Origin of the sequence: Streptomyces sp. NPDC058307 (assembly GCF_042880295.1) — a bacterium.
Taxonomy (GTDB): domain Bacteria; phylum Actinomycetota; class Actinomycetes; order Streptomycetales; family Streptomycetaceae; genus Streptomyces.
In genome coordinates this window covers 1-43,669 of sequence record NZ_JBHVYZ010000033.1, presented here as the reverse complement: position 1 = coordinate 43,669, position 43,669 = coordinate 1, and the positions used below count along the sequence as shown (strand labels likewise).

The 43,669-nt window shown below is 71.3% G+C and carries 33 protein-coding genes and 1 pseudogene; 11 read left to right on the top strand and 23 right to left on the bottom strand.

What is annotated here, in order from left to right:
* The 8 genes from tmk to bldG form a co-directional block, all read right to left on the bottom strand.
* On the bottom strand, positions 1–2,993 hold a 2,993-nt coding region (gene tmk, locus ACFVYN_RS23375; RefSeq protein WP_390001477.1), incomplete at its 3' end, for a dTMP kinase.
* Positions 2,994–3,177: 184 nt separating this feature from the next.
* On the bottom strand, positions 3,178–6,018 hold the full coding sequence (gene topA, locus ACFVYN_RS23370; protein WP_390001475.1) for a type I DNA topoisomerase: 2,841 nt from the start codon (positions 6,016–6,018) through the stop codon (positions 3,178–3,180).
* Positions 6,019–6,277: 259 nt separating this feature from the next.
* Positions 6,278–6,475, bottom strand: coding sequence for a hypothetical protein (locus tag ACFVYN_RS23365; RefSeq protein ID WP_390001473.1), 198 nt, complete (start codon positions 6,473–6,475; stop codon positions 6,278–6,280).
* 265 nt (positions 6,476–6,740) lie between these two features.
* A complete protein-coding gene (locus ACFVYN_RS23360; protein ID WP_390001471.1) occupies positions 6,741–8,267 on the bottom strand; it encodes a methyltransferase in 1,527 nt (508 codons plus the stop codon).
* A 378-nt stretch (positions 8,268–8,645) separates the two neighbouring features.
* A complete protein-coding gene (locus ACFVYN_RS23355; RefSeq protein ID WP_390001469.1) occupies positions 8,646–9,266 on the bottom strand; it encodes a small secreted protein in 621 nt (206 codons plus the stop codon).
* A gap of 196 nt (positions 9,267–9,462) precedes the next feature.
* Positions 9,463–11,868 (bottom strand): sodium-translocating pyrophosphatase, encoded by a 2,406-nt coding sequence (locus ACFVYN_RS23350; protein WP_390001468.1) that lies wholly within the window; start codon positions 11,866–11,868, stop codon positions 9,463–9,465.
* Between the two features lie 289 nt (positions 11,869–12,157).
* Positions 12,158–12,595 carry an ATP-binding protein gene (locus ACFVYN_RS23345; protein WP_390001467.1) on the bottom strand — a complete coding sequence of 146 codons (438 nt, stop codon included), beginning with the start codon at positions 12,593–12,595 and terminating at the stop codon, positions 12,158–12,160.
* Positions 12,596–12,714: 119 nt separating this feature from the next.
* Positions 12,715–13,056 (bottom strand): anti-sigma factor antagonist BldG, encoded by a 342-nt coding sequence (gene bldG / locus ACFVYN_RS23340; protein ID WP_024885807.1) that lies wholly within the window; start codon positions 13,054–13,056, stop codon positions 12,715–12,717.
* Positions 13,057–13,136: 80 nt separating this feature from the next.
* Between bldG and ACFVYN_RS23335 the strand changes: the two genes are divergently transcribed.
* The gene (locus ACFVYN_RS23335) at positions 13,137–15,707 is read left to right on the top strand and encodes a DEAD/DEAH box helicase (RefSeq protein WP_390001466.1); all 2,571 of its coding nucleotides are present in this window, start codon (positions 13,137–13,139) and stop codon (positions 15,705–15,707) included.
* 40 nt (positions 15,708–15,747) lie between these two features.
* Here the strand turns inward: ACFVYN_RS23335 and ACFVYN_RS23330 are convergent.
* The 7 genes and pseudogenes from ACFVYN_RS23330 to ssd form a co-directional block, all read right to left on the bottom strand.
* Positions 15,748–15,954: pseudogene (locus ACFVYN_RS23330) on the bottom strand (Rv3654c family TadE-like protein); the annotation flags it as partial.
* Between the two features lie 644 nt (positions 15,955–16,598).
* The gene (locus ACFVYN_RS23325; RefSeq protein WP_390001465.1) at positions 16,599–16,964 is read right to left on the bottom strand and encodes a TadE family type IV pilus minor pilin; all 366 of its coding nucleotides are present in this window, start codon (positions 16,962–16,964) and stop codon (positions 16,599–16,601) included.
* Positions 16,951–17,172 carry a DUF4244 domain-containing protein gene (locus ACFVYN_RS23320; protein ID WP_390001463.1) on the bottom strand — a complete coding sequence of 74 codons (222 nt, stop codon included), beginning with the start codon at positions 17,170–17,172 and terminating at the stop codon, positions 16,951–16,953. Before ACFVYN_RS23320 ends, ACFVYN_RS23325 begins: the two co-directional genes overlap by 14 nt.
* A gap of 86 nt (positions 17,173–17,258) precedes the next feature.
* A complete protein-coding gene (locus ACFVYN_RS23315) occupies positions 17,259–18,047 on the bottom strand; it encodes a type II secretion system F family protein (protein ID WP_390001461.1) in 789 nt (262 codons plus the stop codon).
* Positions 18,044–18,967: a type II secretion system F family protein gene (locus ACFVYN_RS23310; protein WP_390001460.1), complete on the bottom strand. Its 924-nt coding sequence runs from the start codon at positions 18,965–18,967 to the stop codon at positions 18,044–18,046. Before ACFVYN_RS23310 ends, ACFVYN_RS23315 begins: the two co-directional genes overlap by 4 nt.
* Before the next feature lie 146 nt (positions 18,968–19,113).
* The gene (locus tag ACFVYN_RS23305; protein ID WP_390001458.1) at positions 19,114–20,319 is read right to left on the bottom strand and encodes a TadA family conjugal transfer-associated ATPase; all 1,206 of its coding nucleotides are present in this window, start codon (positions 20,317–20,319) and stop codon (positions 19,114–19,116) included.
* Positions 20,320–20,543: 224 nt separating this feature from the next.
* Positions 20,544–21,662, bottom strand: a complete 1,119-nt coding sequence (gene ssd / locus ACFVYN_RS23300; protein WP_390001456.1) for a septum site-determining protein Ssd — start codon at positions 21,660–21,662, stop codon at positions 20,544–20,546.
* Between the two features lie 609 nt (positions 21,663–22,271).
* Here ssd and ACFVYN_RS23295 point away from each other — a divergent pair.
* The gene (locus tag ACFVYN_RS23295) at positions 22,272–23,105 is read left to right on the top strand and encodes an HAD family hydrolase (protein WP_390001454.1); all 834 of its coding nucleotides are present in this window, start codon (positions 22,272–22,274) and stop codon (positions 23,103–23,105) included.
* Positions 23,106–23,451: 346 nt separating this feature from the next.
* On the opposite strand, the gene ACFVYN_RS23290 is transcribed toward ACFVYN_RS23295, so the two are convergent.
* Positions 23,452–24,276 (bottom strand): oxidoreductase, encoded by an 825-nt coding sequence (locus ACFVYN_RS23290; protein WP_390001452.1) that lies wholly within the window; start codon positions 24,274–24,276, stop codon positions 23,452–23,454.
* A 101-nt stretch (positions 24,277–24,377) separates the two neighbouring features.
* Between ACFVYN_RS23290 and ACFVYN_RS23285 the strand changes: the two genes are divergently transcribed.
* The gene (locus ACFVYN_RS23285) at positions 24,378–25,364 is read left to right on the top strand and encodes an ATP-binding protein (RefSeq protein WP_390001450.1); all 987 of its coding nucleotides are present in this window, start codon (positions 24,378–24,380) and stop codon (positions 25,362–25,364) included.
* Between the two features lie 60 nt (positions 25,365–25,424).
* Here ACFVYN_RS23285 and ACFVYN_RS23280 read toward each other — a convergent pair whose 3' ends face one another.
* Positions 25,425–26,702, bottom strand: a complete 1,278-nt coding sequence (locus tag ACFVYN_RS23280; protein WP_390001448.1) for a hypothetical protein — start codon at positions 26,700–26,702, stop codon at positions 25,425–25,427.
* A gap of 297 nt (positions 26,703–26,999) precedes the next feature.
* Here ACFVYN_RS23280 and ACFVYN_RS23275 point away from each other — a divergent pair, with 297 nt between their 5' ends.
* From ACFVYN_RS23275 to ACFVYN_RS23250, 6 genes are all read left to right on the top strand, one after another.
* Positions 27,000–29,411, top strand: coding sequence for a SulP family inorganic anion transporter (locus tag ACFVYN_RS23275; protein WP_390001447.1), 2,412 nt, complete (start codon positions 27,000–27,002; stop codon positions 29,409–29,411).
* Between the two features lie 526 nt (positions 29,412–29,937).
* Positions 29,938–31,896, top strand: a complete 1,959-nt coding sequence (gene acs, locus ACFVYN_RS23270; RefSeq protein WP_390001446.1) for an acetate--CoA ligase — start codon at positions 29,938–29,940, stop codon at positions 31,894–31,896.
* A gap of 150 nt (positions 31,897–32,046) precedes the next feature.
* Positions 32,047–33,465: a Na+/H+ antiporter NhaA gene (nhaA, locus tag ACFVYN_RS23265; protein ID WP_390001444.1), complete on the top strand. Its 1,419-nt coding sequence runs from the start codon at positions 32,047–32,049 to the stop codon at positions 33,463–33,465.
* A gap of 92 nt (positions 33,466–33,557) precedes the next feature.
* Positions 33,558–34,061 (top strand): phage holin family protein, encoded by a 504-nt coding sequence (locus ACFVYN_RS23260; protein WP_390001442.1) that lies wholly within the window; start codon positions 33,558–33,560, stop codon positions 34,059–34,061.
* Entirely contained in the window at positions 34,058–35,002 is a 945-nt protein-coding gene (locus tag ACFVYN_RS23255) for an alpha/beta fold hydrolase (RefSeq protein WP_390001441.1), read from the top strand. The genes ACFVYN_RS23260 and ACFVYN_RS23255 overlap by 4 nt, the downstream gene beginning before the upstream one ends.
* Before the next feature lie 127 nt (positions 35,003–35,129).
* Positions 35,130–35,315, top strand: coding sequence for a hypothetical protein (locus tag ACFVYN_RS23250; RefSeq protein ID WP_390001439.1), 186 nt, complete (start codon positions 35,130–35,132; stop codon positions 35,313–35,315).
* Positions 35,316–35,337: 22 nt separating this feature from the next.
* Here the strand turns inward: ACFVYN_RS23250 and ACFVYN_RS23245 are convergent, their stop codons facing one another.
* The 4 genes from ACFVYN_RS23245 to nth form a co-directional block, all read right to left on the bottom strand.
* Positions 35,338–36,537 (bottom strand): MarP family serine protease, encoded by a 1,200-nt coding sequence (locus tag ACFVYN_RS23245; RefSeq protein WP_390001438.1) that lies wholly within the window; start codon positions 36,535–36,537, stop codon positions 35,338–35,340.
* A gap of 91 nt (positions 36,538–36,628) precedes the next feature.
* Positions 36,629–37,318: an NUDIX hydrolase gene (locus ACFVYN_RS23240; protein ID WP_390001538.1), complete on the bottom strand. Its 690-nt coding sequence runs from the start codon at positions 37,316–37,318 to the stop codon at positions 36,629–36,631.
* A gap of 124 nt (positions 37,319–37,442) precedes the next feature.
* Positions 37,443–38,132 (bottom strand): NUDIX hydrolase, encoded by a 690-nt coding sequence (locus tag ACFVYN_RS23235; protein WP_390001536.1) that lies wholly within the window; start codon positions 38,130–38,132, stop codon positions 37,443–37,445.
* A 661-nt stretch (positions 38,133–38,793) separates the two neighbouring features.
* Positions 38,794–39,774: an endonuclease III gene (gene nth / locus ACFVYN_RS23230; protein ID WP_390001437.1), complete on the bottom strand. Its 981-nt coding sequence runs from the start codon at positions 39,772–39,774 to the stop codon at positions 38,794–38,796.
* 336 nt (positions 39,775–40,110) lie between these two features.
* Here nth and ACFVYN_RS23225 point away from each other — a divergent pair, with 336 nt between their 5' ends.
* Positions 40,111–40,785, top strand: a complete 675-nt coding sequence (locus ACFVYN_RS23225) for a Crp/Fnr family transcriptional regulator (protein WP_007383667.1) — start codon at positions 40,111–40,113, stop codon at positions 40,783–40,785.
* 215 nt (positions 40,786–41,000) lie between these two features.
* Positions 41,001–41,825, top strand: a complete 825-nt coding sequence (locus tag ACFVYN_RS23220) for a nucleotidyltransferase domain-containing protein (RefSeq protein WP_390001435.1) — start codon at positions 41,001–41,003, stop codon at positions 41,823–41,825.
* Here the strand turns inward: ACFVYN_RS23220 and ACFVYN_RS23215 are convergent.
* Positions 41,818–42,648, bottom strand: a complete 831-nt coding sequence (locus tag ACFVYN_RS23215) for an MBL fold metallo-hydrolase (protein ID WP_390001433.1) — start codon at positions 42,646–42,648, stop codon at positions 41,818–41,820. The genes ACFVYN_RS23220 and ACFVYN_RS23215 overlap by 8 nt on opposite strands.
* Entirely contained in the window at positions 42,645–43,514 is an 870-nt protein-coding gene (locus ACFVYN_RS23210) for an NUDIX hydrolase (protein WP_390001431.1), read from the bottom strand. The genes ACFVYN_RS23215 and ACFVYN_RS23210 overlap by 4 nt, the downstream gene beginning before the upstream one ends.
* Between the last annotated feature and the right edge of the window lie 155 nt (positions 43,515–43,669).

Below are 43,669 nucleotides of genomic sequence, written 5' to 3'. Positions count from 1 at the left end.
GGCACCCGGTCCGACGGCCCATCCGCCGGCACAGGAGGCAGCACGGCCGTCTCGTCGGCCGCACCCGGCGGCACGGGAGGGAGTACCGCGGTCTCGTCGGCCGCACCAGGCGGCACAGGAGGCAGCACCGCGGTCTCGTCCGCCGCACCCGGAGGCACCGGAGGCTGCGGCAGCTCGGCCGTCACCTCGGCATCGGAGGTGGACCCACCGGAAGTCCCACCTGCGGGCGCGTCCTCGTCGCCCTTCTCCACGGGCACCCGAGGCAGCACGGCCGTCTCGTCCACCGGGCCGCCGGAGGCGTTCGTCGGTGTCACCACAGGCGTGGGCACGGTCGCCGCGTCCATCCCCACGGCAGGAGTGGCCGCCTGCTTGGGCCCCGCCTCCGCCGCCAGGGCCGCGGCCTCGGCGAGCCGCCGGGCCTCCTCCGCCCTCAGCAGCGCCTCCTCGGCCTTGCGCTGCTTCTCCAGCCGCTGCTCCTCGGCCTCGGCACGCAGTCGCGCCTCCTCCTCGGCCCGTTTGCGGGCGGCCTCCTCCTGGGCCCTGCGCCGTGCCTCTTCCTCCGCGCGTGCCTTCTCCTCGGCGAGGAGCCGTACCCGCTCCTCCTCGGCCCGCCTGTGCGCTTCCTCGGCCCGCAGCCGGGCCTCCTCCGCCTGGCGTTCCGCCTCGCGACGCTGGGCCTCCTCCAGCTCGCGCCGCTTGCGCTCCTCCTCCTCGGCCTTCAACCGGGCGAGCTGCTCCTGGCGCTCCCGCTCCAGGCGCTCCTCCTCGGCCTTGCGCGCGGCCTCCTCCTCGGCCTTGCGCCGCGCCTCCTCCTCGGCCTTGCGGCGGGCCTCCTCCTGCTCCCGGATCTCCTGCTCGGACAGCGGCAGCACCTGGTCGAGGCGATGGCGTACGACGGTCGTGACGGCCTCGGGCTCCTGCCCGGCGTCCACCACCAGGTACCGTCCGGGGTCGGCGGCGGCCAGCGTGAGGAATCCGGAGCGCACGCGCGCGTGGAACTCCGCCGGCTCCGACTCCAGCCGGTCCGGCGCCTCGGTGAACCGCTCACGGGCGATCTCCGGGGACACGTCCAGCAGAACGGTCAGATGCGGCACCAGACCGTCCGTCGCCCAGCGGTTGATGCGGGCGATCTCGGTCGGGGACAGGTCGCGCCCGGCGCCCTGGTACGCCACCGAGGAGTCGATGTACCGGTCGGAGATCACGACCGCGCCGCGCTCCAGCGCGGGCCTGACCACGGTGTCCACGTGCTCCGCGCGGTCCGCCGCGTACAGCAGCGCCTCCGCGCGGTGCGAGAGCCCGGTGCTCGACACGTCCAGCAGGATCGACCGCAGCCGCTTGCCCACCGGGGTCGCCCCCGGCTCGCGCGTCAGCACGACCTCGTGGCCCTTGGCCCTGATCCACTCGGCGAGCGCCTCGGCCTGGGTGGACTTCCCGGCCCCGTCGCCGCCTTCCAGGGCGATGAAGAAACCTGAATCGGCGGGCACCGTCTCGGGGTCGTCGCCGCCGAGGAGCGCGTCCCGCAGGTCGTGCCTGAGGGGTACGCCGGACCGGTCGTCGATCTTGGCGAGCACGAGCGCGGCCACCGGCAGCAGAAGCGCGCCGACCAGTATCAGGGTGAACGCGGCGCCGCCGTGCGCGAACACGAACTTGCCGTTCTCCAGCCGGTGCGGTCCGATCCCCGCGGCCACGACAGGGGCGACCAGCGCGCCGAACGCCACAGCGACCCGCACGACCGCGTGCAGATGCTCGGTGGTCCGCGTCCGCCGGTACTCCTCGGTCTCCTGGTCGAGCAGGGTGTGCCCGGTGTTGGCGGCCACGCCCGCGCCGACACCGGCCAGCACGTCGATCAGCAGCACGGTGGTGACGTCCGGGACGAGTCCGGCGGCCAGCAGGGCGATACCGGTGAAGGCGATCGCCAGGGCGAGCAGCCGGCGCCGCGAGAGCGAGACCAGCACCTTGGGGGCCGTACGGACACCGATCACGACGCCGCCGGTCAGCGCGAGCACCATCAGCCCGTACATCACCGGGCCGCCGCCCAGCTCCTTGGCGTGCAGCACGGCGACGGCCACCGCGGCCGCGATCGCCCCCGCGACGGCCGCGCAGGCCGGCACCAGCAGCGGGATCGCGCCGGTACGGCCCTTGTCGACGCCGGTGCCCGTCTTGGGACGGCGCAGCCCCTCCAGCGGCGAACGCGCGCGTGGGGTGCGGGTGTCGGGCAGTTCCAGGAAGGTCAGCAGGGACAGGGACGCGGCGAAGAGCCCGGCCGCGACATACGACGCGAGGGCCGCCTGGTGCTGGCCGAACCAGTCGATGCCGGAGCCCAGCAGGTTGTTGAGCAGGCCCGCGACGACAAGAGCGGCACCGGCCAGCGGGATCGCCACGACGGTCGTCCGCAGCGACAGGCGGCGCAACGCGTCCAGGTGGTCCGGCAGCGGTCGTACCGTCGCCCCCTCCGGAGGAGGAGCCGGCAGCAGGGCGGGCGCCGCGCTCTCGCGGCACACGGTCCAGAAGCGCTCGGCGACCCCGGTCACGAAGACGGTCACCAGGAGCATCGCGAGGGAGTTGTCGGGCGTCCAGTCGATCCACAGGGGCGCGACCATCAGCAGCGCGAGCCTGACTCCGTCCGCGCCGACCATGGTCCAGCGGCGGTCGAGCGGCCCCTCGTGCGAGGTGAGCGAGGTCAACGGGCCGAGCAGGACGGCGCCGAAGAGCAGCGTCGCCAGGATGCGCGTACCGAAGACGGTCGCCACTGCGAACGCGACGCCCCGGTAGCCGCCGCCGAAGGAGCCCTCGGCGATCGCCGCCTGAAGGGCCAGCAGCACCAGCACGAGGAGGGCGAGGGTGTCACCGATCCCGCCGACGAGCTGGGCGCTCCACAGGCGTTTGAGCTGGGGCCTGCGCAGCAGGGCGCGGACGGCGCGCTCGCGGGAGTCCGCGACCAGGGCGTCGTCGGGGGCCGGGTCAGGGGCCGTTGGCTGCTCCGCACGGGTCATGCATTCAGCCTATCGGGAGCCACCGACAGCCCGGAGAGTGCGTCCTGACGTGAGCACGTCCCGACACCAAAGTGATGCCGGGACGTTCGCATTGCGAAGCTTCCGTGGAGGAACCCGAGGAACCCGACCCGGAACGGGGCCGAACGACGGAGCCGAACATCGGGGCCGAACGATGGAGCCGAACTCAGTCCTCGGACGCCGCCTTCGACGCCGTCGCCTTCTTCGCGGTGGTCGTCTTCTTGGCGGTCGTCTTCTTCGCGGCCGTCGTGGTCTTCTTCGCCGCGGTCTTCTTGGCGGGTGTCGCCTTCTTGGCCGGGGCCTTCTTCGCGGGCGCCTTCTTCGCCGTCTTCTTGGCGGGGCTCTTCGCCCGCTTCTCGGCGAGGAGTTCGTAGCCGCGCTCGGGGGTGATCTCCTCGACGCTGTCGCCGGAGCGCAGGGTCGCGTTGGTCTCCCCGTCGGTGACGTACGGCCCGAAGCGGCCGTCCTTGACCACGACCGGCTTCTCGCTGACCGGGTCGGTGCCCAGCTCCTTCAGCGGCGGCTTGGCGGCCGCGCGGCCACGCTGCTTGGGCTGGGAGTAGATCTCCAGCGCTTCTTCCAGCGTGATCGTGAAGAGCTGGTCCTCGGTCTGCAGCGACCGGGAGTCCGTGCCCTTCTTCAGGTACGGGCCGTAGCGGCCGTTCTGCGCGGTGATCTCCTGGCCCTCGGCGTCCTTGCCGACGACACGCGGCAGCGACATCAGCTTCAGGGCGTCCTCGAGGGTCACCGTGTCCAGCGACATCGACTTGAACAGCGAGGCCGTACGCGGCTTCACGGCGTTCTTGCCGGTCTTCGGGGTGCCCTCGGGGAGCACCTCGGTGACGTACGGGCCGTAGCGGCCATCCCGGGCGATGATCTGGTGGCCCGTCACCGGGTCGGCGCCGAGTTCGAAGTCACCGCTCGGCTTGGCGAGCAGCTCCTCCGCGAGCTCGACGGACAGCTCGTCCGGCGCCAGGTCCTCGGGCACGTCGGCCCGCTGGTGGTTCTCGGAGTCCTTCTCGCCGCGCTCGATGTACGGGCCGTAGCGGCCCACCCTGAGCACGATGTCGTTGCCCACCGGGAACGAGGAGACCTCCCGCGCGTCGATCGCGCCCAGGTCGGTCACCAGTTCCTTGAGGCCGCCGAGATGGTCCCCGTCGCCGTTGCCGGCGTCGGCCGCGCCTCCCGTGGTGGAGCCGCTGTTCGGCGATGTCTCACCGAAGTAGAAGCGCCTCAGCCACGGCACGGACTGCGCCTGACCGGCCGCGATGCGGTCGAGGTCGTCCTCCATCCGGGCGGTGAAGTCGTAGTCGACGAGCCGGCCGAAGTGCTTCTCCAGGAGGTTGACCACGGCGAAGGACAGGAAGGACGGCACAAGTGCCGTGCCCTTCTTGAAGACATAGCCGCGGTCGAGGATCGTGCCGATGATCGACGCGTACGTCGAGGGGCGGCCGATCTCGCGCTCTTCGAGCTCCTTGACCAGGCTGGCCTCGGTGTAGCGGGCCGGGGGCTTGGTGGCGTGCCCGTCGACCGTGATCTCCTCGGCGCTCAGGGCGTCGCCCTCGGCGACCTGGGGCAGTCGGCGCTCGCGGTCGTCCAGCTCGGCGTTCGGGTCGTCGGCGCCCTCGACGTAGGCCTTGAGGAAGCCGTGGAAGGTGATCGTCTTGCCGGAGGCGCTGAACTCGACGTCCCGGCCGTCGGCGGCGGTGCCACCGATCTTCACGGTCACGCTGTTGCCGGTCGCGTCCTTCATCTGCGAGGCGACGGTGCGCTTCCAGATCAGCTCGTAGAGCCTGAACTGGTCGCCGGTCAGACCGGTCTCGGCCGGCGTGCGGAAACGATCGCCCGAGGGACGGATCGCCTCGTGCGCCTCCTGCGCGTTCTTGACCTTGCCGGCGTAGGTGCGCGGCGACGAGGGCAGGTAGTCGGCGCCGTACAACTGCGTGACCTGGGCGCGGGCCGCGTTGATGGCGGTGTCGCTGAGGGTCGTGGAGTCCGTACGCATGTAGGTGATGAAGCCGTTCTCGTACAGCTTCTGGGCCACCTGCATGGTCGCCTTCGCGCCGAAGCCGAGCTTGCGCGAGGCCTCCTGCTGGAGGGTCGTCGTACGGAACGGGGCGTACGGCGAGCGGCGGTACGGCTTCGACTCGACCGAGCGGACCGCGAACCGGGTCTGCTCCAGGGCGGCGGCCAGGGCGCGGGCGTTCGCCTCGTCGAGGTGGAGGGTGTTCGCGCTCTTCAGTTGTCCCAGGGAGTCGAAGTCGCGGCCCTGCGCGACCCGCCTGCCGTCGACGGTCTGGAGGCGGGCGACCAGCGACGACGGGTCCGAGGAGTCCCCCGCGCGGCCGGTCGCGAAGGTGCCCGTCAGGTCCCAGTACTCAGCAGAACGAAACGCGATGCGCTCGCGTTCCCGCTCGACGACGAGCCGGGTGGCGACCGACTGGACACGGCCGGCCGACAGGCGCGGCATGACCTTCTTCCACAGGACCGGCGAGACCTCGTAGCCATAGAGGCGGTCGAGGATGCGACGGGTCTCCTGGGCGTCGACCAGCTTCTGGTTCAACTCGCGCGGGTTGGCTACGGCGGCCTGGATCGCGGCCTTGGTGATCTCGTGGAAGACCATCCGCTTGACCGGGACCTTGGGCTTGAGCACCTCCTGGAGATGCCACGCGATGGCCTCGCCCTCGCGGTCCTCATCGGTGGCGAGGAAGAGCTCGTCGGAGTCCTTCAGCAGGTCCTTGAGCTTCTTGACCTGGGCCCGCTTGTCGGCGTTGACGACATAGATGGGCTCGAAGTCGTGCTCGACGTCCACGCCGAGGCGGCGGACCTCGCCGGTGTACTTCTCGGGCACTTCGGCGGCGCCGCTGGGGAGGTCGCGGATGTGCCCGACGCTCGCCTCGACGACGTATCCGGGGCCCAGATAGCCCTTGATCGTCTTCGCCTTGGCAGGCGACTCGACGATGACGAGTCGGCGGCCGCCCTGTGCGGGGTCGCTGGTCGGGGACAACTTCGCTCTTCTCTCCGGTCGACACTGGGGGTCTCCCCAGGCCTTGGTTCCCGGGGTCGGGTCATGCTGACGCTGCGGAGTGTGACGGTACATCCCGCCCCCGTGTCAAACGGGAAAAGCCCACAACGGCCACTCGAACGGTAACCCGACTACCGCCATTCCTGCCGCCCGGAGTACTCACCGGCCTTTTCGGGCTCATCCGGAGGGTGATCTCCCCCTTACCGGTCCACCTGCTCGTGAAGACCTCCCGGGAGCCGTCCTAGAGGCCGGTCAGGCACCACGCGCCGAGGGTCAGCGTGATGAGCGCGGCGAGCGTCGCCAGGGTCGCGGATGCGACGGGACTCACACCGTGGGCGACGGGCTCGCGATGCCGTACCCGGGCCGCGGTCCACACCAGGAGCCCTCCCCCGAACAGGGCGAACACCATTCCCGCAAAGATCGCCGGTCCGCTCTCCACGATTCCCGTGCCCCCCTTTTTCTCCCGTCCGCGCGTGCGCTTCCGACGGAGACTGGCACGCGCGGACGGCGGGCGGACGAACCCCGGGTGAACGCCGCGTCGACACGACCGCGGACTCCCCCGACCGGCCTCCGGCCGACGGCCTGACCACTGTTCCGGGCTGTTCCGGGCTGTTCCGGGCTGTTCCGGACGCTCACGGAAACCGACCGGATTCAGACCGGGCACAGGGCGCCCGGGGCCGCCTCAACGGGCGCCCCCGCCGCATTCACGCCGGCTCCAGGAACCCCTGCTCCACCAGCAGCCGGATCTGTGCGGGCGTACGGTCGCGCAGCATGACCGGGTCCTCGTCCATGAGCTGGGCGATCGCGTCGAGGATGCGACCCGCGCTCAGCGAGCCGTCGCACACGCCGACGAAGCCCGCGCCGACGGTGTCCACCTTGGTGGCCCGGCGCATTCCGCGGTGCTGGCGCAGCACGACGTGCTCCGGGTCCTCCGCGCCGGGCAGGCCGACCTGCTCCTGGACGATCTCGGGCACGAGTGTGAAGTGGGCCTCCAGCAGGGCCGCGTCGTCGTGGGCGCGCAGGTAGTCGAGGCGCTCGAAGTGCGCCCGGACGGTGTCCCCGAGCGGCTGCTCGACCGGGTGCGGCCACTCCTCCACGGTGATCGAGGGCACGGCGGAGCCCGTCCGGCGCAGGGTGATCCAGCCGAAGCCCACGGCCCTCACCTTGCGCGCCTCGAACTCGTCCAGCCACGCGTCGTACAGCGTCTGGTACTCGGCCGGGTCGCCGCGGTGGTCGCCGGCGTCCCTGAGCCACAGCTCGGCGTACTGCGTGACGTCCTGGACCTCGCGCTGCACGATCCACGCGTCGCACCCGCGCGGCACCCACGACCTGAGCCTGTCCTGCCAGTCCTCCCCCGCGACGTGCTGCCAGTTGGCGAGGAACTGCGCGAACCCGCCCTCGTTCAGCAGTTCCCCCGCCCCCTGAACGACCGAGCGGCACAGATCGTCCCCGCCCATCCCGCCGTCGCGGTACGTCAGCCGCGCGCCGGGCGAGATCACGAAGGGCGGGTTCGACACGATGAGGTCGTACGTCTCTCCCTGCTTGAGGGGTTCGAACAGCGAGCCCTCCCGCAGGTCGGCCGCCGGCGCGCCGGACAGGGCCAGCGTGAGCGCGGTGATGTGCAGCGCGCGCGGGTTGACATCGGTCGCCGTCACGCGCGTGGCGTGCTGTGCGGCGTGCAGGGCCTGGATCCCGGAGCCGGCGCCGAGGTCGAGGGCGGACGAGACGGGCGTACGGACCGTGATGCCGGCCAGGGTCGTGGAGGCACCGCCGACACCCAGGACGACGCCCTCCTCCCGGCTGCCGATGCCACCGGCGCCGCCGACGGCACAGCCCAGGTCCGACACGATGAACCAGTCCTCGCCACCGGGGCCGCCGTACGGCCGTACGTCCACCGTCGCGGCGACCTCGTCCGTGCCGGCGCGCACCAGCCAGCCGCTCTCCAGACACGCCTCGACGGGCAGAACGTCCGTCACGCGCGCGTGGGGCACCGGCTGCTGAAGGAGGAACAGACGTACGAGCAGCTCCAGCGGGGTGTCCCCGCGGGTCGCCCGGAGCGCGGGCACGGTCTCGCTGCGCGCGAGGGCCGCGTAGGCGGGGGCGCCGAGCAGCTCCAGCAGCCCGTCGGCGGTGAAGGAGGCCCCGAGCAGGGCGTCCCGCAGCCGGACGGTGACATCGGGACGGCCGGGAGCGGGGGCGGCGGGCAGCGTGGGCAGACTCGAGGTACTCACACACCCATTGTGGCCCGCACCCACCGCCCGACACGCCTCACCACCCGACTCACAGCGTGGGTCGGCCACCGCACCGGTCAGGGGCACACAACGGCGGGGCGCCGAGGACGACAACCGGGACCGCCCAGAGGACAGCGCACGGCCGAAGGGGACTCGCGCCGGGCACCTGGACCCTGCGGGGGCCTCGCCACGAGGCAATCCCGCTCAACGTGGGTTGCCGTCCGACCGCTCAGCGGTCCGTGCGTCCCCGGCTGCCGGACGGGACACCCGCGCGGGGCCCCACGCCCGGAGGCCGGGTGGCTGACGCCTGCGCCCGGCGCGTCTCGGCTTCCTGACGGCACGCCCGTCGGCGGCACCGGTCCCCCGTCCCCGACCGGCTCAGCTGTCCGTCGCCGAAGCGGACCCCGTCGGTGACGTGGACGCCTGCTTGCAGCCCGGCTGCTCGGCCAGGGCCTGCTTGGTGTCGCCCGACTCCAGGTCCTTCAGCGCGGCGAGCGCGGTCTGGCGCTGTGCCTCGACCTTGTTCATCTGGGCGGAGACGTCCTTGAGACCGGTCGCGAACTTCGCCTGGTCCTTGGTGTTGAGCCCGTCCACCTGCGTCTTCATGTCGGCGTAGGACGCCGAGAGGGACGTGAGCTGCTTGACGGCCGCCTGGAGCTTCTTCGCGCCGTTCTCGGCACCGGGGGGCGCCCCGGCGTTGCTGATGACCGTGGCGCGCGCCTTGTAGCCGTCGGACAGGTCCTGGAAGGCCTGGGAGTCGGCCTTCTGGAGCTCCGTCGGAGTGCTCTCGGTGTCCTCGGCCGCCTTGGTGATCGCGTCGTAGGCCGCCGTGATCTTCTTGTTCTGGGCCGGCACCAGGTCACAGACCTTCTTGGCCCAGGCATCGAGTTCCTTGTTGTCCTTGCTGCCGCCACCGCATCCCGTCAGCGCCAGTACCAGTACCGCACCGCCGGACAGTGCGGCCGCGAGCTTCTTGTTCACCGGATCGGTCCCTTCCATGGCCTCTCAGCCCCCGGACCTTACACAGCACACGCATCACGACAGCGCACCGAATATCACCTATGGGTCTCTTCGCAAGGGTTTACACCAGGCGAGAGAAGCCTCACGACCGAGCGGCGTGCACGCACAGGGCGGGCGTGCGGCGCCTGAACGCGCGCCGCCCGCCCGCCCCTTGAGCTGGGACTCGTCGCAGGACCTACGAAACCACCGCGGGATCCGCCGACTTGGCCGCCTTCTTCTCGTTGCCTTCGTCACCCACGGCGATACCGCGCCGCTTGGAGACGTAGACCGCGCCGGCGATCACGAGGAACGCGAGGACGGCGATGAAGATCCGTACGCCGATGCTCTTGTCCTCGCCGTAGCTGAACTTGATCACCGCCGGTGCGATCAGCAGCGCCACCAGGTTCATCACCTTCAGCAGCGGGTTGATCGCGGGACCCGCGGTGTCCTTGAAGGGATCGCCGACGGTGTCTCCGATCACGGTCGCGGCGTGGGCCTCGCTGCCCTTGCCGCCGTGGTGACCGTCCTCGACGAGCTTCTTGGCGTTGTCCCAGGCACCGCCGGAGTTGGCCAGGAAGACCGCCATGAGCGTGCCCGCGCCGATCGCGCCCGCGAGGAACGCGCCGAGGGCGCCGACCCCGAGGGTGAACCCGATGAAGATGGGCGCCGTCACGGCGAGCAGTCCGGGCGTGGCGAGTTCGCGCAGGGCGTCCCTGGTGCAGATGTCGACGACCTTGCCGTACTCCGGCTCCTCGCTGTAGTCCATGATCCCGGGGTGCTCGCGGAACTGCCGCCGCACCTCGTAGACCACGGAGCCCGCCGACCGCGACACCGCGTTGATCGCCAGCCCCGAGAAGAGGAAGACGACCGCCGCGCCGGCGATCAGGCCGACGAGGTTGTTGGGCTGCGAGATGTCCATCATCAGGCTCATCGGCGCCCCCGCCCCGCTGAGCTTCTCGCCGACGTCCTGCGCGCCGGTCGTGATCGCGTCACGGTACGACCCGAAGAGCGCCGACGCCGCGAGGACCGCGGTGGCGATGGCGATGCCCTTGGTGATGGCCTTGGTGGTGTTGCCGACGGCGTCCAGGTTGGTGAGCACCTGCGCGCCCGCGCCCTCGACGTCGCCGGACATCTCGGCGATGCCCTGCGCGTTGTCGGAGACCGGCCCGAAGGTGTCCATGGCGACGATCACACCGACCGTGGTGAGCAGGCCGGTGCCGGCCAGCGCCACCGCGAACAGCGCCAGCATGATCGAGGTGCCGCCGAGCAGGAACGCCCCGTAGACGCCGAGGCCGATCAGCAGGGCGGTGTAGACGGCCGACTCGAGACCGAGCGAGATACCGGCCAGGATCACGGTGGCGGGCCCCGTGAGCGAGGTCTTGCCGATGTCCTGCACGGGACGGCGGTTGGTCTCGGTGAAATAGCCGGTCAACTGCTGGATGACGGCGGCGAGCAGGATGCCGATGGCTACGGCGACAAGGGCGAGGATCCTCGGATCGCCGTCCTTGCCCGAGATCGCCGTATCGGTGATTCCGTCGAGGTCGGCGTACTTCCCCGGGAGGTAGACGAAGACGGCCACCGCCACCAGCACGAGCGAGATCACCGCGGAGATGAAGAACCCGCGGTTGATCGCGGACATGCCGCTCCGGTCGGAACGGCGTGGCGCGACCGCGAAGATGCCGATCATCGCGGTGATCACGCCGATCGCCGGGACGAGCAGCGGGAACGCGAGTCCGGAGTCGCCGAAGGCCGCCTTGCCGAGGATCAGCGCGGCGACCAGGGTCACGGCGTACGACTCGAAGAGGTCGGCCGCCATGCCCGCGCAGTCGCCGACGTTGTCGCCCACGTTGTCGGCGATGGTCGCGGCGTTGCGCGGGTCGTCCTCCGGGATGCCCTGCTCGACCTTGCCGACCAGGTCGGCGCCGACGTCGGCGGCCTTGGTGAAGATGCCGCCGCCGACCCTCATGAACATCGCGATGAGCGCCGCACCGAGACCGAAACCCTCCAGGACCTTCGGCGCGTCGGCCGCGTACACCAGCACCACACAGGAGGCGCCCAGCAGACCGAGCCCCACCGTGAACATGCCGACCACGCCGCCCGTACGGAAAGCGATCTTCATGGCTTTGTGCGAGACGGCGGTGAGATCCTTTTCCGGCTCGCCTTCCGCCGGAGTGGCTTCTCGTGCCGCCGCGGCCACCCGCACATTGCTGCGCACTGCGAGCCACATGCCGATATAGCCGGTGGCCGCCGAGAAGCCGGCGCCGATCAAGAAGAACAGGGATCGGCCTGCACGCTGATTCCAGTCGTCCGCGGGCAGCAGCATGAGCAGGAAGAACACGACGACGGCGAATACACCGAGCGTGCGCAACTGGCGTGCCAGATAGGCGTTCGCGCCCACCTGGATGGCCTTCGCGATCTTTTTCATGCTGTCGGTGCCCTCGCCGGCCGCGAGCACCTGGCGTACCAGGACGCCTGCCACCGCGAGCGCCGCCAGGGCGACGACCGCGATGACGGCGATCAGCACCCGGTTGTCGTCGGTGAGCACCGCGGCCGCGAAGGTTGTGGGCTGGTCCAACTGATGAGGGGTAGAAAGCCCCGCCATTCGTCCTCCTTGACGCTTGGGCTGAGCTCAAGATGTGGACGGATTGTAGGTACCACGCCCTGATCAAAACAGGGCGCGGTAAACGGAATTCGCCTTTACAGAACCTGAAAGCAGTAATGCCCCGGGGGCATTCATGACCGATATCTAGATCGTGAACCAATTCACGATATGCATCGCACCTGACCACTGTAGGCACACAAAGCCCAAGCCGACATGCGGAAGGGCCCCACCGGTGTGGTGGGGCCCTTCCGCATGTCGAACAGAAATCTCATTCGAACCGGGGAGAAAGTCAGGGAAGCACTGCGGCCGGCGGCGTGGTCGGCCAGGTCATACGGATCTGTCCGCCATGCTCCCCTGCGGTGACCTCGACGTCGTCGACGAGACCGCTGATGACCGCGAGGCCCATCTCGTCCTCCTCGGTCTCCGCGTCGGGCTCCTCGCCCGGTGCGCCCGGCGCCCGGTCGCCCGGGGCCGAATGGGGTGCCTCGTCGCCGACCTCGATGGAGAACTGCTTCTCCTCGTCGATCAGCAGCACCTGGACCGGCGCGGTGATGCCGCCGTTCTGGTGCAGTCCCACGGCACGGGTGCAGGCCTCGCCGACAGCGAGCCTGACCTCGTCGAGGACGGCCTCGTCCACTCCGGCCCTGCGCGCCACCGCTGCCGCCACCAGTCGGGCGGTCCTGACGTGCTCGGGCAGCGCGCTGAAACGGAGTTCAACGGTGGCCATGCGTCCCCCTCGGAACTACGGGCGTGCTGTCGGGGGACCGGGCCGCCGAAAGCCCGGACCCCCTCCTTTTGCTTCTGTCGACGTCCTTCTGCCGACCCGGGCACGGGCCCGGGAACGGATCAGTCGGTCGCCGCCACCGCTTCCTCGACCGAGGTGTGGATCGGGAACACCTTGGTGAGGCCGGTGATACGGAAGATCTTGAGAATGCGCTCCTGGTTGCAGACCAGGCGCAGCGAGCCCTCATGGGCACGCACCCGCTTCAGTCCGCCGACCAGTACGCCGAGCCCGGTGGAGTCGAGGAAGTCCACGCCCTCCATGTCGACGACAAGGTGGAAACTGCCGTCATTCACCAGCTCGACCAGCTGCTCGCGCAGCTTGGGCGCGGTATATACGTCGATTTCGCCACCGACCCTGACGATCGTGCGATCGCCGATGGTCTCGGTCGACAGGGACAGGTCCACGGATCCTCCAGCACCTTGCTATCGAGCGGTCGCCCCTCGGGACACCTCGGCAGAGCCCCCGGGACGGTTCGCCAGCCGCGATGGCATTCAATCACTTACCGGCAGGCGTGCACGACGCCTTGGTCCCATTGTCCGTCACGCCAGTGACACACTCGGTGCCGATGGCCAAGAATCTGCGATCCGATCGACCCTCGACGGACACCGGTCCCCGCCCCACGCCGAGCACGGTCCTGGACCGGCTCGCCGCCGGGCCGAGCCGGTCTGCGCGCATCACTCATACGGAGCACTTGCCCCCACGGGCGGGTCGCCATGCAGTCTGGCCCGACCGGATCCGCTCGGAGGTCATCGCGGCCGTCCAGGCCTGCGGCATCGAGCACCCCTGGGCCCACCAGGCACGCGCAGCCGAACACGCCCTGGACGGCGAGTCGGTCGTCGTCGCCACCGGCACCGCCTCCGGCAAGTCCCTGGCGTACCTCGTGCCAGTCCTCTCCGCGCTCCTGGACGGTTCCGAGGCCCCGAACGGCCGCGGCGCCACCACGCTCTACCTGTCCCCCACGAAGGCCCTGGCCGCGGACCAGTGCCGTTCGGTGAAGGAACTTTCACAACCGCTGGCCAATTCCGTACGCCCCGCGGTCTACGACGGCGACACGCCGTTCGAGGAACGCGAGTGGATCCGCCAGTACGCCAACTACGTGCTGACCAACCCGGACATGCTGCACCGCGGGATACTCCCGTCCCACTCCCGCTGGTCCTCCTTCCTGAAGGCGCTCAAGTACGTCGTCATCGACGAGTGCCACACCTACCGGGGCGTGTTCGGCTCCCACGTCGCCCAGGTGCTGCGCCGACTGCGCCGCCTCTGCGCCCGCTACGGCGCCTCCCCCGTCTTCCTGCTGGCCTCCGCGACGGCCGCCGAGCCGTCGGTCGCCGCCCGCCGCCTCACCGGCCTCCCGGTGGTCGAGGTCGCCGACGACGCCTCACCGCGCGGCGAACTGGTGTTTGCCCTCTGGGAGCCCCCGCTCACCGAGATGCAGGGCGAGAAGGGCGCCCCGGTCCGCCGTACGGCCACGGCGGAGACGGCGGACCTCCTCACCGACCTCGCCGTGCAGGGCGTGCGCTCGGTCGCCTTCGTGCGCTCCCGGCGCGGCGCCGAGCTGATCGCCGTGATCGCCCAGGAACGGCTGGCCGAGGTCGACCGCTCCCTGGCCCGCCGCGTGGCGGCGTACCGCGGCGGCTATCTCCCGGAGGAGCGCCGGGCCCTGGAACAGGCCCTTCACTCGGGCGAGTTGCTGGGTCTTGCCGCCACCACCGCCCTGGAACTCGGCATCGACGTCTCGGGGTTGGACGCCGTGCTGATCTCCGGCTACCCCGGCACGCGCGCGTCCCTGTGGCAGCAGGCGGGCCGGGCGGGACGCGCCGGCCAAGGAGCGCTGGCGATCCTGGTGGCCCGCGACGACCCCCTGGACACCTTCCTCGTCCACCACCCCGAGGCCCTCTTCGACCAGCCGGTGGAGTCCACGGTCCTCGACCCCGACAACCCGTACGTCCTCGCCCCGCACTTGTGCGCGGCCGCGGCGGAACTGCCGCTGACGGACGAGGACATGGAGTTGTTCGGGCCGGAGACCGAGAGCCTGCTGGGGCAGTTGGAGTCCGCGAAGCTCCTGCGCCGCCGCACCAAGGCCTGGCACTGGACCCGCCGGGAGCGGGCCGCCGACCTCACCGACATCCGCGGGGAGGGCGGCCGGCCCATCCAGATCGTCGAGTCGGGCACGGGCCGCCTCCTCGGTACGGTCGACGCGGGCTCCGCCCACACCGCCGTCCACGAGGGCGCGGTCCACCTCCACCAGGGCCGCACCTATCTCGTCCGCTCCCTGGACCTGGAGGACTCGGTCGCCCTGGTCGAGGAGGCGAACCCGTCCTACTCGACGGTGGCCCGCGACACGACGGCCATCTCCGTCCTGGAGACCGACGTCGAGATCCCCTGGGGCGACGGACGCCTGTGCTACGGCTCCGTCGAGGTCACCAACCAGGTGGTCTCCTTCCTCCGCAGACGTCTGATCACCGGCGAAGTGCTCGGCGAGACGAAACTCGACCTCCCTCCTCGTACGCTCCGTACGCGCGCGGTGTGGTGGACGGTCACCGAGGACCAACTCGACGAGGCCCGGATCAACCCGGAGATCCTCGGCGGCGCCCTGCACGCCGCCGAACACGCCTCCATCGGCCTGCTGCCCCTCTTCGCGACCTGCGACCGCTGGGACATCGGCGGCGTGTCGGTCCCGCTGCACCCCGACACGCTGCTCCCCACGGTCTTCGTCTACGACGGCCACCCGGGCGGCGCGGGCTTCGCGGAGCGCGCCTTCCACACCGCCCGCGCCTGGCTCACCGCCACCCGCCAGGCCATCGCCTCCTGCGAGTGCGACGCCGGCTGCCCGTCCTGCATCCAGTCACCCAAGTGCGGCAACGGCAACGATCCGCTGCACAAGAGGGGGGCGGTGCGGCTCCTCACGGTGCTGTTGCGGGGGGCCCCGGAGGAGGGGCCTGCCGGGGAGCAGGAAGGACACCCAGCCCTCCTGGCACCCGGGCTTCAGGACCGAGGGCCGGCAAAGGCTCAGCCTCCGACGGAACCGGCCCCGCAGGCCCCGCCCGCGCTCTGACCTCCGCTGTGAACGGCCCCCGCCCCGAGGCCGCCGTCACGTCGGAGACCTCCCCGACCATCGTGCACCGCACGAGCCGCGTTCCCTGGTCCCGCGCCACGTCCTCCGCCCGGGCGCAGGCCGACGCCGGTCCCTCGGCCCAGTGGTCCGCCGCCGCGAGCGCCGCGAGATCCGCCCCGCCGGCCGCCCGATGCCGTACGGCGACGGCCTGCCCGAGGGCCAGCACGGCCCCGAACACCACACACATCACCGCGATGGCACCGACACTCCAGACCGTGGCGGAACCCCGGTCCGAACGGGCGGCACCGCCCTGAGCACCGGCGAACCGCACGGCACGGCGGCGGACGCGGGCGAACAGTGCCTTGACGGAGCCGACCGTGGACGACCGGTCGCGGGCAGGGCCGCCGACTTCGGCGAACGGGGAGCCGACGACGGCTGCCCTTGGAGACCGGGCTTCGGGGAACCGCAGGGCGGCGATCCCGGCGTTGACGAAGCCGACGGTGGAGAACCGCGGGTGGGCGGGCACCGCCTTCGCGAACCCGGTGTCAGCGATGCCCACCCTTGCGGAACGCGAGTCGGTTACGCCCAGCCTCGCGAAACGTGTTTTCGCGAACCTCAGGATGTGGAGCCTGGAGCGCGCGGGCCCCGTCTTCACGAACCAGACGTCAGCGACGCCCGCCCGCGCGAACCGCAAGTCGGCTACGCCCACACCTGCGAACCGGGATTTGGCGAACCGCGCAGCGGCGGACCCAGCGTTCGCACACCGCACAGTGCCCAGCCCGGCGGTCACGGACCGCACAGCGCCCAACCACGCGCCCGCGAACCCCCCGGCGCCGCACCGAGCACCCCCGGACCCAACGGCGGCAACCTCGCGCTCTGAAGTTCCGCCGCTCATCCTCCTTCCCCCACCGTCGACTCCACCAGGGCCACGGCTTCCTCCCGTACCTCGAAGGGCAGGCCGTGCAGTGCGGGTGGCTTCGCCACCACCACGACACGGACCCGGTCGCCCTCCCGGGCCACCGTCACCTCCGCGTCGCGCGGTGCCGTGTCCCGAGCCACCCGGACGACCGCCTCGGCGGGATCCTCGCGGGCCGCCGCACGGGCGCCCGTCCTGGCGGCGTCCACGCACTGGATCTGGGCGGCCACCACAAGCAGCCCCCACACCAGTGCCATCGCGAACATCACCAGCACGGGCAGCACCATGGCCGACTCCGCCGTCACGAACCCCTCGTCCGCCGCCCGTTCACGCCTTCGCATCGAGCGCCCGTTTCACGATGGCCTGGAGTTCCGCGCTGACGGCCCCACTGGTGACCACCTTGTAGAGCACCACCGCGAACGCCACCGCCGCGACGATCCCCATCGCGTACTCGGAGGTGACCATTCCGTCGTCCCCGCGCATCGACCGCACCCGGCACATCGTCCTGCACACCAGGGCACCCATCCGCGCCCGTACCGTCTTGTACATCTCAACCCCCGTAAGGATCAGTCCTGTTGATTGCCGTCTGACTGCTCGTACTTCTGCTCGCACGTCTGCTCACCGACCTCTGACCCTCATGGCCCACCCCCTCCCAGCACTCCTCCCGCGAGCCCGATCACGATCGGCAGCACGCCGACGGCGATGAACGCGGGCAGGAAACACAGCCCCACCGGCGCGGTGACCAGTACGGCGGCCTTCCGTGCCCGTGCCGTCGCTGCGCGCCCCCAGTCGGCGCGGGCATCCGCCGCGAGCCCCGCGACCGGCCCGGCCGCCGGCAACCCGGTCACGTCGGCGCGTTCGAGCAGCCGGGCCAGCGCCTCGGCGCCCGGTGTCGAGGCGAGCCTTCGCCACGCCTCGTCCGGTTCGCCGCCGAGCCGTACCTCGGCCGCACCGCGCGCGAGTCCTTCCCCGACGGGCCCGCCCAGTGCCTCGCCCACGGCCTGGGCGGCGATCACGGGACCGGCGCCCGCCGCGATACAGGCGGCCAGCAGGTCGGCGGCGAGCGGTAGTTGCCTTGCCGCCTCGCGCGCGTCGGCCTCCCCGGCACCCATGTCGGCCGGCTGCCGTAGCTGCCAGCGCCACACCCCCGTCGCGACGACGAGCCCGACCACGGCACCGGCGACTCCGCCGACCAGCACCCACCCGGCACCCCCGACACCGAGCACGGGCAGCCACCGCCGCGCGAACTCACGCCTCTCGAACCGCGGACCCTCGACGGTGGCCTCCGGGGCGGCCAGCACTTCTCCGAGCCGCCGCCGCAGTCTCCGTTCGCGCCGCACCGCCGCGGTCCACCGGGCGAGAAAGGTGACCACCAGCGCGGTCCCCAGAACCGCCCCCAGCCTGTGGAAAACTTCTGCGCTCATGCCGCCTCGGCTCCCCGCACGATCCGCGTCGCCCACCACATCCCGACGCCCTCCAGCAGGCCGCCGACCAGCAGACAGCCCAGCCCGGTCCCGGTGTGCAGAAGGACGTGCAGGGGATCGGCGCCGAGGGCGGCACCGAGGCTCAGCCCCAGTACCGGCAACGCGGCGAGCATCCACGCCGTGGACCGCGCTCCCGCCAACTGGGCGCGCAGATCGGCCCGTTGGTCACGCTCGGCCCGCAACGCCCCTTCGAGCCGATCGAGCCCGGCCGCGAGCCCCGCCCCCTGGTCCACGGCCACCCGCCAGCACGCGGCAAGCCCGAGCAGCCCCTCGGCACCAGGTCGCCGGGCCGTCGCCGCGAGCGCCCCCGGCACATCCCCGCCGAACCGGGCCGCCGCCAACAAGGCGGCGTGCGTCTCCCCGAGCCCACCTACCGCCGGAACCCCGGACCCACCCGAGCCGACCTCGCCGACTCCTGCCTCCTGGAAATCCCGCACACCCCGCACCAGCGCCTCCCCCGGCTGGCGCCCGGCCCGCACCTCCCCGGCGACCACCGCGCACAGCGCGATCACCGCGGCCGCCCGCCGCTCACGCACCTGACGCTCCTCGCGGGCCAGCCGCACCCGCCGCAGCAACGGCACCCCGGCCGCCCCCGCGACGACCGGCAGCACCGAGGCCCCCAGTACGGCCAGCACCAGCCCGGCGGCCGCCGCCCACCACTCGAACCCCAGCCGCCCACGAATCCGCCGCAGCTCCCCCAGCAGTCGCCGCCACGGCGGAGGCCCGACTCCCACCACCCCGCCTCCGGCCAGCAGCATCCGCGCCCGCCGGACCCCGGAACGCCGACCGCTCCACAGCCACACGGCCGTCCAGAGGCATCCCACGGCCACTCCCGTCGACCCCATTGACATCTCCCCCATCCCGATCACGTCCTTTCACCGCCCGAAGCGCCCGAAGCGCCCGAAGCGCCCGACCGTCCGAAGCGCCCGGCCGTCCGAACCGCCCGAACCTTCGCGTCGCCGCCGAGCCCTCTCGTCGCCGAGCCCGTCGCCGCCCACCCGCCCAGTCATCCGCCCACCCCCGGTCCCCGCATCGCATCCCCGAGCAGCCCCCGCAGCCGCTCCCACCCGCGCTCGTACGCGAACGCCTCCACTCCCCACCGCAGCGCCGGCACCGTCCGCACCAGCCCCGTGGAATCCCGCTCCAGCACCCGCACCTCGGCGATCCGCCGCCGCCCGGCCCGGTCGCGCACAAGATGCAGTACGACCGACAGCGCGGCCGCCAACTGGCTGTGCAGCGCGGCCCGGTCGAGCCCGGCTGCCGTGCCCAGCGCCTCCAGACGGGCCGGTACGTCGGCCGCCGCGTTGGCGTGCACGGTCCCGCAGCCGCCCTCATGGCCCGTGTTCAAGGCCGCCAGCAGATGCACGACCTCGGGCCCGCGCACCTCACCCACGACCAGCCGGTCGGGCCGCATCCGCAAGGCCTGTCGAACCAGGTCCTCGAGCGTGACCTGCCCGGCGCCCTCCTGGTTGGCGGGTCTCGTCTCCAGCCGGACGACGTGCGGATGGTCCGGCCTGAGCTCCGCCGAGTCCTCCGCGAGCACGATCCGCTCACCCGGCCCGACGAGCCCCAGCAGCGCGCTCAGCAGGGTTGTCTTCCCGGTGCCTGTCCCGCCGCTGATGAGGAAGGACAGCCGCGCGTCCAGCAGCGCCCGCAGCACCCGGTCCCCGCCCGGCGGCACGGTGCCGGCCACGATCAGTTCGTCCAGCGTGAAGGCGCGCGGCCGTACGACTCGCAGCGACAGACAGGTGCAGCCGACGGCGACCGGAGGAAGCACCGCGTGCAGCCGCGTTCCGTCGGGCAGCCGGGCGTCCACCCAGGGCCGTGCGTCGTCGAGGCGCCGTCCCGCCACCGCGGCGAGCCGCTGTGCGAGTCGCCGTACGGCGGCCGCGTCGGGGAAGGAGACCGCTGTCAGTTCGAGCCCGCCGCCCCGGTCCACCCAGACCCGGTCCGGCGCCGACACGAGGACGTCCGTCACCGACGGGTCGGCGAGCAGCGGCTCCAGGGGCCCGCTGCCGACGAGTTCGGACCGCAACCGCTCGGCCGCGCCCAGCACTTCGGCGTCCCCGAGGACCCGCCCCTGCTCCCGCAGCGCCTGTGCCACACGCGCGGGCGTCGGTTCGGCCCCGCTCTCGGCCAGCCACTGCCGTACACCGTCCAGCAGCCCGGAGGCCGTGTCCGCGCCGGCCGCCGAGGACGCCGGAACACCCACCGGAGCTGCCCGCAGCCGCCCCACGGTGCCGACCGGTGCCTCACCCGACCGACGTCGCTCAACGGGACCCGCTGCCGGATCGCCCGCCCGCCTCACCTCGGCAGAGCCGACCCCGGCGCCGTCCACCCGCTCGAACCCGGAAGACCCGGCGGACCCGGCGGGGGACCCAGCGGACCCGAAGGCCTCCGAGAACCCCGAGAACCCGGAGAACCTGGAGATCCCGCTCATGACGACCCCGTCCCCGCCTCGGTCAACGCCCGCTCCCAGAACTCCTTGCAGAACCGCGCCAGTGGCCCCCGTACGGCCGCCCCCGGTGGTGATCCGCTCCCCTGGGGCCGCTGGAGGGCCGATTCGACCGGGACCTCGCCCACCAGGGGCAGGCCCAGCAGGCGGGCCACCTCGCGGTCGTCGAGGCCGGGTGCGTACGGGCCGCGTACCGCCACCCGCAGGTCGCGCAGGACCATGCCGACCGCCGAGGCCACGCGACCGGCCGCGGCGACGGCGCGCAGTTCGGCGGGGACCACGAGGATCCCCAGATCGAGCTGGGCAAGGGCCTCGGTGACGCCGTCGTCGAGGCGGCGGGGCAGGTCCACGACGACGGTGCCGCCCCGGCGCCGGGCCGCGGCGAGCACCGCCCGTACGGCCTGGGGCGGGACGGCGATGCGGTCGCCGCGGTCCCAGCTCAGGACCCGCAGCGAGTGCAGCCGCGGCAGGGACTCCTCCAGGGCACCGCCGCCGACCCGTCCTCGCGAGGCGGCGAACGCGGGCCAGCGCAGCCCTTCGGTGCTCTCGCCGCCGAGGAGTACGTCGAGTCCGCCGCCCAGTGGATCGGCGTCCACGAGGAGTGTGCGCAGGCCCTCACGCGCGGAGGTGACGGCGAGGGCACACGCGAGCGTGGAGGCTCCGGCCCCGCCCCGGCCTCCGATGACGCCGACGGTGAGGGCGGGACGGCCGACGCCCTCGGTGACGTCGGCGATCCGGTCGACCAGCCACTGCTCGCCGTCGGGCAGCATCAGGACGTGGTCGGCACCGATCTCGACGGCCCGCTTCCACACCCCGGAGTCGTCCTGGTCGCGGCCCACCAGCACGACTCCGCGCCTGCGGGCGGCTCCGCGCACCCGCCGTGCGGCGTCGTCGCCCACCAGGATGAGCGGGGCGGCCTCCCAGCTGCCTCTGGGCTGCGGCACCCCGTGATGGACCTCTGCTGTCGCCCCGGCCGCCGCGCACAGGCGGAGCAGATCGTCGAGCAGGTCCTCGTCCTCCGTGACGATCAACGGCCGGCCCGGCCGGCCTCCGGCGGCGGGCCGGCCCTCGTGTGTGACGGCTGCGGTCACGGTCTCCATCCCCCTTCACCGCGCCACGCGAGGCCCTCCCAGGGCCCGCACGGCGCCTCTTCCGCGCGGCCCCTTCGGCCCCGCGATTCCCAGACATGTGAAGAACCGGCAAGCGGTCTCCATATGAACGGCCGATACGAACCGGCCAAACACACCCGACAAACCAGAACCGGCCATGAAGTCGGCAGGAGCGGGACGTGTGGGAATCACGGTGCAGCGATCCGGGAAATCGTGTGGATCTTGGTCGATAACTGTGGACAACTCCGCCCCTGTGAATAAAGGCGTCACCCATACCGGTGAGGACGTACCGCCTGCGTACCGACTTCCACAGAGCACCAGGGCGACTACACTCAGTGACGAATCATGAGCATGCAGAAGAGACGGCCGCAGCCGCCTCGATGCGGTCACACCACCGCGCAAGAAAGAGGAAAAACCCACCCGGACATGCGACGACCCCCACCGGGGGGGAGAGTGGGGGTCGCCTTCACGGCCGACTCGGGGGGGGAGGAGCCGGGCCGCGTTAGCACGGTCGCGAACGATCCGTGACTTCCATGGTGTACCCGAGAGGCCTCTCAGGCAAACCCACGCGCCTCACCTTACGCCGAATGGGCTGCGCCTATGCTCGGGGTCGTGGAAAACCACTCCTTGCCCCGCACAGCCGCCTTCTTTGACCTGGACAAGACGGTCATTGCGAAGTCGAGCACGCTCACGTTCAGCAAGTCGTTCTACCAAGGCGGGCTGATCAACCGCAGGGCCGCCTTGCGGACCGCATATGCCCAGTTCGTCTTCCTCGTCGGCGGTATGGACCACGACCAGATGGAGCGCACCCGCGAGTACCTCTCCGCGCTCGTGCGCGGCTGGAACGTCCAGCAGGTCAAGGAGATCGTCGCCGAGACCCTCCACGACCTGATCGACCCGATCATCTACGACGAGGCCGCCTCTCTCATCGAGGAGCACCACACCGCCGGCCGGGACGTCGTCATCGTCTCCACGTCCGGCGCCGAGGTGGTCGAGCCGATCGGTGAACTCCTGGGCGCCGACCGGGTGGTGGCCACCCGCATGGTCGTGGGCGAGGACGGCTGCTTCACCGGCGAGGTGGAGTACTACGCGTACGGCCCGACAAAGGCCGAGGCCGTCAAGGAGTTGGCGGAGTCCGAGGGCTACGACCTGGAGCGCTGCTACGCCTACAGCGACTCGGCGACCGACCTGCCGATGCTCCAGGCCGTGGGCCATCCGCACGCGGTCAACCCGGACCGCGCGCTGCGACGCGAGGCCCTCGCGCGCGGGTGGCCGATTCTCGATTTCCACCGGCCGGTCCGGCTCAAGCAGCGGCTGCCCGGGTTCGCCGTACCGCCCCGCCCGGCGCTCGTCGCGGTCGCCGCGATAGGAGCGGCGGCAGCGACTGCGGGCCTGGTCTGGTACGCGAACCGGCGGCGATCGACAGTCGCCTGAGGCGATTCCGGCTACTTGACGCCTATTTGAGGATAAAAGTAAAGAACGGCGGCCAGGGGTTCCGCTTGCCCGGGTCCAGGAGTACAAAGGGGTTAACGGCCCGCGAGACCAAGGACATCCGAGAGGATCACCTTAAAACGCATTTGGCCCCACGGACCGAGCATGAACACCGGGCACCCACGCGACGTCGACCCGTCGATTACGGGCCAGCCGCACCAGGGACGGGCAAAGTTCCCGACCTGATGGGCAATATCTCGAGGACGCTTGGTAACACGGTGAACATGCCAGCGGCGGTACGAGTCCTCGTACCGCCGCAACCCTGTTCCAGGGGCTCCACGCCACCCCGCTACGCCGCTCCTCGCTGGAGCGCCTCGCACACCGCTGTCGACTCGCGCGCGCCCAGTTCGATCGCGCTGCCGCAGTGGGCGATCCAGGCGGCCATCCCCTCGGGGGTGCCGGAGACGTAGCCGTCGAGCGCCGCCAGATAGGCAGCGCGGCCCAATTCCGCGTGACCGACCTCCGCGGGGCACACCGACTTCGGGTCGAGTCCGCTGCCGACCAGGACGATCCGCGCGGCCGCGCGCGCGACCAGGCCGTTGTAAGAGACGAAGGGCCGTAGGGCGAGGAGCTCTCCCTGCACGACGGCGGCCGTGACCAGGGCCGGGGCCGAGCCGCCCGCGATGATCAGCCGGGACAGGCCCTCCAGTCGGCCCGAGACCTCCGCCGCGCCCGGCAGGGGCAGCTCGATGAGCGGTTCGTCGACGCCCTCGCCTGCCTGGCGGGGACGCCCGATCTCGTCGCGGTCGGATGCCGCGGCGACCAGATGCAGCCGGGCCAGCACCCGCAGGGGCGACTGCCGCCAGATGGACAGCAGTTGGCCGGCCTCGGCGGTCAGCCTGAGGGCCGCCCCCATGACCCGCGCCTCGTCGTCGACGCCGAAGTCCGAGCGTCGGCGCACCTCTTCGAGGGCCCAGTCCGCGCCGGACAGCGCGGCCGAGCCGCGGGCGCCGCGCAGGGCGGCCTCGGAGGTGATCTCGTTGCTGCGGCGCCGCATCACGCGGTGTCCGTAGACCCGGTCCACGGACTTGCGCACGGACTCCACGGACTCGGCCACGCCGGGCAGCGAGCCCAGGGCCGCGAGCGGATCGGCGTTCGCGCCTGTCGTACTCATGAGTACGACATTACGCAACCCAGCGGCACACCCCTCGATGGAGTGGTCTTCTTCACGCACGACTGCCACATACAGCTATCACTCGACTACTCTTCGTGAACATGAAAATTGCTTTCGCCGGGAAGGGCGGCAGCGGCAAGACGACCCTGTCCTCCCTGTTCATCCGCCATCTCGCGGCCACCGGGGCACCGGTGATCGCCGTCGATGCCGACATCAACCAGCACCTGGGGCCGGCGCTCGGCCTGGACGAGGCGGAGGCGGCCGCGCTGCCCGCCCTGGGCGAGCGGCTGCCGCTGATCAAGGAGTACCTGCGCGGCACCAATCCGCGGATCGCCTCGGCCGCCGAGATGATCAAGACCACCCCGCCCGGCGAGGGCTCGCGGCTGCTGCGGGTGCGCGAGGACAACCCGGTCTACGACGCCTGTGCCACGCCGGTGGAACTCGACGGCGGCATCGTCCGTTTGATGGTCACCGGCCCCTTCACGGACGCCGACCTGGGGGTCGCCTGCTACCACTCCAAGACGGGGGCGGTGGAGCTCTGCCTGAACCACATGGTGGACGGGCGGGACGAGTACGTCGTGGTGGACATGACGGCGGGCTCGGACTCCTTCGCCTCCGGCATGTTCACCCGCTTCGACATCACGTTCCTCGTCGCCGAACCGACCCGGAAGGGGGTCTCCGTCTATCGCCAGTACAAGGAGTACGCCCGCGACTTCGGCGTCGTCCTGAAGGTCGTCGGCAACAAGGTGCGGGGTCAGGACGACCTCGACTTCCTCCGCGCCGAGGTCGGGGACGACCTGCTGGTGACGGTCGGGCACTCCGACTGGGTGCGCGCCCTGGAGAAGGGCCGGCCGCCCCGGTTCGCCCTCCTGGAGGACGTCAACCGGCGTGCCCTGCACCAGCTGCGGACGGCCGCCGACGCGACGTACGACCTGCGCGACGGGCAGCGTTACACCCAGCAGATGGTGCACTTCCACTTGAAGAACGCCCGGTCCTGGGGCAACGAGCGCACGGGGGCCGATCTGGCGGCGCAGATCGACCCCTCGTTCGTCCTCGGCGAGAGCGCGGTGACGACCGCGAGCGTCTGAAGCGACCGCGCTCGCCGACAGGCCGCGTTGGCCAATGCGGCGGCCGCGACCGCCCGTCGGCTACGGCTGCTTGGCCGCCGGTGCCCCGGGTACGCCCTTCGGTGCCGGGGCGGGCCGGCCGGACAGGAAGGCGGCCCAGCCCTGCTTCGGCGCCTCGCCGACCTCCAGAGCGCGCAGCTTCGCCAGGGTCCTCGGGTCCTGGGCGTCCAGCCAGTCGGCGAGCTGCCGGAAGGAGACACAGCGCACGTCGGGCTTGTTGCACACGTACTCGATGGTCTCCTTGACGGCGCGCATATAGGTGCCGCCGTTCCAGGACTCGAAGTGGTTGCCGATGATCAGAGGCGCGCGGTTGCCGTCGTAGGCCCGGTGGAAGCCCTTGAGTAGGCCGTCGCGCATCTGGTCGCCCCAGAACTCGTACTTGCCGGGGTCGCCCTGGGTCCGGGTGCCGGACTGGTTGACCATGAAGTTGTAGTCCATGGTGAGCTGCTCGTAGGAGTGCCCGGGAAAGGGCACGAGCTGCATCGACAGGTCCCACAGGCCCTGCTTCTTCTTCGGCCACAGCTGCTCGTTGACCCCGCTGGTGTCGTAGCGGAAGCCCAGCTCGTCGGCGGCCTTCATGAAGTTCTTCTGGCCCTCCAGGCAGGGGGTGCGGGCGCCGATGAGCTCCCTGTCGTAGTCGAAGGGCAGCGGTGGGGCCTTTGTCATCCCGGTGTTGGTCTTCCAGGACTTCACGAACTTCTTCGCCTGGGCGATCTCGTCCTTCCACTCCGCGACCGACCACTGGCCGACCCCGCCTCCGCTGCCGCAGAAGTGGCCGTTGAAGTGGGTGCCGATCTCGTTGCCCTCCAGCCACGCGAGGCGCAGCTGCCTGACGGTGTCGGCGATGCCCTGCTGGTCGTTGAAGCCGATGTCGGAGCGGCCCGGGGAGTGCTGCGGCGGCTTGTACTCGTCGCGCTTTTCCTCCGGCAGCATGTACACGCCGCTCAGGAAGTACGTCATCGTGGCGTGGTTCGCCTTCGCGACCGCACGGAAATGGGAGAACAGCTTCTGGCTGTCCTCGCCGGCGCCGTCCCAGGAGAACACCACGAACTGCGGAGGCTTCTGACCGGGCTTGAGACGTTGGGCTCTGGGCAGGTGCGGCTGCGCTCCGGTGTACGCGGTGGAGCCGTCACCGATCAGACGGAACACCCGCTTGGGCGGAGCCTGGGCTGGCTTCGCCTTCTGCGGGCCGGCGGCTCCCCCCTCGGAGACGTCGGCGCCGGTCGCGCAACCGGCGAGTGAGGCGGCGCAGACCGCGGCGACCACGGCTCCCGCGGCAATCCTGTGGGTGGCGGCCATGTTCCGCCCACCTTCTTCCTTCTCTCGGGGCAACGACAGCGCCGCCAAGTTCGCACGTGCCCGAGAAGGAATTAGTACGACAAGCCGATGAAATTGCCACTTCACCCATTCAGGTGGGTCCTTAACCCATTTGCCCGGAAAGTCTATGCCAGCCCTTTACTCTGCATTACGATCCATTTACCGAGCGTTGATTCATCCCGCCGCTGCACGCCGTGACCCACGGCCGCGACCCGACCCCCGCCATCGACGGGGGACCACCTGTTCCGCGACCGCGCTGCCCCGGAGGAGACGGGAAAAATGTCAGCCTGTGTTCCCACCCGCGCCACCGACCCGAGCGACTCGCACCACACGAGCCGCAGCCACCCTTCCCACAGCCCCCCGCCGACCCCGCCCCGCCGCTTCCGTGTCGCGGGCGCCGACGTGTCGGCCTCGATCGCGGTCTTCCTGATCGCCCTGCCCCTGTCCCTGGGCATCGCCCTCGCCACCGGCGCGCCCCTCCAGGCCGGCCTCGTGGCCGCCGCCGTCGGAGGGATCGTCGCCGGCCGGCTGGGGGGCTGCCCGCTCCAGGTCAGCGGCCCGGCCGCCGGGCTCACCGTGGTCACCGCCGACCTGATCCACCGCTACGGCTGGCGGACGACCTGCGCCATCACCGTCCTCGCCGGAGTGGTCCAACTGGGCCTCGGCTGCCTGCGGGTGGCCCGTTCCGCGCTCGCCGTCAGCCCCGCGATCGTGCACGGCATGCTCGCCGGCATCGGCGTCACCATCGCCGTCGCCCAGGTGCACATCGTCCTCGGCGGCACCCCGCAGAGCTCCGTTCTCGACAACCTCCGCGCCCTGCCCGCCCAGTTGGCGCACCTGCAGCCCGCCGCCGTCTCGGTCAGCGTGCTGACCCTGACGCTGCTCCTCCTCTGGCCGCGCCTCCCGGGCTGGGCGGGCCACCTCCTGCGCAGGATCCCGGCCGCGCTCGTGGCCGTCGCCGGAGCCACCACCGTCGCCTCCCTCACCGGACTGGCCGTGCCGAAGGTCGATCTGCCGTCCTGGCGCAGCCACGCCCTGGCCGGACTGCCCGAGGGTCCCGTGCTGGGGCTCGTCGCCGCCGTGCTCACCACCACGCTGGTGTGCAGTGTGCAGTCGTTGCTGGGCGCGGTGGCCGTGGACAAGCTGGCGGCCGGCCGCCCCGATCTGATGGCCGCGAGCACCGATCCAGATCGAAGCCCCCGCGTCGGCCGCTCCGAGCTGGACCGCGAACTGCTCGGACAGGGCGCCGCCAACATCGTCTCCGGCTCCCTCGGCGGACTGCCCGTCGCCGGTGTGGCGGTGCGCAGTTCGGCGAATGTCCGGGCGGGTGCCGTCAGCCGGAACTCCACGATGCTGCACGGCGTTCTCGTAGTGATCGCCGCGCTGCTGATGGTCCCGGTCCTCGAGTTCATCCCGCTCGCCTCGCTCGCCGCCCTCGTGATGGCCGTCGGCATCCAGATGGTGTCCCTGCACCACATCCGCACGGTGACCCGCCACCGAGAAGTCCTGGTGTACGCCCTCACCACCCTCGGCGTGGTCGTGTTCGGCGTCCTGGAGGGTGTCTCGCTGGGCATCGCCGTCGCCGTCGGAGTCGCCCTGCACCGCCTCACCCGCACCCGGATCACCCACTGCGAGAGGGAAGGAGTCCATCACGTACACGTAAGAGGGCAGTTGACGTTCCTCGCGGTGCCCCGGCTCAGCCGGGCCCTGCATCTCGTCCCCCAGGGAGCGGACGCCGTCGTGGAGTTGGACGGGTCGTTCATGGACCACGCGGCGTACGAATCGCTGCAGGACTGGCAGAAGACGCACACCGCGCGGGGCGGTTCCGTCGAGCTGACCGGGCGCAGACCGGGCACGCGCATCGCCGAGCTGTCCGATGCCGACCACTGCCGCTGCCGCCCCTGGACGGCCTGGCGCAACCACCAGTGCGAGCGCCCCTACACCGCGCAGCCCACCGGACACGCCGGTGCGTCCGGCGAACGCGGTGCCGCACAGGCTCCGGGCGCGCCCCGCGAGTCGAGCGGGCACGAGCTGGCGCGTGGCATCAGCGCGTTCCAGCGCAACACCGCGCCGATCGTGCGGGGTGAGCTGGCCCGGCTGGCGCGTGAGGGCCAGCGGCCGGACCAGCTCTTCCTCACCTGCGCCGACTCGCGGCTGGTCACCTCGATGATCACCTCCAGTGGCCCGGGCGACCTGTTCGTGGTGCGCAACGTGGGCAACCTCGTTCCCCTGCCCGGCGAGGAGAGCGGGGACGACTCGGTGGCCGCCGCGATCGAGTACGCGGTGGACGTGCTGAAGGTGCGCTCCATCACCGTGTGCGGGCACTCCGGCTGCGGGGCCATGCAGGCGCTGCTCGCCGCCGAGCCGGGCGACGCCCGGAGCCCGCTGAAGCGGTGGCTGCGGCACGGACTGCCCAGCCTGGAGCGGATGGCCGACGGCAGCCGGCCCCGCGCCAGGCTCGCCGGGCGGGCCCCCGCCGACGCGGTCGAGCAGCTCTGTCTGACCAACGTGGTCCAGCAGTTGGAGCATCTGAGCGCCCATGACTCGGTGGCCCGGGCCCTGCGGGAGGGGGAGCTGGAGCTGCACGGGATGTACTTCCACGTGGGCGAGGCCCAGGCGTACCTGCTCACCGGGGCGGCTGGGGACGGGCTGTTCGACCATGTGGAGGCGGCGGCGGACCTGTCGGCGTGAGCCTGGCGGTGTGCGGCCCCTCCTTCAGCCTTCAGGAGCCGCACACCGCCGCTCCCCAGGAGCCGCTCGGCGTCGGCTTCAGCGGGACACAGGGCTCGACATCGGCTGTCTGCGAGGGGGGTCCGGTGATCTGGGCACACGACTGTCAAGGGGTAACCGGGACGGCAGGATCTGCCATGACCAGGACGCACGGTTCCGTCCTCGTGGCGTTCGAAGAGCCGTGGGCTGCGAGCCGCGGCCTGCGGTCCGCCCCGTATCCCCTCCACTCGGGCAACCTTCTCGTCGAGCGTCCGTGCGCCAGACGTCGGACATCGGCGACGCTTCACCCCGTACTTGGGCAGGGGTGTGAAAGGCGTTACAGGCACTGAACTCCGCCTGGTCGGCGTACGTGGGTACGGATGACCATGGTCGACGGACTCGACCCCCACAGGTCTAAACCAATTTCCGGTCGACCCTTGTCATCGCACCCCCGGTCTGATGAGCTGTGGCCTGGGACACAACGGACACCCTGGGAAAGGCAGATGCCGTGAGCAACGAAAGCCTGGCCAACCTGCTCAAGGAAGAGCGCAGGTTCGCACCCCCCGCCGACCTGGCCGCGAACGCCAACGTCACGGCGGAGGCGTATGAGCAGGCCAAGGCTGACCGACTCGGTTTCTGGGCCGAGCAGGCCCGCCGACTGAGCTGGGCCAAGGAGCCGACCGAGACCCTGGACTGGTCGAACCCGCCGTTCGCCAAGTGGTTCCAGGACGGCGAGCTCAATGTGGCGTACAACTGCGTCGACCGGCATGTCGAGGCGGGGAACGGCGACCGGGTCGCCATCCACTTCGAGGGCGAGCCCGGCGACAGCCGCGCGATCACCTACGCCGAGCTCAAGGACGAGGTCTCCAGGGCCGCGAACGCCCTGCTGGAGCTGGGGGTCCAGAAGGGCGACCGGGTCGCCGTCTACATGCCGATGATTCCCGAGACCGCCGTCGCGATGCTCGCGTGCGCCCGGATCGGCGCCGCGCACTCCGTGGTCTTCGGCGGCTTCTCGGCGGACGCCCTCGCCACGCGCATCCAGGACGCGGACGCCAAGGTCGTCATCACCTCCGACGGCGGCTACCGGCGCGGCAAGCCGTCCGCGCTCAAGCCCGCCGTCGACGAGGCCGCCGACAAGGCCGGCAACGTCGAACACGTGCTCGTCGTGCGTCGCACCGGCCAGGAGGTCGCCTGGAACGACAGCAGGGACGTGTGGTGGCACGAGATCGTCGAACGGCAGCCCGCCGAGCACACCCCCGAGGCCTTCAACGCCGAGCAGCCGCTGTTCATCCTCTACACGTCCGGCACGACGGGTAAGCCCAAGGGCATCCTGCACACCTCCGGCGGCTACCTCACCCAGACCGCGTACACCCACCACGCCGTCTTCGACCTCAAGCCGGAGACCGACGTCTACTGGTGCACGGCCGACGTCGGCTGGGTCACCGGGCACTCGTACATCGTCTACGGCCCGCTCGCCAACGGCGCCACCCAGGTCATGTACGAGGGCACGCCGGACACCCCGCACCAGGGCCGCTTCTGGGAGATCATCCAGAAGTACGGGGTGACGATCCTGTACACGGCGCCGACGGCGATCCGTACGTTCATGAAGTGGGGCGACGACATCCCCGCGAAGTTCGACCTCAGCAGCCTGCGCGTCCTCGGCTCGGTCGGTGAGCCGATCAACCCCGAGGCGTGGATGTGGTACCGCAAGCACATCGGCCACGACCGCACCCCGATCGTGGACACCTGGTGGCAGACCGAGACCGGGGCGATGATGATCTCCCCGCTGCCCGGGGTCACCGCGACCAAGCCCGGTTCCGCGCAGACACCGCTGCCCGGCATCTCGGCCACCGTGGTGGACGACGAGGCCAAGGAAGTCCCCAACGGTGGTGGCGGCTACCTCGTCCTGACCGAGCCGTGGCCCTCGATGCTGCGCACCATCTGGGGCGACGACCAGCGCTTCCTCGACACCTACTGGTCCCGCTTCGAGGGCAGGTACTTCGCCGGTGACGGCGCGAAGAAGGACGACGACGGCGACATCTGGCTGCTGGGCCGCGTCGACGACGTCATGCTGGTCTCCGGTCACAACATCTCGACCACCGAGGTCGAGTCGGCGCTCGTCTCCCACCCCTCGGTCGCCGAGGCGGCCGTGGTCGGCGCGGCGGACGAGACGACCGGGCAGGCGATCGTCGCCTTCGTGATCCTGCGCGGCACGGCGAACGCCGAGGACGAGGGCCTCGTCGCCGACCTGCGCAACCACGTCGGCGCCACCCTCGGCCCGATCGCCAAGCCGAAGCGGATCCTGCCGGTGGCCGAGCTGCCCAAGACCCGCTCCGGCAAGATCATGCGCCGCCTGCTGCGGGACGTCGCCGAGAACCGCCAGCTCGGTGACGTCACCACGCTGACGGACTCCACGGTCATGGACCTCATCCAGGCCAAGCTGCCGGCCTCGCCCAGCGAGGACTGACCGGCTACATGAGCAAGGGGGTGCCGGTCACGGGAACGCGCTCGGCACCCCTTTTAGCTAAGCTAAACAAAACAGCGTGACCCCTCAGGTGTGCCGGGAAGTCTGGTCGGCGAACAGTTCAGCCCTGTCCACCGACCGGAGGTCCCCCTGATGCCCGCGCCCACGCGTAAGGTCCTCGGCCGTCTCTCCCTCCCCGAGCGCACCTTCGTCGCGGACGCGCTGCGCACCGAGACGGTCGGCGGGGTGCTCCTGCTCATCGCCGCGGTCGCCGCGCTGATCTGGGCGAACGTCCCCGCGCTGCACGACAGCTACGAAAGCGTCAGCCACTACCACCTCGGCCCCGCGGCCCTCGGACTCCACCTGTCCATCGCACACTGGGCCGCCGACGGACTCCTCGCGATCTTCTTCTTCGTGGCCGGCATCGAACTCAAGCGCGAGCTCGTCGCCGGTGACCTGAAGGACCCCAGGGCGGCCGCCCTGCCCGTCGTCGCGGCCCTGTGCGGCATGGCCGTACCGGCGCTCGTCTACACGCTCACCAACCTCACCGGCGGCGGCTCCCTGTCCGGCTGGGCCGTGCCCACCGCCACCGACATCGCCTTCGCGCTCGCCGTGCTCGCCGTCATCGGCACCTGGCTGCCGAGCGCGCTGCGCGCCTTCCTGCTGACCCTCGCCGTCGTCGACGACCTCTTCGCGATCCTGATCATCGCGGTCTTCTTCACCGCCGACATCGACTTCGCCGCGCTCGGCGGCGCGGCCGCCGGCCTCGCGGTCTTCTGGGCGCTGCTGCGCAAGGGCGTACGCGGGTGGTACGTCTACGTCCCGCTCGCGCTGGTGATCTGGGCGCTGATGTACAACAGCGGCATCCACGCCACGATCGCGGGCGTCGCGATGGGCCTGATGCTGCGCTGCACCAGGCAGGAGGACGAGAAGGTCTCCCCGGGCGAACGCGTCGAGCATCTCGTACGGCCGCTCTCGGCCGGCCTGGCCGTTCCGCTGTTCGCCCTCTTCAGCGCGGGTGTCTCCCTCTCCGGTGGCGCGCTCGGCGATGTGTTCACCCAGCCGGAGACGCTCGGCGTGGTGCTCGGGCTGGTCCTCGGCAAGGCGCTCGGCATCTTCGGCGGGACCTGGCTGACGGCCCGCTTCACCCGGGCCTCGCTCAGCGACGACCTCGCGTGGGCCGACGTGTTCGCCGTGGCGACCCTCGCCGGCATCGGCTTCACCGTGTCGCTGCTGATCGGGGAGCTCGCCTTCGACGGCGACGCGACACTGACCGACGAGGTCAAGGCCGCCGTACTCCTCGGCTCGCTCACCGCGGCCACCCTCGCGACCGTGCTGCTGAAGCTGCGCAACGCCAAGTACCGCAGGCTGTACGAGACCGAGGAGCGCGACGAGGACCTCGACGGCATTCCGGACATCTACGAGGAGGACGACCCGGCGTACCACCTGCGCATGGCGGCGATCTACGACCGCAAGGCCGCCGAGCACCGCCGGATCGCCGAGCGCAAGACGGCCGAGCGGCTTGCCGAAGTGACGGGCGGGGCAGGCGAGGAGGACCACCGTCGGGCATGATCTGACGGGACGGTACAAAAGAAACGGCCCATAGACAGTCACGACCCATACACAGTCCGGCCCATACAGAGTCAGTGAAGAGGGAGACCGCGATGAGCGCACCCGACGGCAGCCCGGTCGGCGCCGAACGCAGCATCGGCCAGTTGTTCGCCTCGGCGACGACCGAGATGTCGGCACTGGTGCACGACGAGATCGCGCTGGCGAAGGCGCAGCTCAAGCAGGACGTCAAGAAGGGCGCGATGAGCGGCGGCGCGTTCAGCGTGGCCGGCGGGGTCCTGCTGTTCTCCCTGCCGATGCTCAACTTCGCGCTGGCGTACGGCATCCGGACCTGGAGCGACTGGAACCTCGCGGTCTGCTTCCTGCTGTCCTTCGCCGCCAACGTCCTCGTCGCACTGGTCCTCGCGCTGATCGGTGTCGTCTTCGCGAAGAAGGCGCAGAAGGGCAAGGGCCCGCAGAAGGTCGCCGCGTCGATGAAGGAGACGGCGGGCGTGCTCCAGAACGCCAAGCCGCATCCGCGCCCCGACGACACCAAGGTCCTGGAGGAGCGGGTCCGCAACACGAAAGCCATCGAGGCTGTGGCACGCTCGTCGTCATGACCGATCCCGCCGCTCCTTCGGCGCAGCAGCACGTCGCCTCTCTCGTACGGCCCGACGGTCCCTGGACGCACCGGGACGTGGCCGCCAACGGCGCGCGCTTCCACATCGCCGAACTGGGCGACGGACCGCTCGTGATGTTCCTGCACGGCTTCCCCCAGTTCTGGTGGACCTGGCGCCACCAGCTGGAGGCGCTCGCCGACGCCGGCTTCCGGGCCGTGGCCATGGACCTGCGCGGCGTCGGCGGCAGCGACCGCACCCCGCGCGGCTACGACCCCGCCAACCTCGCCCTCGACGTCACCGGCGTGATCCGCTCCCTGGGCGAGCCGGACGCCGCGCTGGTCGGCCATGACCTGGGCGGCTATCTGGCGTGGACGGCGGCCGCGATGCGTCCCAAGCTGGTACGACGGCTCGCGGTCGCCTCGATGCCGCACCCCCGGCGCTGGCGCTCGGCGATGCTCTCGGACGTCAAGCAGACCCGTGCCGGTTCCTACATCTGGGGGTTCCAGCGCCCCTGGGTCCCCGAGCGGCGGCTGACCGCGGACGACGGCGCGCTGGTCGCCGAGCTGATCCGGGACTGGTCCGGCCCGCGGCTGCCGGACGACAAGGACGTGGAGACGTACCGCAGGGCGATGTGCATCCCCTCGACGGCACACTGCTCGGTCGAGCCGTACCGCTGGATGGTGCGTTCCCTGGCGCGTCCTGACGGGATCCAGTTCAACCGGCGCATGAAGCGGCCCGTCCGCGTGCCGACCCTGCACCTGCACGGCTCGCTCGACCCGGTGATGCGCACGCGCAGTGCGGCCGGGTCCGGGGAGTACGTCGAAGCGCCGTACCGCTGGCGGCTGTTCGACGGTCTCGGGCACTTCCCGCACGAGGAGGATCCGGTCGCCTTCTCGACAGAACTGATCAATTGGCTGAAGGATCCGGAACCCGATCGGTGACCGATCCGCTGCGCCAGGTGTCCGGATCTGAACACCTGTCCTGCGAACGGCCACTTGCCCGGCGCATAGGCCAATTGGGGGGCGTGGGGGCGGTTATCGACCTTGGGGCGGGGGCACACGTCCGGGTATGGGCTGGACGCACGACTACGGTGACGCGGCACGCAATCGACGCTCGGGCGCTGCCCTGAGCTCCCATCATCAGGGCGGTGCCCCGCAACTGGGGGGCGGCACGGATCTGAGGGTGGGGATCCCGCGCATCCTGCGCCGCCGGGCCCGCTGGGTCTCGGTGCGCCTGCGTCATCCCCGAGGCTGACGCACCCGCCCCAGGGCCCCTCTCACAACGCGCAACTGTCGCTGTCCACCTGCTGGTTCGCGGTGCGCCCCTTGGCGATGTCCTCCTGGATCTCGTCCGCGGTGAGCGCGTACCCGGTGTCGGGGTCGTCGAGCGACTTGGCGAAGACCACGCCGTACACCCTGCCCTCCGGGGTGAGCAGCGGACCGCCTGAGTTGCCCTGGCGGACGGTCGCGTAGAGGGAGTAGACGTCGCGGTCGACGGTGCCGCGGTGGTAGATGTCCGGGCCGTGGGCGTCGATGCGCCCGCGCACGCGCGCGGAGCGGACGTCGTACGAGCCGTTCTCCGGGAAGCCGGCGACGATCGCGCTGTCCCCGCTGGCGGCGTCCTTGGACGTGAACTGCAGCGTGGGCGCGTCCAGATCGGGCACGTCCAGTACGGCGATGTCGCGCTGCCAGTCGTAGAGGACGACCGTGGCGTCGTACTTCCTGCCCTGGCCGCCTATCTGGACGGTGGGCTCGTCGACGCCGCCGACGACATGGGCGTTGGTCATGACGCGCCGGTCGCCGAAGACGAAGCCGGTGCCCTCCAGGACCTTGCCGCAGCTCTGCGCGGTGCCCATGACCTTGACGATGGAGCGCTGGGCGCGGGTGGCGACGGCGCTGTGCGCGAGCTGGGGGTCGGGCGGCTGGACCGCCTTGATCGGCTCGTTGGAGAACGGGCTGAAGACCTGCGGGAAGCCGTTGTCCGCGAGGACCGAGGTGAAGTCCTTGAACCAGGTGTCCGCGTCGGAGGGCAGCACCTCCTGGACGCCGAGGAGCACCTTGGAGCCGCGCACCTCCTTGCCGACCGTCGACATCGTGGTCTGCGCGAGCATGGCGCCGATCAGCCAGGCCACCAGGAGCATCGCCACGACGTTCACGAGGGCGCCGCCGGTGGCGTCGACGGCGCGCGCGGGCGACCAGGTGATGTACCGGCGCAGCTTGTTGCCGAGATGGGTGGTCAGGGCCTGGCCGACGGAGGCGCAGACGATCACGATGACGACGCCGACGACGGCGGCGACCGTGCCGACCTCTGCGTGGTCGGTCAGCGCGTTCCAGACGACGGGAAGGGTGTAGACGGCGACGACACCGCCGCCCAGGAATCCGATCACCGACAGGATGCCCACGACGAAGCCCTGGCGGTAGCCGACGATCGCGAACCACACGGCGGCGACCAGCAACAGGATGTCCAGCACGTTCACCGGTTCGAGCCTCGCCTCATCACTTCGCGTTCACCACAGGTCGGCCGGCCGGGGGCTGTCCCCGGGAAGACACAGCACGGACGCCACCCTGTCATGCGCGCCAGTCGAGCGGGACCTGCTTCTCGCGGTCCCAGGGGCGCTCCCAGCCCGCGAAGTGAAGGATCCGGTCGATGATTCCGGCGGTGAAGCCCCAGACGAGGGCCGATTCGACCAGGAATGCCGGACCTCGGTGTCCGCTGGGGTGGACGGTCGTCGCACGGTTGCCGGGATCCGTGAGATCCGCCACGGGAACCGTGAAGACACGGGCGGTCTCGTTCGGGTCGACGACTCCGACCGGGGTCGGCTCGCGCCACCAGCCGAGCACCGGGGTCACCACAAAGCCGCTGACCGGGATGTACAGCTTGGGCAGTACGCCGAAGAGCTGGACGCCCGACGGGTCCAGGCCGGTCTCCTCCTCGGCCTCGCGCAGGGCTGCCCTCAGCGGCCCGTCGCCCTGGGGATCACCGTCCTCCGGGTCGAGCGCGCCGCCGGGGAACGACGGCTGCCCGGCGTGCGACCTGAGGGAACTCGCGCGCTCCATGAGCAGCAGCTCGGGCCCGCGCTCGCCCTCACCGAACAGGATCAGCACGGCCGACTGCCGCCCCGCGCCGTCCGCCGGCGGCAGGAAGCGGCTCAGCTGGAGCGGCTCGACCGTCTCCACGGCGCGCACCACCGGGTCCAGCCAGCTCGGCAGGCCGTCCTTGCTGAGCGTCACGCCCGTCGTACCGCTCGCCCGTGTCATCGCCACCCCCGTCGTCCTGCCCTGCCCAACGCCCGACGGACCCTAGATCGTTCCACCCGGGCATCACACCTGCCCACCTTCGGGGTCCCCACCACCGAGCGACCCGGGTCTGGACGCCACCCTGTCATGCGCGCCAGTCGAGCGGGACCTGCTTCTCGCGGTCCCAGGGGCGCTCCCAGCCCGCGAAGTGAAGGATCCGGTCGATGATTCCGGCGGTGAAGCCCCAGACGAGGGCCGATTCGACCAGGAATGCCGGACCTCGGTGTCCGCTGGGGTGGACGGTCGTCGCACGGTTGCCGGGATCCGTGAGATCCGCCACGGGAACCGTGAAGACACGGGCGGTCTCGTTCGGGTCGACGACTCCGACCGGGGTCGGCTCGCGCCACCAGCCGAGCACCGGGGTCACCACAAAGCCGCTGACCGGGATGTACAGCTTGGGCAGTACGCCGAAGAGCTGGACGCCCGACGGGACCAGGCCGGTCACATCCTCGGCCACGCGCAGGGCTGCCCTCAGCGGCCCGTCGCCCTGGGGATCACCGTCCTCCGGGTCGAGCGCGCCGCCGGGGAACGACGGCTGCCCGGCGTGCGACCTGAGGGAACTCGCGCGCTCCATGAGCAGCAGCTCGGGCCCGCGCTCGCCCTCACCGAACAGGATCAGCACGGCCGACTGCCGCCCCGCGCCGTCCGCCGGCGGCAGGAAGCGGCTCAGCTGGAGCGGCTCGACCGTCTCCACGGCGCGCACCACCGGGTCCAGCCAGCTCGGCAGGCCGTCCTTGCTGAGCGTCACGCCCGTCGTACCGCTCGCCCGTGTCATCGCCACCCCCGTCGTCCTGCCCTGCCCAACGCCCGACGGACCCTAGATCGTTCCACCCGGGCATCACACCTGCCCACCTTCGGGGTCCCCACCACCGAGCGACCCGGGTCTGGAGCTCTGGCGCAGCTCAAGGCCCTGGTCCCGTTGCGGGCTCCGGTTCGGCTTCGCACTCCGGTCACACTTCGCACTCCGGTCCGGCTTCGCACTCCGCTCCGGCCTGGTTCTTCCGGCCGACCCGGAGCTACGGCCCGGTCCGGCGCGTCCGCCCAACCGGGCGCCCCTGCCCGACCCGGCGCTCCGGACCGACCGGACATCTCAGCCCAGTCCAGCGCCCCAGCCCGGCCCGGCGCTACTTCCCAGGCCGTCGCCCCCGACCAACCCAGCTCTTCCACCCGCCCGAGCGCTCCCGCCCCACCCGAGACCTCGGCCAGGCGCGGCACTCCCGCCCTACGGCAGCACCCAGTTGTCCGGCGCCACCCCGTCCGACCGGCCCTCAGGACACGTCGGCCTGCCCTGCCGACCCGTACCCGTACCCGTGTCCGTGCCCCGCGCGGCTCGGCCCGTCGGCGTGAGCCAGACGGCCGCAGCGCGCAGGCTGCGCCGGTCGGCCGATGCGGCCCGCCGACCCGCACCGGTGCTCCCGGGCACACCGTCCGCATCCTCACCCGCTGGCCCCCAGTGGCGGTGCGGCCTTCCCACCCGCGTCCAGGTAGGCCTGCGGGGGGTTCAGCCGCTGCCCCGGGAAGCCGCCCTTCTCGTACTTCAGGAGCTTGCGCGCCTTCTCCGGGTCCGTCTCGCCCTCGCCGTAGGCCGGGCAGAGCGGGGCGATGGGGCAGACGCCGCACGCCGGCTTACGGGCGTGGCAGATGCGGCGGCCGTGCCAGATGACGTGGTGCGACAGATCCGTCCAGTCGCTCTTCGGGAAGAGCGCCGACACGGCGGCCTCGATCTTGTCGGGGTCGGTCTCGTCGGTCCACTGCCAGCGCCTGACCAGCCGCATGAAGTGAGTGTCGACGGTGATACCGGGCCGCCCGAAGGCGTTGCCGAGGACGACGAAGGCGGTCTTGCGGCCCACACCGGGCAGCGTGACGAGGTCTTCGAGCCGCCCAGGGACCTCACCGCCGAAGTTCTCCACCAGGGCCTTGGACAGCCCTATCACCGACCTGGTCTTGGCCCGGAAGAACCCGGTCGGCCGCAGGATCTCCTCGACCTCCTCGGGGTTGGCCGCGGCCAGGTCCTCGGGGGTCGGGTACTTGGCGAACAGCGCGGGCGTCGTCTGATTGACCCTCAGGTCGGTGGTCTGCGCGGACAGGACCGTCGCCACGATCAGTTGGAAGGGGTTCTCGAAGTCCAACTCAGGGTGTGCGTACGGGAACACCTCCGCGAGTTCGCGGTTGATGCGCCGGGCGCGGCGCACGAGAGCGGTCTGCGACTCGTTCCTCGGAGGCTTCGTGGCAACCGTCTTCGCGGCAACCGTTTTCGCGCCAACCGCCCTGCCCGCAACCGTCTTCGTGGCCGAGGCCTTCTTCACCGGGGCCGCCGCCTTCTTCACGGTGGCCGCCTTCCGCACGGGAGCCGCCTTCTTCGCCGCCGCGTTGACCGCCGTGTTCGCCGTCTTCTTCGCCGAAGCCCTCTTCTCCACCGGAGCCTTCCCTGCCGCTTTTGCCGTTTTCTTTCCGCCTCCGGCGCCCTGTTCGCCCACAGCGGAATCTCGACGGGGAACCACCCGTCCAGCCCCCTTGGCCTGTGCTCTCACCGGCGTTTTGGACACCCGGCCAGCCTAGAGCCCGGCACTGACATACGCGCCGGACCTCGAAGACCGGCCCCCAATTGGACCCCTGCCGCTTACCCCGGGACATGTGTGCGGCATCCTTGTGACAGATCACACTGTTTGGACCGTCCGGCAAAATGGGCACCGGGTTCCCCTGGTACCAAGGGGGAACAAGATCCCCTGAGCAGGTCGACAAGGAGAGAACTCGTGGACGACGTTCTGCGGCGCAACCCGCTCTTCGCGGCACTCGACGACGAGCAGTCCGCGGAACTGCGCGCCTCCATGAGTGAGGTGACGCTCGCGCGTGGTGACTCCCTGTTCCACGAGGGCGACCCGGGAGACCGGCTCTACGCGGTCACCGAGGGCAAGGTGAAGCTCCACCGCACCTCCCCCGACGGCCGCGAGAACATGCTGGCCGTACTCGGCCCCGGCGAACTCATCGGCGAGCTGTCGCTCTTCGACCCGGGCCCGCGCACGGCGACCGCCACCGCACTGACCGAGGTCAAGCTGCTCGGCCTCGGCCACGGTGATCTCCAGCCCTGGCTGAGCGCGCGTCCCGAGGTGGCCTCCGCGCTCCTGCGAGCCATCGCGCGGCGTCTGCGCAGGACCAACGACCAGATGTCCGACCTGGTCTTCTCGGACGTGCCGGGCCGCGTGGCCCGCGCGCTGCTCGACCTCTCCCGCCGCTTCGGCGTGCAGTCCGAAGAGGGCATCCACGTGGTCCACGACCTCACGCAGGAGGAGCTGGCCCAGCTGGTCGGCGCCTCCCGCGAGACGGTCAACAAGGCCCTCGCGGACTTCGCCCAGCGCGGCTGGCTGCGTCTGGAGGCCCGCGCGGTGATCCTCCTGGACGTCGAGAGGCTCGCCAAGCGCTCGCGCTGAGCACGGATCGTCGTACGACGTCGAAGGGCCCTGCCGTGCGGCTGGGCCCTTCTCGTGTCGCCGGGGGTGGCCACGCGACGGACGACACCGACCGCAGTGGACGAGACCCCTCCGCCCCCCGTTCCCCGGCCGTGGTCGGCCACGTTCGGCCCCCACGGGCCGCGCAGTGCCGTAAACGAGCTGTGTCCGGGACCGCCCCCGGGCACAGTGATCGCATGGCCGCCGAAACAGTTCCTCCCATCGCCCCCAAGGGACTCGACGCCCAGGGCTGCATCGAGCGCGAGGGCTCCCTCGGGCGGATCCCGCAGCCCTTCCGCCCGGTCGTCGCCGCCGCGCGCGACCGGGTGCTGGACCTCTTCGGACCGAGGCTGCACAGCGCGTACCTCTACGGCTCGATCCCGCGCGGCACCGCGCGCGTGGGCCGCAGCGACCTCGACCTGCTGCTCGCCCTGCGCGACGAGCCGAGCGACGCGGACCAGGAGGGCGTACGGGAGTTCGGGGAGGCGCTCGACAGGGAGTTCCCGCAGATCGACGGCGTCGGAACGCTGCTGTACGGCCGGGACCGCCTGCTGAGCGACCTGGAACGGCACGACATGGGCTGGTTCGTGGCCTGTCTGTGCACCCCGCTGCTCGGCGACGACCTGGCGGAGTACCTCCCCCGCTACCGCCCCGACTCGCTCCTGGCCCGCGAGACGAACGGCGACCTCGCCCTCCTGCTCCCCCGCTGGCGCGAACGGATCGAGGCGGCGGACTCGGACAAGACCCGGACTCGACTGGTCCGCTTCATGTCCCGCCACCTGGTCCGCACCGCGTTCACCCTGGTCATGCCCCGCTGGAACGGCTGGACGAGCGACCTGGGAGAGATGGCGGAGGTCTTCGCCGCGTACTACCCGGACCGCGCCGACCAGCTGAGAACGGCGGCCACCCTGGGCCACACCCCGACCGCCGACACGGCCGTACTGCGCGCGTACGTCGACGACCTGGGCCCCTGGCTGGCAGCCGAGAACACGCGCGTGCACGGCGTGAAGGCCCCTAGATGAGCCCGTGCTCCTCCAGGTACTCCAGCTGGGCCCGCACCGACAGCTCGGCGGCCGGCCAGAGCGACCGGTCGACATCCGCGTACACGTGTTCCACGACGGCACCGGGCGTCCGGTAGCCGTTCTCCACGGCCGTCTCGACCTGGGCGAGCCGGTGGGCCCGGTGGGCGAGGTAGAACTCCACGGCACCCTGGGCGTCCTCCAGGACGGGTCCGTGGCCCGGCAGGACGGTGTGGACGCCGTCGTCGACCGTCAGGGACCTCAGCCGCCGCAGGGAGTCGAGATAGTCGCCCAGGCGGCCGTCGGGATGGGCCACGACGGTCGTACCGCGCCCCAGGATGGTGTCACCGGTCACGACGGCCTGATCGGCCGGGAGATGGAAGCACAGCGAGTCGGAGGTGTGCCCGGGCGTCGGAACGACCCTCAGCTCCAGCCCGCCGACCTGCACCACCTCCCCGGCGCCGAGGCCCTCCTCCCCCAGCCGCAGCGCGGGGTCCAGGGCCCGCACCTTGGTGCCGGTCAGCGCGGCGAAACGGACGGCGCCTTCGGCGTGGTCGGGGTGGCCGTGGGTGAGCAGGGTGAGCGCGACCCGCTTACCGACGGCCTCGGCGGTGTCGACGACGGCACGCAGGTGCCCCTCGTCGAGCGGACCGGGATCGACCACGACCGCCAGCTCGGAGTCCGGCTCCGAGAGGATCCAGGTGTTGGTCCCGTCCAGAGTCATCGCGGAGGCGTTGGGCGCGAGGACGTTGACGGCCCGTGGCGTGGCGGGGCCCGAGAGGACCCCGCCCCGTGGCTGGCCGGGGAGGGCTGCGGCGTCGGTCATGCGGAGGCTCCACCGGTCGGGATGTGTTTGGTGAACTCGTCGTGCCCCGGCCAGGAGAGCACGATCTCGCCGTCCACCAGCCGGGCCTGGGCGAGCACAGGGGTCAGATCACGGTCGGGCGCGGCGGCCAGCGCGGCGGCGGCACTGCCGTACGCGGTGAGCTGCCGCAGTGTGGCGATGGTGGGCGGCATCATCAGCAGCTCGCCCTTGTCGTAGCCGTCCGCCGCGTCCTGGGGCCGGATCCACACCGTACGGTCGGCCTCCGTGGAGGCGTTGCGGGTGCGCTGGCCCTGAGGGAGGGCGGCGACGAAGAACCACGTGTCATAGCGACGGGGTTCGAACTCGGGCGTGATCCAGCGCGTCCAGGCCCCGAGCAGATCCGACCGCAGCACGAGCCCCCGACGCTCCAGGAACTCCGCGAAGGACAGATCCCGCGCCACGAGAGCGGCCCGGTCCGTCTCCCACTCCGCGCCCGTGGTGTCACCGACCACCGACTCGGCCGTCGGCCCGGCGAGCAGGACGCCCGCCTCCTCGTACGTCTCCCGCACGGCCGCGCAGACGATCGCCTGAGCCGCCGTCTCGTCCACCCCGAGCCGAGCCGCCCACCACGCGCGCGTGGGGCCCGCCCAGTGGATCTGGTGCTCGTCGTCACGGGGGTCGACACCACCGCCGGGATAGGCGTAGGCGCCTCCCGCGAAGGCCATCGAGGCCCGTCTGCGCAACATGTGCACGACGGTTCCGGTCGCCGTGTCCTTCAGCAGCATCACGGTGGCGGCACGTCTGGGCACGGCCGGCCGAAGCGAGCCGTCCGCGAGCGCGCGGATACGGTCCGGCCATTCCGCTGGGTACCACTGCCCGTTTGCCATGGCCGGAGGCTAACTCCTGACGGGCGGATGTTCGAGAGGGGCCCCGCGGGCAGCGGCGCTGGGCTTGAACAGGGCGCCTACGGGGATGCCGGGTCAGCTCGTCGGGCGGCTGCGGGCCGGTGGGGGCTGGTCGCGCAGTTCCCCGCGCCCCTAGG

Bases quoted from the DNA above. Each gene is read 5' to 3' on its own strand.
- ACFVYN_RS23290 (WP_390001452.1), bottom strand. From the start codon at position 24,276: ATGAGTACGACAGGCGCGAACGCCGATCCGCTCGCGGCCCTGGGCTCG.
- ssd (WP_390001456.1), bottom strand. From the start codon at position 21,662: ATGGAGACCGTGACCGCAGCCGTCACACACGAGGGCCGGCCCGCCGCC.
- ACFVYN_RS23285 (WP_390001450.1), top strand. From the start codon at position 24,378: ATGAAAATTGCTTTCGCCGGGAAGGGCGGCAGCGGCAAGACGACCCTG.
- ACFVYN_RS23310 (WP_390001460.1), bottom strand. From the start codon at position 18,967: ATGGGGGAGATGTCAATGGGGTCGACGGGAGTGGCCGTGGGATGCCTC.
- ACFVYN_RS23235 (WP_390001536.1), bottom strand. From the start codon at position 38,132: ATGACACGGGCGAGCGGTACGACGGGCGTGACGCTCAGCAAGGACGGC.
- ACFVYN_RS23350 (WP_390001468.1), bottom strand. From the start codon at position 11,868: ATGGCGGGGCTTTCTACCCCTCATCAGTTGGACCAGCCCACAACCTTC.
- ACFVYN_RS23275 (WP_390001447.1), top strand. From the start codon at position 27,000: ATGTCAGCCTGTGTTCCCACCCGCGCCACCGACCCGAGCGACTCGCAC.
- ACFVYN_RS23335 (WP_390001466.1), top strand. From the start codon at position 13,137: ATGGCATTCAATCACTTACCGGCAGGCGTGCACGACGCCTTGGTCCCA.
- ACFVYN_RS23320 (WP_390001463.1), bottom strand. From the start codon at position 17,172: ATGTACAAGACGGTACGGGCGCGGATGGGTGCCCTGGTGTGCAGGACG.
- ACFVYN_RS23240 (WP_390001538.1), bottom strand. From the start codon at position 37,318: ATGACACGGGCGAGCGGTACGACGGGCGTGACGCTCAGCAAGGACGGC.
- ACFVYN_RS23295 (WP_390001454.1), top strand. From the start codon at position 22,272: ATGCTCGGGGTCGTGGAAAACCACTCCTTGCCCCGCACAGCCGCCTTC.
- ACFVYN_RS23280 (WP_390001448.1), bottom strand. From the start codon at position 26,702: ATGGCCGCCACCCACAGGATTGCCGCGGGAGCCGTGGTCGCCGCGGTC.
- ACFVYN_RS23210 (WP_390001431.1), bottom strand. From the start codon at position 43,514: ATGGCAAACGGGCAGTGGTACCCAGCGGAATGGCCGGACCGTATCCGC.
- ACFVYN_RS23325 (WP_390001465.1), bottom strand. From the start codon at position 16,964: ATGCGAAGGCGTGAACGGGCGGCGGACGAGGGGTTCGTGACGGCGGAG.
- ACFVYN_RS23315 (WP_390001461.1), bottom strand. From the start codon at position 18,047: ATGAGCGCAGAAGTTTTCCACAGGCTGGGGGCGGTTCTGGGGACCGCG.
- ACFVYN_RS23255 (WP_390001441.1), top strand. From the start codon at position 34,058: ATGACCGATCCCGCCGCTCCTTCGGCGCAGCAGCACGTCGCCTCTCTC.
- ACFVYN_RS23250 (WP_390001439.1), top strand. From the start codon at position 35,130: ATGGGCTGGACGCACGACTACGGTGACGCGGCACGCAATCGACGCTCG.
- ACFVYN_RS23215 (WP_390001433.1), bottom strand. From the start codon at position 42,648: ATGACCGACGCCGCAGCCCTCCCCGGCCAGCCACGGGGCGGGGTCCTC.
- ACFVYN_RS23220 (WP_390001435.1), top strand. From the start codon at position 41,001: ATGGCCGCCGAAACAGTTCCTCCCATCGCCCCCAAGGGACTCGACGCC.
- ACFVYN_RS23355 (WP_390001469.1), bottom strand. From the start codon at position 9,266: ATGGAAGGGACCGATCCGGTGAACAAGAAGCTCGCGGCCGCACTGTCC.
- nhaA (WP_390001444.1), top strand. From the start codon at position 32,047: ATGCCCGCGCCCACGCGTAAGGTCCTCGGCCGTCTCTCCCTCCCCGAG.
- ACFVYN_RS23345 (WP_390001467.1), bottom strand. From the start codon at position 12,595: ATGGCCACCGTTGAACTCCGTTTCAGCGCGCTGCCCGAGCACGTCAGG.
- ACFVYN_RS23260 (WP_390001442.1), top strand. From the start codon at position 33,558: ATGAGCGCACCCGACGGCAGCCCGGTCGGCGCCGAACGCAGCATCGGC.